Source organism: Amycolatopsis sp. EV170708-02-1 (assembly GCF_022479115.1).
Lineage (GTDB): Bacteria > Actinomycetota > Actinomycetes > Mycobacteriales > Pseudonocardiaceae > Amycolatopsis.
On the sequence record NZ_CP092497.1, the window covers coordinates 1,150,181 to 1,206,293 of the forward strand.

Below are 56,113 nucleotides of genomic sequence, written 5' to 3' on the forward strand. Positions count from 1 at the left end.
GGACCAGTGGGACGAGATCGGCAAGGTCCCGCGCGAGCGCATCCGCGAGCTGGACGGGCGGCTGAAGGCCGTGCAGGACGCGATCAAATCGGCCGAGGACAGCAAGTGGCGGCGCACCGACCCGGAGGCGCAGGCCAGGGCGGCCCAGTTCCGCGAGCGGGTCGAGCAGTTCGAGTCGCAGGCGGCCAAGGCCCGTGCGGCGGGCGACGAGCGGCGCGCGAAGAAGGCGGACGAGCAGGCCGCGCAGTGGCGTGAGTGGCTCGAGGCGGCGGAGGCGGCCATCGCGGACCGCTGATCCGGGTCCGTCCGTGAAGGCCTCCTTTCCTACCCTGAACGTAGTGAAGGAGGCCTTCACTACGTTCAGGCGCCGACCTCTCGGCTGAGCGCTTCCGCGCGTCTTGTGATGGTGCAAGTGGGACTCGCGGTAAGGCTCCGGCAAGATGAGGGGAACTCCGAGGGACTCTGGGTCCCTCAAGGAGTCCTTCACGGCCCACGGCCGGCCTTCGCGGGCCAGCAGGTCGCCTGTCACTCCACTGTGGAGGGATGGCTAGCACCTTCGTGCGTATTCGAGCGCTCTCCGCGCTCAACCGTGGTCGACTTCGATCATGAACCAGACACTGATTCCCCCAGTACGCCGGGCGTTCGCCGCCCTGGCGATCAGTTGTGCTCTGGTGGCCGGGCTCGCCCCGGCCGCGTCGGCGACGGCTGCCCCGGCACCTGCCCCGGTCTCCGCCGAAGCGGGCAAGAAGAAGGTCAAACTCGACGCCTCCCTCAGCAAGAAACAGGTCAAGGTCAACGAAAAGGTCACCCTCAAGGGGACGCTGAAGGCCCTGGAAGGCGCAGACGGGACGGACAGCCTCGAAGCGATCATCGTGCAGCAGCTTCAGGGCAGCGTGTGGGTGAACATCGCCGACACCACCTGCCGGCCCAACTCGACGTTCTCGCTGAAGCTGAGCTTCTCCCTCAGCGCGGTGATCACGCTGCGGGCCTACCACCCCGAAACGACGCTCTACGCGAGCGCGTACACGTCCAGCAACCTCACCTTGCGCGTCGGCTAACTCCGCGAGAAGGCCGCACGCATCCAGTAGATGGCCAGCGCGACGGTGGCGATCCAGGCGACGAGCAGCCCGATGCCAGGACCGCCACCGGCCGCGCCGGTCGCGTTCGAGGACTGCTGGGACCAGATCGCGAGCATCCCGTCGACGGAGGCGAACCAGCCGCCCGCGGCGCAGACCCAGGCCAGCCACCAGCGGCGGGTCACCAGCGTGACGGCGCCGACGAACACCCCGATACCGGTGGAGGTCGCGGCGAACAGCTGCGGGATCCCGCCGCCCCGGCCGAGCAGCACCTCCCAGCCGGCGTGCTCGCCGACCCAGGGCAGCAGCTGGGCGATCAGCAGCACGAACACCAGCACGGCGATGGAGAACCCGCGCCTGCCCAGCTCGATCGTCTTGGCCGCGCGCTCACCGACTTCGTCGATCTCCGCGGCGAGTTCGTCGATCTTCGGTTCGGTCACAGCGCACACCCGCTCACCGGTTCCGGCGTGACGGCCGGGGCGCCGAAGCCCGGCAGGCCCAGCGTCACACCGTTGGTCTTCGGCCGGAGCCCGGCCTCGGAGTTGTCGCCCGCCTTGGTGCGGCGGTGCGACAGCAGATCACCGTCGGCGACGAGGTGGTGCGGGGCACCGTAGGTCACCACGGTCTCGACGACGTCGCCCGGGCGCACCAGGCGATCCACCTGCGGCCCCGTCGGCGTGAAGTGGACGAGCCTGCCGTCACGGGCGCGGCCGCTCATCCGCTGCGTCTCGGTGTCCTTGCGGCCCTCGCCGGAGGCGACCAGCAGCTCGACCCGCCGCCCGACGATCTTCTTGTTCTCGTCCCAGGAGATGTCGTTCTGCAGTTTCACGAGCCGTTCGTAGCGCTCCTGCACGACCTCCTTCGGCAGCTGCCCGTCCATCTCGGCGGCGGGCGTGCCCGGCCGGATCGAGTACTGGAAGGTGAACGCGCTGGAGAACCGCGCCTGCGCGACGACGTCGAGCGTCGCCTGGAAGTCTTCCTCGGTCTCGCCGGGGAAGCCGACGATGATGTCGGTGGTGATCGCGGCGTCGGGCATGGACTCGCGCACGCGGTCGAGGAGCTTGAGGTAGCGCGCCGAGCGGTAGGACCGCTTCATCTCGCGCAGCACCCGGTCCGAACCGGACTGCAGCGGCATGTGCAGCTGGTGGCATACGTTCGGCGTCTCGGCCATCGCGTCGATGACGTCCTCGGTGAACGCCGCCGGATGCGGCGAGGTGAAGCGGACGCGCTCCAGCCCGTCCACCGAACCGCAGGCGCGCAGCAGCTTCCCGAAGGCGAGCCGGTCGCCGAATTCGACGCCGTACGAGTTCACGTTCTGGCCGAGCAGGGTCACTTCCAGCACGCCTTCGGCGACGAGCGCCTCGACCTCGGCGAGGATCTCGCCGGGACGGCGGTCGCGTTCCTTGCCGCGCAGCGCCGGGACGATGCAGAAGGTGCAGGTGTTGTTGCAGCCGACCGAAATCGACACCCAGCCCGCGTACGCCGAGTCGCGTTTCGCCGGGAGCGTCGAAGGGAAGGTCTCGAGCGATTCGAGGATCTCGACCTCGGCCTCGGCGTTGTGCCGCGCGCGCTCCAGCAGCGTCGGCAGCGAACCGATGTTGTGCGTGCCGAAGACGACGTCGACCCAGGGCGCGCGCTTGACGATCTCGCCGCGGTCCTTCTGCGCGAGGCAGCCGCCGACGGCGATCTGCATGTCCGGCTTCGCGGTCTTCTGCGGGCGCAGATGGCCGAGGGTGCCGTACAGCTTGTTGTCCGCGTTCTCCCGCACCGCGCAGGTGTTGAACACGATCAGGTCGGGTGTGGCCTCGCCGTCACCCGGAACGTAGCCGGCGTCCTCGAGCTGCCCGGCAAGACGTTCGGAGTCATGCACGTTCATCTGGCAGCCGAAGGTGCGGATCTGGTAAGTGCGCGCGCTCATCTCGCCTTCGAGGGTACGCGGGCGGGGTTCCATGGCACGATCGACCCTCATGAGGAGACCAGGGGTGCTCGCGGTGGTGATCGCCGTGGTCTGTGCCCTGGTCACCGGGTGCGGCCCCGATCTGTCCGGGACGAAGGTGCGGATCGCGGCGGGGCTCAACGGCGGCGTCTACGACAAACTGGCCGAGGCGCTGGCCGACGCGTGGGCCGCGCAGCTCGACACCGAACGGCCCGTGATCCAGGAGACGCACGGCTCACCGGACAACGTCGACCGGGTGCGCGCGGGGAAGGCCGACGTCGCGTTCGTGGCCGCCGACGTCGCCGCCGCCGACAAGAACGCCGGGCTGGCCGCGCTGGCCCGCGTGCACGACGACTACCTGCACGTCATCGTGCGGGCCGACTCGTCGATCAAGTCGTTCGCGCAGTTGCGCGGGCACAAGGTCGCGATCGGCTCGCCGGACTCGGGGGTCGAGTTCCTGTCGAAGCAGCTGCTGAAGGCGTCCGGGCTGACCGGCGCGATCGACCGGCGCAACCTGGGCCTTCCCGAAGCGCTGCCCGCGCTGGAGAACCGGCAGATCGACGCCGTCATCTGGTCGGGTGGCCTGCCGACGCCCTCGATCACCGAGAAGGTGCACACGGTCGGGCTGCGGCTGCTCGACATCACCGACCTCGCGGACGCGCTGCGGGCCACCAGCCCGGTGTACCGGACGGCGACCATCCCGGTGACCGCCTACAACCTGCCGTCGCCGGTGACCACGCTCGTGCTGCCGAACTTCCTGGTGGTGCCCACGTCGATGCGCGACGACCTCGCCGAGGCGCTGGTGCGCGGGCTGTTCGACGCACGGGATCAGCTGGTCAAGGCGGCCGGGGCGGCGTTGTCGATCGACGTGCACCCCGCCATCGAGACCGCTCCCCTGCCGCTGCACCCGGGCGCGTTGCGCTACTTCCGGTCACTCAAGGACTAGCACTGTTCAAGGGCAGGGTCACCGTCACCTGGAGACCGCCACCTTCGGGTGAACCGAGCCGCAGCGAACCGTCCGATCGGGCCAGGATCTCGGTGACGATCGCCAGGCCGAGGCCGGAGCCGGGCACGTTCTGATGCGCCGTGCTGCGCCAGAACCGGTCCGCCGCGCGCTCCAGCTCGTCGTCGCGCAGGCCGGGGCCGTGGTCGCGGACGGCGATGTCCACCTTCCCGTCGGCGGTAGTGACGTCGACCCGCACCTCGGTCCCCGGTTCGGTGAATTTGAGCGCGTTGTCCAGCAGCGCGTCGAGGACCACTTCGAGGCCGCGCGCGGGCGTGAGCACCCTCAGCCCGCCGCCCAGCCCGGACGCGACCAGGGTGATGTCGCGTGCCGCGCCGACGACGGTCCAGTCGGCGACCCGGGCCCCCACCATCTCGTCGAGACCGACCGGCACCAGTTCGCCGCCCGAGGCTTCGGCCCGGGCCAGCGACAGGAGCTCGTCGAGGATCTGGTTGAGCCGTCGCGCGTCGACGAGGGCGGCTTCGAGGTCCGCCGCGGCCAGGTCGTCGTCGACGTGCCCGTCGAGGTTGCCGAGCCGGATCTTCAGCGCGGTCAACGGGTTCCGCAGCTGATGGGAGGCGTCGGCGACGAACGCGCGCTGCGCCGACAGCGCCTCGTCGACGCTGGCGGCCATCCGGTCGAAGGAGCGTTCGAGCTGCCGCAGTTCCGGCGGCCCGCCCGTCTCCCCGACCCGTTTGACCTCGCGGCCGCTGACCACCGAGGCGACCAGTTCGCCGGTGGCGTCGTCGAGCCGGCGGACCGGGCGCAGGATCCAGCGCACCACCGGCACCGCGATGAGCAGCGCGAGCCCGAACGCCAGCACCGCCCCGCCGCGATGAGCAGCCACCACCAGAGCAGTTCGGTGCGGGCCTTGCTCGTCGAAGAAACGGTGATCACCGCTCCCCGCACCTCGCCGTCGATCAGGATCGGCTCGGCCAGCACCAGCGGCTCGGTGGACCACGGCAGCAGCAGCGGTCCCGGTTCCGAACGGCGTCCCGCCAGCGCCTGCTGCAGATGCGACGCGATGGCGGGGTCCTTGAGGTCGATCCCGGGCGTATCCCCCGGCCCTCTGGCGACGGACTCGCCGTCCTGGTCGACGATCGCCACCGGCACCCCGTAGACCTCGGTGTAGCGGCGGAGTTCGTCCTCGATCAGGTCCGGCCGGTTCTCCACCAGCGGGCGCTGGGCCAGCGACGCGAACCGGGAGGTGTCGGTGAGCCGGTCGAGGAAGAGGTCGAGCTGCGCACTGGCCGCCACGCTGAGCGAGAGCGGGATGCCGAGGCCGAACACGAGCGCCGCGACCAGTGTCAGCACGATCGCCTGGAGCCGGACGCGCACCGGCTCAGCCCTCTTCGGCCGGGCCGTAGGCGCCGCCGAGGCGGTACCCGACGCCGCGGACGGTCTCGATCAGCGCGGGCCTGCCCAGTTTGGTCCGCAGGGTGGCGACGTGGACGTCGAGCGACCGGCTCTCCGCCGGGCCGCGGTGCCCCCAGACCTCGTTCAGCACATGGTCGCGGGCGCAGACCGCGCCACGGGCGGAGACCACCAGCGCGAGCACCTGGAATTCCTTGCGGGACAACGAAACCGGCTGCCCGTCGACCTGCACCTCGTGGCGCCCGATATCGACCGAGACATCACCCGCCTGGATGACGCCCGGCGGTTCGGGCGCGGCAGGCCGCTCGCCGCGGCGACGGCGCACGGCCTCGACGCGGGCGACCAGCTCGTCGACGTCGTAGGGCTTCACCAGATAGTCGTCGGCGCCGGACCGCAACCCCTGGATCCGGTCGTCGACCTCGCCCCGCGCCGAAACGACGATCACCGCGACGTCGCTGACCGCGCGGATCCGGCGGCACAGCACGATCCCGTCGATATCGGGGAGCCCCAGGTCGAGCAGCACGACGTCGACCTCGTGCACCAGATCGAGCACCCCGGCGCCGGAGGCCAGGCGTTTGATCGTCAGGCCGCGCCGGGTCAGCGCGGGCGTCAAGGCGCCCGCGACCCGGTCGTCGTCCTCCACCAGCAGTACCCGCACCCGTGTTTTCCCTTTCACGTCGTCCCCGCACCGCGACGACTTGAAGAACGACTCTATGGGGTGAGTCACCCCTCGCGCCGCCCGTCCCAGCCCGGTGAGGGACCCGTCGCACGCGGTAATGGTCACGATGCGTCACAGATCTGTTGTGACCCCGGTTACGGGATACCCCTGCCTTGTCTAGGCTGATCAGCGCCGGACGGCGGCGGATCGGGCCGTCCGGTGGCTTGAGAACGATACGGACTTGAAACCCTAAGTATTGGTCAAGCCGTCTTTACAAGCGGTCCGACGGGAGTAGGTTTCCGCCATCGCGTGGTGCCTGACCCCGCAGTCCCCTGCAAACGAACGCTCCTGGAGGCCAGATGACCGCGGAGGTGGCGGCGCCGATGATCAAGGCGGCCGCCGTGAACAAGTACTTCGGCGACCTGCACGTGCTCAAGGAGATCAACCTCGAGGTGCCGCGTGGGCAGGTCGTGGTCGTGCTCGGGCCGTCCGGGTCTGGCAAGTCGACGCTGTGCCGGGCGATCAACCGGCTGGAACCCATCAACTCCGGCGAGATCGCGGTGGACGGTGTTCCGCTGCCCGCCGAAGGAAAGGCGCTGGCCGCGCTGCGCGCCGACGTCGGCATGGTGTTCCAGTCGTTCAACCTGTTCGCGCACAAGACGATCGTCGAGAACGTCATGCTCGCGCCGATGAAGGTCCGCAAGGTCAACTCGGCCGAGGCCCGCAAGACCGCGATGGACCTGCTCGAACGAGTCGGCATCGCCAACCAGGCCGACAAGTACCCGGCGCAGCTTTCCGGCGGGCAGCAGCAGCGTGTGGCGATCGCCCGCGCGCTGGCCATGCGCCCCAAGGTGATGCTGTTCGACGAGCCGACCTCGGCGCTGGACCCGGAGATGGTCCAGGAGGTCCTCGACGTGATGACCACGCTCGCCAAGGACGGGATGACGATGCTCGTCGTCACCCACGAGATGGGCTTCGCGCGGCGCGCGGCGAACCGGGTGGTGTTCATGTCCGACGGCGAGATCGTCGAGGACTCCACCCCGGACGACTTCTTCACCAAGCCGAAGACGGATCGCGCCAAGGACTTCCTCGGCAAGATCCTGACCCACTGAGGTCTTCCCCGCCGGCCGGTATGGCTGGACAAGATTCGGAAGGAAACTGAGAACAATGCGGTTGAACCGAGTTCTGCGAATGAGCGCGGCCGTCGTGGCGGCCGGGCTCGCCCTCTCCGCCTGTGGCGGCGGCGGGTCGGACGCCGGCAGCGGCTCCAGCGGCGCCAAGAACGTCGTGGCGAAGGCCAAGAACGACAAGAAGCTCGTCATCGGCATCAAGTTCGACCAGCCCGGCCTCGGCCAGAAGCAGGCCGACGGCACCTACGCCGGCTTCGACGTCGACGTGGCGAAGTACATCGCCAAAGAGCTCGGCGTCGAAGAGTCGGGGATCACCTGGAAGGAAGCGCAGTCCGCGCAGCGCGAGGACCTGATCAAGAAGGGTGAGGTCGACTTCATCGTCGCCACCTACTCGATCACCGACAAGCGCAAGAACGAGGTCTCCTTCGCGGGCCCGTACTTCATCGCCCACCAGGACCTCCTGGTGCGCGCCGACTCCACCGACATCACCGGCCCGGAGTCGCTGACCGGCAACAAGAAGCTCTGCTCGGTCAAGGGCTCCACCCCGGCGCAGAACGTCAAGGAGAAGTACGCCAAGGAAGTCCAGCTCCAGGAAGTCGGCAAGTACACCGACTGCGTCACCGCGCTGCTCAACAAGACCGTCGACGCGATGACCACCGACGACGTCATCCTGGGCGGCTACGCCGCGCAGCAGCCCGGCAAGCTGAAGCTGGTCGGCAAGGGCTTCACCGACGAGAAGTACGGTGTCGGCCTGAAGAAGGACGACGCCGAGAGCATCACCGCGATCAACAACGCGATCAAGAAGATGCAGCAGGACGGCGCGTGGAAGGCCGCTCTGGAGAAGAACGTCGGCCCGTCGGGCTACAAGATCCCGGAGCCCCCGGCCATCTCCTGACCCCAGGCTCGCTGAGCCGCTGAACTGAAGGAATCGAACGGTGCGCCGTGTACCGCGGCGCACCGTTCCCATACCGAGGCTGGGTTGAGCACCTTGTTCGATTTCCTCGACAATCCCAATTACGACTTGCTCGGCGCCTTCTGGATGACGATCAAGCTGACCTTCTTCTCCGCGATCGGTTCCCTGATCTGGGGCACGATCCTGGTGGGGATGCGGGTGAGCCCGGTTCCGATCATGCGGGCGTTCGGCACCGCCTACGTCAACATCTTCCGGAACACCCCGCTGACGGTGATCATCGTCTTCACGTCGCTGGGATTGTCCTCCACCCTGGGGCTCAATCTGGCCTCGTCGGAATCGACGACGTCGTTGGAGGACAACTTCTTCCGGCTCGCGATCCTCGGTTTCGTCGCCTACACCGCGACATTCGTCTGTGAATCGTTGCGGTCGGGTATCAACACCGTGCCCGTCGGCCAGGCAGAGGCAGCACGCGCGCTGGGGCTCGGCTTCTTCCAGGTGCTGACGCTGATCGTGCTGCCGCAGGCGTTCCGGTCGGTGATCGCGCCGCTGACCAACGTCATGATCGCCCTCCTGAAGAACACCACCGTCGCCTCGATCATCGGTGTGGCCGAGGCATCACTGCTGATGTCGGAGATGGTGGAGAACGAGTCCGACTCGCTGCTCCTGGTCTTCCTGCTCTTCGCCGCCGGATTCGTCATCCTGGTCCTCCCCCTCGGCCTCCTGTTGGGCTGGGTCGCCAAGAAGGTCGAGGTCAAGCGATGAGCTCGCAGACCGTTCTCTACGACATCCCCGGCCCCAAGGCACGAGCGCGGAACTGGCTCTACAGTGTTCTGTTCGTCCTCGTCCTGGCGCTGGTCATCTACTACATCTATGTGGGCTTCGACGAGAAGGGGCAATGGGCGGGCGCGCTCTGGAAGCCTTTCGTCGACGGAACGACATGGACGCAGTTCCTGCTTCCCGGTCTGCTCAACACGCTGAAGGCAGCGGCGCTGTCGATCGTGATCGCGTTGCCGATCGGTGCGCTGCTGGGCATCGGCCGGTTGTCGGACCACAAGTGGATCCGAGTCCCGGTCGGCGCGGTCGTCGAGTTCTTCCGGGCGATCCCGGTGCTGCTGCTGATGGTCTTCGCCGCGGCGTTCTACGCGTTCTACACCGACATCGACGCCGAGATCCGCCCGCTGTTCGCGGCGGTGACCGGTCTTGTGCTGTACAACGGTTCGGTCATGGCGGAGGTGTTCCGCGCGGGCATCCTCTCCCTGCCCAAGGGCCAAGGTGAGGCCGCGTCCGCGCTGGGCATGCGCAAGACCCAGATCATGATGACGGTCCTGCTGCCGCAAGCGGTCACCCTGATGCTGCCCGCGCTGGTGAGCCAGCTGGTGGTCATCCTCAAGGACACCGCGCTGGCCGGTCAGCTGACCATCGGTTTCGACGAGCTGATCCGGGCTTCCGGTCCGCTCACCGGTCTCTACGGCAACACGATCCCGACGCTGATCGTCGTCGCGATCATCTTCATCGTGCTGAACCTGCTCCTGAGCTGGTTCGCGTCGTGGCTGGAGAACAAGCTGGCGCGGCGGAAGAAGGCTCCGAAGGGTGCCAAGCCGGTGCACTCCGCACCGTCGAGCGTGGTCATGCAGCGCGACGACGCGAGCGGTGGCGCACTGTAGCTCCGTAAGTACATGAAGGCCCCCTTCCTTGCGCCCAGGTGCAGGAAGGGGGCCTTCATGTACTTCGGGATAGGCCTCTTGGTCCTGTCGGGACTGTGACCTCGTCGGCTAACGTCGGCCGTATGGCGGACCAGGCCGCGACGCTGCTCGAAGCGCTGCCGGACCTGGCGAGCAGGTCGGTCCTGGTCGTCGGGTGCGGCGATGGCCGCTACCCGCGCCTGCTCCGGAAAGAGGGTGCGCGCCGCGTCGTCGGCGTCGACGCGGACCAGACGTTGATCGCGGTCGCGCAACGCGAGGAGGAACGCGACCCCGTCGGGATCTCCTACGAGGTCCACCAGCTCGCCCGGCTGCCGGTGATGGGGGCCTTCGACGTCGTCCTGGCCTTCCTGGACTCCCCCGCCCATCTCGGTCGCGTCGCCGCGAGCCTGGTGACGGGAGGGCTGCTGGTGGTCGTCGCCACGAACGGGCTCAACCTGGAAGAAGGTTTGCGGGACAACGGTTTCCAGGACCTCGTCCTGCGCCGCCACGAGAGCGGCGACGTGCACAGCGCCCGCAAGACGGACTGAGTCGCGCACCCTGGTGTCGAGCCAGGCTGGCCGGGGCTATGAATCCCGGCCGGTCGCCGGACCGTGCGCGTCTGGCGGTATGGGACACACGGACCCCACACCGCCGCACCGGTACGACGGAACAGGTTTCCCCGCCGTGCCGGGGCGTAGCGCGTGTGGGAGTCGAACCCACGTCACCGGGGTGAAAACCCGGTATCCCTTCCGCTGGACCAACGCGCCTTGGCCTGGAACACAGTCCGGCACGCGCCGCGCACCGGACTGCTTCGTTCCAGAAATCGGGGTCACCGAAAGAAAAAGCCGCCCGGTTCGGTTTCCCGAAGGGCGGCTCCGCGTATGCGACGTCCTGTTAGGACATCGGCCGGGAGCCGTGTTTTTCTTCCATACCAAGGGCCATGGCGTAACAACGTCGCGTCATGTGTCCTCCTCGGTCGGTGTGCGGGTAAGTGTGCGACAGGCATAGGGGCGGCGGCAACCGATTTAGCTCGTGAGTGGCAAGGACGGTTAGAACCGTCCTTGCCACTCACGAGGGGTGACTACTTGTCCCGCCGGAACAGTTTGTTCCCCAGCCAGACGATGGGGTCGTACTTCCGGTCGGCGACGCGTTCCTTCATCGGGATCAGCGCGTTGTCGGTGATGTGGATGCCCTCCGGGCACACGTCCGAGCAGCACTTGGTGATGTTGCAGTACCCGAGGCCGTGCTCCTCCTGCGCCTCGTCACGCCGGTCGGCGACGTCGAGGGGATGCATTTCGAGTTCGGCGATCCGCATCAGGTACCGGGGGCCGGCGAAGGCCTCCTTGTTCTCCTCGTGGTCACGCACCACGTGGCAGGTGTTCTGGCACAGGAAGCACTCGATGCACTTGCGGAACTCCTGCGAGCGCTCGACGTCCACCTGCTGCATCCGGTACTCCCCCGGCTTGAGCTCCGGGGGCGGCGTGAACGACGGGATCTCGCGGGCCTTGGTGTAGTTGAACGACACGTCGGTCACCAGGTCGCGGATCACCGGAAACGTCCGCATCGGCGTCACGGTGATGACCTCGTCCTCGGTGAAGGTCGACATCCGCGTCATGCACAGCAGCCGCGGTTTGCCGTTGATCTCCGCCGAGCACGAGCCGCATTTGCCCGCCTTGCAGTTCCACCGCACCGCCAGATCCGAGGCCTGGGTGGCCTGCAACCGGTGGATGATGTCGAGGACGACCTCGCCCTCGTTGACCTCGACGCTGTAGTCCTGCAGCTCACCCGAATCGGCGTCACCGCGCCAGACCCGGAAACTCGCCTTGTAGCTCATGCCGGACTCCCGGGGTGCGAAGCCAGTTCTTCGTCGGTGTAGTACTTCCCCAGCTCGGACAGTTCGAACAGCTCCAGCAGATCCTGCCGCAACGGTGTCTGCGCCTTGACCTCGATACCGATCTCCGGGATCACCGGGTTGTCGCCCGGCGTGGCCGAGCAGACCAGGAGTTTGTTGCGCCACTGGGCGTCCATGCCCGGATGGTCGTCCCGCGTGTGCCCGCCCCGGCTCTCGGTCCGCATCAGCGCGGCCCGCGCCACGCATTCGCTGACCATCAGCATGTTCCGCAGGTCGACGGCGAGATGCCAGCCGGGGTTGAACTGCCGGTGCCCCTCGACGGTGACCCGCTTGATCCGCTCGCGCAGTTCGCCGAGCTTCTCCAGCGCCCGTTCGATCTCCTCCGCCTTGCGGATGATGCCGACCAGATCGTTCATCGACTGCTGCAGCTCGGTGTGCAGGCTGTACGGGTTCTCCTCGACACCGTCACCCGGCGGGTCGAACGGCGCGAGCGCCATCGCCGCGGCGGCGTCCACATCGGACTGACTGACCTTGGGGCGGTCCTTCAGTTCCGCGACGTAGGACGCGGCGCCGAGACCAGCGCGGCGCCCGAAGACGAGCAGATCCGAAAGGGAGTTGCCGCCGAGCCGGTTCGAGCCGTGCATCCCGCCCGAGCACTCGCCGGCGGCGAACAGCCCCGGCACGCTCGACGACGCGGTGTCCGGGTCGACCTCGATCCCGCCCATCACGTAATGACAGGTGGGGCCGACCTCCATCGGTTCCTTCGTGATGTCGACGTCGGCGAGTTCCTTGAACTGGTGGTACATCGACGGCAGCCGCTTGCGGATCTCCTCCGCGGGCAGCCTGCTGGCGATGTCGAGGAAGACCCCGCCGTGCGGCGATCCCCGGCCCGCCTTGACCTCGGAGTTGATCGCGCGCGCCACCTCGTCGCGCGGCAGCAGATCCGGCGTGCGGCGGTTCTTCTCCTGGTCGGTGTACCAGCGGTCGGCTTCCTCCTCGCTGTCCGCGTACTGCCCCTTGAACACGTCGGGGACGTACTCGAACATGAACCGCTTGTCCTCGGTGTTCTTGAGGACCCCGCCGTCACCTCGGACGCCTTCGGTGACCAGGATCCCCTTCACACTCGGCGGCCAGACCATGCCCGTCGGGTGGAACTGGACGAACTCCATGTTGATGAGCGTCGCCCCGGCCCGCAGCGCCAGCGCGTGCCCGTCACCGGTGTACTCCCACGAGTTCGAGGTGACCTTGAAGGATTTCCCGATGCCGCCGGTCGCCAGCACCACCGCCGGCGCCTCGAACAGGATGAACCGGCCGCTCTCGCGCCAATACCCGAACGCGCCGGAGATCCGGCCGTCCTCGGTCAGCAGCTCGGTGATCGTGCATTCGGCGAAGACCTTGATCCGTGCCTCGTAGTCGCCGGTCTCCTTGAAGTCCTCTTGTTGCAGCGAAACGATTTTCTGCTGCATCGTGCGGATCAGTTCGAGCCCGGTCCGGTCGCCGACGTGCGCCAGCCGCGGGTACGTGTGCCCGCCGAAGTTGCGCTGGCTGATCCGGCCGTCGGCGGTGCGGTCGAACAGCGCGCCGTAGGTCTCCAGTTCCCAGACCCGGTCCGGTGCCTCCCTGGCGTGGAGTTCGGCCATCCGCCAGTTGTTGAGGAACTTCCCGCCACGCATGGTGTCGCGGAAGTGCACCTGCCAGTTGTCGTTCGAGTTCGCGTTGCCCATCGACGCCGCGCAGCCGCCTTCGGCCATCACCGTATGCGCCTTGCCGAAGAGCGATTTGCACACCACCGCGACGCTGAAGCCGCGTTCGCGGGCTTCGATGACCGCGCGGAGGCCGGCACCGCCGGCACCGATCACCACCACGTCGTAGCTGAGCCGTTCGACCTCGGTCATGAAAAGAGCCACCTCAAAGCTTGTCGCCGGGGACGGGAGATTCCCGCACCGCTAGTTGATGAACCGCAGATCCGAAATCGCACCGCTCGCCACGAGCATCACGTAGAGGTCGGTCAGCACGAGCGTGCCGAGCGTCGTCCACGCCAGCGCCATGTGGCGGGTGTTGAGTTTCGTCACCTGGGTCCAGATCCAGTAGCGGACCGGATGTCTGGAGAAATGCTTGAGCCTGCCACCGGTCACGTGACGGCACGAGTGGCACGACAACGTGTACGCCCACAACAGGATCACGTTGCCGAGCAGCACGATGTTGCCGAGCCCGAAACCGAACCCGCCGGTCTTGCCGTGGAACGCGGTGATCGCGTCGTAGGTGTTGACCAGCGAGACGACCACGGCCACGTAGAAGAAGTAGCGGTGGGCGTTCTGGATGATCAGCGGCAGCCGGGTCTCCCCGGTGTACTTCGCGTGCGGTTCGGCGACCGCGCAGGCGGGCGGCGAGAACCAGACGGCCCGGTAGTAGGCCTTGCGGTAGTAGTAGCAGGTCAGCCGGAAGCCCAGCAGGAACGGCAGGACCAGGAAGCCGAGCGGGATGAAGCCCGGCAGTTCGCCGAACCAGGCCCCGAAATGCCGGGAGCCTTCGACGCAGGATTCCGAGACACAGGGCGAATAGAACGGCGTCAGGTAGTGGTACTCGGGCACCCAGTACGCGGTGCGCACGAAGGACCTGATCGTCGCGTAGATGATGAAGGCGGAGAGGCCGAGGACGGTCAGCAGCGGGGACAGCCACCATCGGTCGGTGCGCAGCGTTTTCTCGACGATGAGGGCCCGCGACGGTGCGCGGACCCCCGTTCCCCGTCCGGCCTCGTTGCCGGCGGGGGCGCTCACCGCTGGTCGCGCTTGTAGCCGCCGACGCCTTCGTCATCGGCGCCTTGCCAGAGCGCCGGGTCGTAGGGCGTATCGGGAACTTGGACCCGGTCGGCGGCCTTCGCCTGCGCGGGGACCGCGTTCGGGGTCGTGTCGAGGTCGGTCGCGTCGATGTCGAGCCGCTCGACGTCGTTCGCCAGGCGCCGTACCGCCGAGGCGTCGCCGTATCGGGAGCGCAGCGCGCCGACGCACTGCCTCAGCTGACCGATGGCTCGCCGAAGCTCGGCGATCTCTGTGGTGGACATCGGTACCTCCCGATGGTCGGTTCGGTTGGCCGCTTGAGCCTTCGAGGGCAAGCGATTCCTCGCCATCCCGACTCTGCCGCGCGTTGTGCAATGTGACAAGTAGCACAGTAGAACCTAGGGGCGTGACGGAGGTCACGCGAGTCGATCTTCTGTATCGATTTTGATTCGGGCTTTCCCCTGGGTTACTGTGGCCACTGTCACGACCCAGCGACGTCAGCGTTGCCGTCCCGCGGACCACCACGACCAGTGATCCGGAGCCGGACAATGAGCACCGCCCCGAACGTCCACCCCATCATCGCCGAAGTCACCGAACGCGTCGCCGCCCGCAGCGCCGAAACCCGCGCCGCGTACCTCGAGCGCGTCGCCGCCGCCCACGAAGAAGGGCCGGTGCGGCGCGGCCTCGACTGCAGCAACCTCGCCCACGGCTTCGCCGCGATGGAAGGTGTCGACAAGGCGGCACTGCGCGCCGCGCGGGCGCCGGGCGTCGCGATCGTCTCGTCCTACAACGACATGCTGTCGGCCCACCAGCCGATGCAGGAGTACCCCGCGATGCTGAAGGGCTCGGTCCGCCAGGCGGGCGGCGTCGCCCAGTTCGCCGGCGGTGTGCCCGCGATGTGCGACGGCGTCACCCAGGGCCGCCCGGGGATGGAGCTGTCGCTGTTCAGCCGCGAGGTGATCGCGATGTCGACCGCGATCGCGCTGTCCCACGACATGTTCGACGCGGCGCTGCTGCTCGGCGTCTGCGACAAGATCGTGCCCGGTCTGCTGATCGGGGCGCTGTCCTTCGGGCATCTACCGGCGATCCTGGTGCCCGCCGGGCCGATGAACTCGGGCCTGCCGAACAAGGAGAAGGCGCGCGTGCGCCAGCTCTACGCCGAGGGCAAGGCGACCCGCGAAGACCTGCTGGACGCCGAAGCGGCTTCGTACCACTCGGCGGGCACGTGCACCTTCTACGGCACCGCCAACTCCAACCAGATGGTCGTCGAGGTGATGGGCCTGCACCTGCCGGGCGCCAGCTTCGTGCAGCCGAATTCGCCGCTGCGGCGGGTGCTCACCGAGGAGGCCGGACGCCGCGTCGTGAAGCTCTCGCGCGGCGAGGAGTACACGCCGGTTTCGCGCGTGATCGACGAGAAGGCCGTCGTCAACGGTGTCATCGCGCTGCTCGCCACGGGCGGTTCGACCAACCACACGATGCACCTCGTCGCGATCGCCGCCGCCGCGGGCATCCAGCTGACCTGGGACGACTTCTCCGATCTGTCGTCGGTGATCCCCCTGCTGGCCCGCGTGTACCCGAACGGCAGCGCCGACATCAACCACTTCCACGCCGCCGGGGGCATCCAGTTCCTGGTCGGCACGCTCCTCGACGCGGGCCTGCTGCACGAGGACGTCCAGACCGTCGCCGGCCCGGGCCTGCACCGCTACCGGCAGGAGCCGATCCTTTCCGAGGGCGAACTGGTCTGGCGCGACGTCCCGACGCGCAGCCTCGACGAGGACGTCCTGCGCCCCGCGTGGCGGCCGTTCGCCGCCGACGGCGGGCTGCGGATGGTCGCGGGCAACCTCGGCCGCGCGGTGATCAAGGTGTCGGCGGTGGCGCCCGAACACCGGATCGTGCAGGCCCCGGCGCGGGTGTTCACCGACCAGAAGTCCTTCAAGGACGCTTTCGAGGCCGGCGAGCTGGACCGCGACGTCGTCGTGGTCATCCGGCAGCAGGGTCCCCAGGCCAACGGGATGCCGGAGCTGCACGGGCTCACCCCCTCGCTCGGGGTGCTGATGGACCGCGGGCATCAGGTGGCGTTGCTCACCGACGGCCGCATGTCGGGCGCGTCCGGCAAGATCCCGGCGGCGATCCAGGTGACCCCGGAAGCCGCTGCGGGAGGCCCGATCGCGCGGATCGCCGACGGCGACGTCGTCCGTCTCGACGCCAAGGCCGGGACGCTCGACGTCCTCGTGGGTGACGAAGAACTCGCCCGCCGTGAACTGGTGGACTCCCCGCCTTCGGAGGCATCCTGGACCGGCACCGGCCGGGAGCTGTTCGCGGCGCTGCGCCGCGCGGTCGGCCCCGCCGATCAGGGCGCGAGCGTGTTCGGACCGCTCACGCCGGAACACTTCGGCGCTCCGGCGCACACGTTGACCCCTGTGGAGGTAACCCAGTGACCACCGGCGCCGACCTGCTCGGCCTGTCCCCCGTGATGCCCGTCGTCGTGCTCGACGACGCCGCCGACGCCGTGCCCACCGCGCGGGCCCTGCTCGCGGGCGGGATCGGCGTGATCGAGCTGACCCTGCGCACCCCGGCGGCACTCGCCTCCATCGAGCGGATCGCCGCGGAAGTGCCGGAGATCGTCATCGGCGCCGGCACCGTCACCGCGCCCGAACACGCCAAGCAGGCGGCCGACGCCGGCGCGAAGTTCCTGGTGACCCCGGGCTGCACGGACGCCGTGCTGGACGCCGCGTTCGATACCGGCCTGCCGTTCCTGCCGGGCGCGAGCACGGTTTCGGAGGCGATGCGGCTGGCCGAACGCGGGCTGACCGCGCTGAAGTTCTTCCCCGCCGAGGCCAGTGGCGGCGTCGCGTACCTGAAGTCGATCGGCGGGCCGCTGCCCGGGCTGAAGTTCTGCCCGACCGGCGGGATCACCGTGAAGACCGCACCGGACTATCTCGCACTGTCCAATGTGGGCTGCATCGGCGGTTCGTGGCTGACCCCGAAGGATGCCTTGGCCGCCAAGGACTTCGGGAAGATCGAGGCGTTCGCGGCGGAGGCTTCGAAGCTCTGATCTCGGTGAGGGCCACTGGCGTGCCGAGTGGCCCTCACTGCTTTCACAGTGGCAACTGGTACTGGATGAAGCCCCGGTTGACCGCGACCCGGTCGTACAGACGGCGCGCGGTCGCGTTGGATTCCTTGGTGTGCCAGTAGACCCTGCCGCAGTCGCGGGTGCGGGCCCAGTCCGCGACGGCCTCGATCAGTGCCCGCGCGACCCCTTTGCCGCAGGCTTCCGGCGCGGTGAACAGATCTTGCAGATAACAGACGTCGGTGAGCGCGGAGGTACTGGGATGCACCAGGAAATGCGTGATCCCGACGAGTTCACCGCCCACGTGGGCACCGAGCGCATGCATCCGCTCCCCCGTCCGGAACTCACGCCAGGCGCGGTCGTAGACCTCTTGGGGCGCAACACGTTCGTAGAAGTCGATGTACGCGCGGAACAGGTGTTCCCAGGCTTCGCGGTCTTCGGGCTTCAAGGGCTCGATGGTGATCATGGTCGTCCTCCCGGTGATCACCCGAGCCTAGGGTTTCCCCGCCGTCCCGCGTGTGGCCACTCACGCGGTAAAGCGGGCTGCCACTCCGGTCAGCTGACGGCTTGCTTGACCAAGGCGGCGACACGCTTCTTCACCGCCGGGGTGGCCCCGGTCAGCGCGAAGGCCGTCGCCCACATCGCACCGTCGTCCAGCTGTGCGGCCTCGTTGAAGCCGAGCGTCGCGTACCGCGTCTTGAATTTGGCCGCCGCCTGGAAGAAGCAGACGATCTTGCCGTCCAGCGCGTAAGCGGGCTGGCCGTACCAGAGCTTCGGCGCAAGCATCGGCGCGTTCGCCTTCACGACGTCGTGGACCAGCTCGGCCAGCGCCCGATCCTCATCGGACATCTCGGCGATCTTCGCGACCACGTCCTGCTCGGCCGCCGCCGCCTTGTCGGCGGCCGAGCCGCGGCGCGCGGCCTTCTTCATGTCCTGGGCGTGTTCCTTCATCGCGGCCTTCTCTTCGGCCGTGAAACCTTCGTACGTGGTGCTCATCGTGTTTTCTCCAAGGTAGGCGGCGAGCGGGGGCATCCGGAAGTGGCACATCAGGACTGGGCGGCGAGCGCCGAGGTCTCCCAGGCGAACCCGTCCGGATCGGTGAACGGGGCGGCCCCGCAGATCGCGATGCGGTGCGAACCGGTGCCCTCGGGGGACACACCGGCGTCCTTGGCCAGGGCCTTGCGCTTGTACAGCGCCAGCTTCACGGGGCCGGAGCCGGCTTCGAACTCGACGTACACGCGGCCGAAGCTCTTGCCGACGGCGAGGCCGTGCTCGACGTAGAACTTCTTGCTCGCGGCCACGTCGGCGACGCCCAGCAGCAGCACGATGTCGTCGAACTCGCGGGTGGCCGGCGCGGTGTTCTTCTTCGCCGAGGTGGCGATCTTCCAGATCGCGCCGTCCGGGGCCTGGACGGTTCCGCCGTAGCCCCACATCGACTTCGCGGCGGGCTTGATCACGGTCGCCCCGGCGGCGACCGCGGCCTCGATGAGCGCGTCCGCGTTGGCGGGCTGGGAAACCGTGAGGGAAAGGGTGTAACCGCGGAAGCCGGTGGACGGCTCCTGCGAGGCCCGCAGGCGAAGCTCGGGGCCGAGCCCGAAGGCGGTGGAGTAGAAGCGTTCGGCGGCCTCGGTGTCGGCCACTTCGAGGGTGATGGCGTCGATGAAGTTCATGCCGGTAACGCTATTTCGCGGCGGGCTTCCGGCGCTTCTCGATTCCTGATCGGTCGCGTTTGCGCTGTTCAGCAGCTTGCCGGAGGCGACCTGGACTGTGCGGGGGTTGCCAATGTCGCATTTGAGACACTCAGTGTCCCTGATGCGGCATTGGGGACACTCGGCCCAGGGCTGCCGTGGTGGCAGGGGCTGCCCGTAGTCACCGGGGTCGTGAGCCCAGGCGGCACTTTCGCGTGACCGAGCGGACGGCGCGTGTGATCAGGGGGCCGACACACGTGACTGGTCGGACGACACGCGCGTAGCCGGAATCCGCCCCTGAGCCGTCCACCTGGACACACGTGTCGTCCGTCTGCGCACGTGTGTCGTCCCTCTGGTCACGCGAAACCCCCGAACCGCAGGTTCCTAAGACCGGGTTGGCGCCAACCCGAAACGCCACTCACGGCCACCGCCCGGGAACGCAAAACACCGGCCGGCGGGAAGGTGCCCGCACAGCCGGTGAATGGCTTGGTGAGGAAGCTCAGTCGAGGGTGGCGTCGTCCAGCAGTGCCGACTCGGCGCCGAACTCGCGGAGTTCGTCGCGGATCACGGTGTAGGCCAGCCCTTGGGGATAGCCCTTGCGGGCGAGGAAGCCCAGCAGGCGGCGGATCGCCGTCTGCTCGTCGACGTTGCCCAAGGAGCGCATGCGCTTCCGTACCAGCTCTCGGGCGCGCTGCTCCTCTGCCTCTCGGTCCACCTCGTCGGCGGCCTGGACGGCGATATCCCCATCGATTCCTTTGCGTTTGAGTTCGGCTACGAGGGCGTTCCGTGCCAGGCCCATGTTGGCATGACGGGAACGCACCCACATCTCGGCGAACTCGGCGTCGTTGATGAGCCCTGCCTTGTCCAGCTTACCGAGCAGGGTCTCCGTCGTCTCCTCGTCGAAGCCCTTGCGCTTGAGGGCCTGACGCAGTTCCTCCGTGGAACGCGGGCGCGCGGCCAGGAGATCGAAGCAGATCTCCTTGGCCTTCTTCCTCCGCTCGTCCGGCGGCAGCTCCGCCGGATCCACTTTGGGCGCACGCATTCAGCTCTCACTCCAGTCGAAACGATCGATCGGTGACTTCACCCCTGGCGGGGCCGAAGGAACTCAGAAGTCGACCGGCGCGGGGGCGGCTTCGGCGTCGACGGCGGCACCGATGCCGAGCTTCTCCTTGATGCGCTTCTCGATCTCGTTGGCGATGTCCGGGTTGTCCAGCAGGAACTTGCGGGCGTTCTCCTTGCCCTGGCCCAGCTGGTCGCCCTCGTAGGTGTACCAGGCGCCGGACTTGCGCAGGATGCCCTGGTCGACACCCATGTCGATCAACGAACCCTCGCGGGAGACACCCTTGCCGTAGAGGATGTCGAACTCGGCCTGCTTGAAGGGCGGCGCGACCTTGTTCTTCACGACCTTGACGCGGGTGCGGTTGCCGACGGGCTCGCCGCCGTCCTTCAGCGTCTCGATCCGGCGGACGTCCAGGCGGACCGACGCGTAGAACTTCAGCGCCTTACCACCGGTCGTGGTCTCCGGGGAGCCGAACATGACGCCGATCTTCTCGCGCAGCTGGTTGATGAAGATCGCGGTGGTGCCGGAGTTGTTCATCGCACCGGTCATCTTCCGCAGCGCCTGGCTCATCAGCCGGGCCTGCAGGCCGACGTGGTTGTCACCCATCTCGCCCTCGATCTCGGCGCGCGGCACGAGCGCGGCGACCGAGTCGATGACCAGGATGTCGAGCGCGCCGGAACGGATCAGCATGTCCGCGATCTCGAGCGCCTGCTCACCGGTGTCCGGCTGGGAGACCAGGAGCGCGTCGGTGTCGACGCCGAGCTTCTTGGCGTACTCCGGGTCCAGCGCGTGCTCCGCGTCGATGAACGCGGCGATGCCGCCGTTCTTCTGCGCGTTGGCGACCGCGTGCAGGGCGACGGTGGTCTTACCGGAGGACTCCGGACCGTAGATCTCGATGACCCGGCCGCGGGGAAGGCCGCCGATCCCGAGCGCGACGTCGAGTGCGATGGCGCCGGTGGGGATGACCTCGATCGGCGCGCGGCCCTCTTCGCCGAGGCGCATGACCGAGCCCTTGCCGTACTGCTTGTCGATCTGGGCGAGGGCCAGTTCGAGCGCCTTGTCCTTGTCGGGTGCTGCTGGTGCCATGGAGTCCACCTCGTTGGTTGAGCCGGTAGGGCTTGATTCAGTTCTGAGCTGTCGGGTCCGACGCTACGGGCGACCACCGACAATTCCAGGCCTCGCGCCCAAGCTGTGGATCGCTGACCCCGTTGTGGACAACACCATAGACGAACGTGTGTTCGAGGCCGTCGCCGACACGCCGTTGCGCTAGAGTTCTTGCCCGTTCTTCGAGGTCAACGCCGCTCTGGTGGGATATCGAAGGCTTCGCAGACCGCCCGCCAGATGTCCTTGGCCGAGGTTCCCGCGTCGAGGGCCTGTTCGACGGTCCGGCCCCCGAGTTCGCCGAAGACGTGATCCCTGGAGAGGGTTTCCGCACGTCCGGGACCGAATTCGTCGGCCATCAGCCGCCGGAAGACCGTGATACGCATCGAGCGGAGTCTAGCCCGGGACCGGTCGCGGGAGGCCGGTGGTCCGTGAAGGCCTCCTTGAGGGACTCTGGGTCCCTCAAGGAGGCCTTCACGGACTTGAGGATCGGGAAAAGGCGGCTACTCGCCCGGCTGGACGCTCTTCTCGAAGTAGTCGGCCAGCTCACCCGGCGTCGGGGCCTGCCCTTCGGCCGGCACCTGGTAGATGAAGCCGACCAGCGGCCGGTCGGTCACGGTGAACACCAGCACGGCGGCGTTCCGCCCGGCGGCCGAGGAGTACTGGCCTTCCAGCGCGTTGCCGACCCATTTGGCCTCGGTGCGGTCCCCGCCGGCCGCTTTGAGCAGTCCGTCGGTGTAGGCCTTGATCTTCTCCGCCGAGTCGCTCTGCAGATAGGTCACCTGGGTCCCGGCGCGGCCCGGCGCGGAGCAGGTCGACGTCACGCCGAGGTCTTCCGCCGGTTTCGCCGGCCCGTTGCCCATCCCGGGTTTGCAGTCCCCGGTGTCGGCGATCTTCCCGGCGAGCTGGCGCAGGCAGCCGGTGAGGCCCTTGTCGTCGGCCGCGCCGGGCACCTTGCACTCGTCGGCCGTGTAGGTCGTCGCAGAAGAGGATGTCAGGAAGAACGTGAGCCCGGCGGCCAGCAGCACGACGACGGCCACGATGGCGCCGATGACGAGCGGCTTCTTCTTGCTCGCGGGCGCCTTTTCGGCGGTGGCCTGCCCGGCGAGCGAGTACGTCGGGAAATTCGTCGGCGCGGGCTGCTGCGCCTGCTGCGGGCCGCTGTTCGGATAACCCGACTGGGGGAAGCCGCCGGACTGGCCGGGGCCCCCGCCCGAGTAGCCGGGGATCGACGCGACCTGCTGCGGCGGCGGGTACGGGCCCGACGCGCCGGGGCCGACCTGATGCGCCCCGGTTCCCGCCGCGACCTGCCCTTCGACGCCCTGTGTACGCGAGCTGATGCCGTCGGAAGCGACGTGCTGGGCGCCGAGCGCCACCGCGGTCTCGGGCTGGTCGAGGCTGCCGGGGACGACGCCGAGCTTCTCCGCGATCAGGCTGCCGACCAGCGGGAGACGGCTCGAACCGCCGACGAGGTAGATACCGGCGAGCCGGTCCGGGGTCATCCCGGCCGAGCGGACCACCCGCGACATCAGCTCGACACTGCGCAGCATCGACGGCCGCACCAGCGCTTCGAGTTCGCCTCGCGTGACGAGGACGTCCTCGAACGGCTCCGGCATCGGGACCTCGGTTTGCGGGTGCCGGGAGAGGGCTTCCTTCGCCGCCTTCACGTCCTCCTGCAGCGCGCGCCGCGTACGACGATCCGGAGTGGACTCGGGCCGCAGGACCCGCTGCCAGCGCTGGGGGTCCCTGTGCGAGACCTCGCGGCCGACGTGCACCAGCAGCGCCTGGTCGACGTCGAGACCGCCGAGGTCGGGAAGGCCGTCTTCGGCGACGACGGTGAAGCCGCCGTTCTGGGTCGCGCCGACGATCGCGACGTCGAAGGTGCCGGCACCGAGGTCGTACACGGCGAGCGCCTGGCCCGGCGCGAGCGTCTTGCCGGGGAACGACGCGAAATGCGCGGCCGCGGCGACCGGCTCGGGGACGAGCACGAGGTTGCCGCCCATCCCGGCGAGCCGGGCGGCGGACAACAGCACGTTGCGGCGGGTTTGCCCCCACTGCGCGGGGTGGGTGAGCCGGACCTCGTCGGGCAGTTCGCCGCCGAGCTGGCGGGTGGTCTCGTCGAGGACGCGGCGCAGGATCGCGGCCAGCACCTCGGTGACCGGGATGACGTCCGTGCCCAGCAGGAGCGTCTGCTCGTCGATGCGGCGTTTGGGGTTGGGCTCGAAGCGGGTCGGGTCGAGCCGGGCACGGCGTTCGGCGTCGCGGCCGACCATGATCGTGCCGTCTTCGGTGGCGAACACCGCGGACGGCATGTTGGCCGAACCGTCGACCTCGACCACCCGCGGCGGCCTCCCGTGCGCCGATAGGACGGCCACGGTGTTGGACGTCCCGAGGTCCACCGACAGGATCCGCACAGCTCATACCCCTTCAACAGACGAACGGCGACCGCCCCAGCACTGATCCGGTCGCGCTGGCGGTGATGCTCCCATGAGCGAGGTCACCGCACGTGCGGAACCCGCCGATCTCGTCCCGACCGGGTGCCTCGTCACAGCCCTCGGAGCGAAACTGTCGGTGGTCCGGCGCAGTATGGAGGGCGTGGCAGACGTACTCGACCTCTTCTCCCCCGCGACCAGGGACTGGTTCACCGGGGCCTTCGCCGCGCCCACCCGCGCGCAGGAAGGGGCGTGGCGTGCCGCGCACGCCGGGGAACACGCGCTGGTCGTGGCCCCGACGGGGTCGGGCAAGACGTTGTCGGCCTTCCTCTGGGCGCTGGACAGGCTGTCGGTCGAGCCGCCGCCGTCCGAGCCGCGGAAACGCTGCCGTGTCCTCTACGTCTCGCCGCTGAAGGCGCTGGCGGTCGACGTCCAGCGCAACCTGCGGGCGCCGCTGGCGGGCATCTCGCAGGCGTCGCGGCGGCTGGGGCTGCCGGTGCCGGACATCGGCGTCGGCATGCGCACGGGCGACACCACCGCCGCCGAGCGGCGCTCGTTCGGCAAGACCCCGCCGGACGTGCTGGTCACCACGCCGGAGTCGCTGTTCCTGATCCTCACCTCCTCCGCCCGCGATTCGCTGCGCGGCGTGGAGACGGTGATCATCGACGAGGTGCACGCGGTCGCGGGCGGTAAACGCGGCGCGCATCTGGCCTTGTCCCTGGAGCGGCTCGACGCCCTTCTCGAAAAGCCCGCCCAGCGGATCGGGCTGTCGGCGACGGTCCGGCCGATCGACGAGGTCGCGTCGTTCCTGGCCGGTGGCAGGCCGGTCACCGTCGTCCAGCCGAAGCTCGCGAAGACGATCGAGGTCCGTGTCGAGGTCCCGGTCGAGGACATGGCCGATCTCGACGGTCCGCAGGGGCCGAAGCAGAACGAAGACCTCGACGCTGGTCTCGCGCGTTTGCCCGGCTCGCTGGAGGACATCGACGGCGCACCGCGGCGGCCGTCGATCTGGCCCGCCGTGGAGGAGCGGGTCCTCGAACTGATCCAGGCGCACCGGTCGACCATCGTGTTCGCCAACTCGCGGCGGCTCACCGAGCGGATGACGGCCCGGCTCAACGAACTCGTGGCGGAGCAGAGCGAGCTGGAGCCGGATCAGCGGTATCCCGCCGAGGCGATCGGCCAGTCCGGGCTCACCACCGGCGCGGCGCCGGTGATCGCGCGGGCGCACCACGGCTCGATGTCGCGTGAGCAGCGCACGCATGTGGAGGAGGAGCTCAAGTCCGGGCGGCTGGCGTGCGTCGTGGCGACGTCCTCGTTGGAGCTGGGCATCGACATGGGCGCGGTCGATCTCGTCGTGCAGATCGAGGCGCCGCCGACGGTCGCTTCGGGGCTGCAGCGGGTCGGCCGGGCGGGGCACCAGGTGGGCGCGGTGTCGAGCGGGGTGATGTTCCCGAAGTTCCGGGGCGACCTCGTCTCCTGCGCCGTGGTGGCGGAACGGATGGCGTCCGGGGCGATCGAAGCGGTGCGGTATCCGCGGAATCCGCTGGACGTGCTCGCGCAGCAGGTCGTGGCGATGGTGGCGCTCGAATCGTGGACGGTCGACGAGCTGGCCGCCCTCGCCCGCCGCGCGGCGCCGTTCGCGTCCCTGCCGGACGACGCGTTGCTCGCCGTGCTCGACATGCTCGCCGGCCGGTACCCCAGCGAGGAGTTCGGCGAGCTGCGCGCCCGGATCACCTGGGACAGGGTCAGCGGCGAGCTGCACGGCCGCCCGGGTTCGCAGCGGCTGGCCGTGACCTCGGGCGGCACGATCCCCGACCGCGGCCTGTTCACCGTGATGACGCCGGGCGGCGACGACAAACCCGGGTCGCGCGTGGGCGAGCTCGACGAGGAGATGGTCTACGAGTCCCGCGTCGGGGACACGATCCTGCTCGGCACCTCCTCCTGGCGGGTCACCGACATCACCCACGACCGGGTGATCGTGGTCCCCGCGCCGGGTGAGCCCGCCCGGATGCCGTTCTGGAAGGGCGACGCCCCCGGCCGCCCGCTGGAACTGGGGCGGGCGCTGGGCGCGTTCGTCCGCGAACTGTCCACTTCGGAGCCGTCCGCGGCCAGGGAACGCGCCGCCGTCGCCGGGCTGGACGAGTACGCCTGCGACAACCTGCTGGCGTACCTGGAGGAGCAGAAGTCGGCCACCCGTCATGTGCCGAACGACAAAACCGTGCTCCTGGAACGGTTTCGCGACGAGCTGGGCGATTGGCGCGTCATCCTGCACTCGCCGTTCGGCGCGCAGGTCAACGCGCCGTGGGCGCTCGCGATCGCGGCCCGGCTGCGGGAGAACCGCGGGGTCGACGCCCAGGTGGCCCATTCCGACGACGGCATCGTGCTGCGGCTGCCCGAAGCGCTGGACATGGACGGCGCCGAGGTCACCATCGGGGTCGAAGACGTGCTGCTCGATCCGGAAGAGGTCGAGCAGCTGATCGTCGCCGAGGTCGGCGGCTCCGCGCTGTTCGCCGCGCGGTTCCGGGAATGCGCGGCGCGGTCGCTGCTGCTCCCCCGCCGGGATCCGCGCCGCCGCACCCCGCTGTGGCAGCAACGGCAGCGGGCGTCCCAGCTGCTTTCGGTCGCGGCCAAGTACGAACGGTTCCCCGTGGTGCTCGAAGCGATGCGGGAAGTCCTGCAGGACGTGTACGACGTCGGCGGGCTGCGCGAGCTGATGACCGACGTCCGGTCCCGCAAGGTCAAGCTGGTCGAGGTCGAGACGCCGTCCGCGTCCCCGTTCGCGCGCAGCCTGCTCTTCGGCTACGTCGGGATGTTCCTGTACGAGACGGACGCCCCGCTCGCGGAACGGCGCGCCGCGGCGCTGGCACTGGATTCGACGCTGCTGGCCGAGCTGCTCGGCACCGAGGCGATCCGGGAACTGCTGGACGCCGAGGTCGTCGCCGAAGTCGAGCGTTCCCTGCAACGGCTCGACCCGGACAGGCATGCCCGCAACGCCGAGGACGCCGCGGATCTGTTGCGGTTCCTCGGCGATCTCTCGATCGAGGAGGCCGCCGCGCGCGGTATTCAGCGGGAATGGCTGGAGGAGCTGGAAGCCGCGCGACGGGTGATCCGGGTGCGCATCGGTGGCGGCGAGCGCTTCATCGCCATCGAGGACGCGGGCCGGGTGCGGGACGCGCTGGGCACCGCGCTGCCGGTCGGCGTGCCGGAGGCCTTCACCGAACCCGTCGAGGATCCGGTCGGAGACCTGCTTTCCCGCTATGCGCGAAGCCGTGGCCCGTTCAGCGCCCGCCAGGCCGCCGATCGGTTCGGGCTCGGGACGGCCGTGGTCACCGGCGTGCTGGACAGGCTGACCGCGCAGGGCAGGCTGGTCCGGGGTGAGCTGAGCCCGGTCGGGCATCCGGAGACCCACGGCGTCGGCATCGAGTTCTGCGACGCGTCGGTGCTGCGCAGGCTCCGGCGGGCGTCGCTGGCCCGGCTGCGGGCCGAGGTCGAGCCGGTCGAACCGGCGGCACTGGGCCGGTTCCTGCCGTCGTGGCACGGGATCGGGGCGCGAGTGCGGTCGGCGCCGACGGCGGACGACGTGCTGTCCGTGGTCGAGCAGCTGGCCGGTGCCCCGCTGCCGGCGAGCGCGGTCGAGTCCCTGATCCTGCCGAGCAGGCTGCCCGGCTACACCCCGTCGCTGCTGGACGAGCTCACCACGGCGGGCGAGGTGACCTGGTGCGGCTGCGGTTCCCTGTCCGGCGGAGACGGCTGGCTGGCGCTCGCACCCACGGACGTCGCCGATCTGCTCCTGCCGGATCTCGACGACGACCTGCCGTCCGGTCCGCTCCATGAAGCCATTCTGTCCACTTTGGACGGTGGAGCGCAGTTCTTCCGCCAGCTCGTGGACCGGGCGTCGCCGTTGGTCGAAACCCCGCCCAACGACGGCGAAGTCGTGGCGGCACTGTGGGATCTCGTGTGGGCCGGGCTGGTCACCGGGGACACGCTGGGCCCGCTGCGGGCACAGGTCTCCGGCTCCGGCGCGGCGCACAAGCCACGGCGGCAAGCTCCTCGCGGCCGGTACGCGAGGCTTCGGGCCGGGCGTCCGGCGATGCCTTCGCGCACCGGGCCGCCGACGGTGGCGGGACGCTGGGCCCTGACCCCCGATCGCGAGCCGGATCCGACCAGGCGCGCGCACGCGCGGACCGAGGCCTTCCTGGAACGGCACGGCGTCCTCACTCGCGGCGCCCTCGACACCGAGCGCGTGACGGGCGGTTTTTCCGGGATCTACAAGGTTTTGCGCGGGATGGAGGATTCGGGCCAGGTCGTCCGGGGCTATGTGGTCGAAGGGCTCGGCGCGGCGCAGTTCGCGGCGAAGGGTGCCGTCGACAGGCTGCGCGCGCAATCCGGGAATCAGCGCACGACCACCGAAGGCGCCGTCGTCCTCGCCGCCGCCGACCCGGCCCAGCCCTACGGTGCCGCGTTGCCGTGGCCCGCCGCGACGGGCGACACGAAGCACCGTCCGGCAAGGAAAGCGGGGGCGCTGGCGGTCCTCGTCGACGGTGTCCCGGCGATGTACGTCGAACGAGGCGGCCGGTCGCTGCTGAGCTTCACCGAAGATCAGGACACGTTGCGGTCGGCCGCGCGGGCGCTGTCCACGGCGGTACGGGAGGGCTGGCTCGGGCAGCTCGCGGTGCAGAAGGCCGACGGCGAGGTGGCGCTCACCTCGGAGCTTTCGGCCGTCCTCCAGGAGGCGGGTTTCCGGGCGACTCCCAAGGGGCTGCGCCTGCGGGCCTAGAATCACCGCTCAGACCCGCGGAGAAGGACGTTCGAACATGGTGATGCGCGACCTGCGCTATTTCGGGGATCCCGTGCTCAAGACCGTATGCGACCCGGTCACGACATTCGACAAGAAGATCGAGTCGCTGGTGACCGATCTGATGGACGGGGTGAAACCGGCCGGGCGCGCGGGGCTCGCGGCGCCGCAGATCGGGGTCGGGCTGCGGGTGTTCAGCTACGACGTCGGCGGGCTGAGCGGATACGTGATCAACCCCGAGATCGTCGAACTCTCCGAAGAGACGCACGAGATCGGCGAGGGCTGTCTGTCCGTGCCGGAGCTGTGGTTCCCGGTGGTGCGCGCGAAGCACGCCGTGGTGCGCGGCGTCGACCTGCGCAACGAGCCTGTCGAGGTCGAAGGCGTCGACGTGCTAGCCCAGTGCCTGCAGCACGAGACCGATCACCTCGACGGCAAGCTGTACCTGGAGCGGCTCACTCCCGAGCGCAAGAAGCGCGCGCTGGGCGAGGCCCGCTGCAAAGACTGGTTCTGGAACCGCTGACGCCCTCCCGCGTTTCGTCCTCCGAACGCGGTGGTCGGTAACGCGAACTACCGCGTCCAGAGGACTAAACGCGGGGGTCGGGGAGCGTGAAGCGCAGGGTGCCGGAGTCGTCGGCGACGCGTTCGGGGCGGAGCCCCACGCGGACGGCGGTGCGGTACAGGGAGTCGTCGCCGGGCAGGCAGACGGCGGTGAGTTCGCGCTCCCCCTTGGCCAGGGCGAGCGTGGCGAGCCGGGCCAGCAAAGCCGAGCCTATGCCTTGGCGCTGCCAGGAATCCTCGACCAGGAGCGAGACTTCGGCCGCGCCGCCGTCGGACGGCGGGATCAGCTGCCCGAGGCCGATCACGTCGCGGCCGCAGACCGCGAGCAGGCTGATCCCGCGCGGCGGCATCAGGAGCCGGTGCAGCCAGCGGCGCGGTACGGCACGCATCCCGGTGTGATAGCGGTGGAAGAGCGTCGTCATCGAGCATCTCTGATGCAGCGCGGACACCGCTTCCGCGTCACCGGGGACGCCCTTGCGCAGGACGATCGCGGCGCCGTCGGCACGGTCGAGCACGATCGGGCCGGTCACGTTGTCACGGACGGCGGCGACCAGGCCGGTCAGCGCGACGGCGCGGCTGAGTTCCAGTTCGACGAACGGCGACCACCGGCGGCGGGCGACAAACGCCGCGCCGTCCCCCGCGGGGAACACCGCCCGGTGCCCTCCTTCCGTGCGGGCCGGGTTCGACTCGATCGACGGGACCTTCGTGACGACGTCGGCCGCCAAGACGCCGCGGAGCACCTCCGCGAGGCCACCGGGTTCCTCGACGGCTCGTTTGGCCGCGGTGAGCGTCGCGGTGGCGGGATCGACCAGCTCCGCCAGGTCCGCGTCGACGACGGCTGAGCATTCGCATCCTTCGTCGCGGATCGCGTCGATGAGCAGCTGCCGCGGCAGGCCGGTGGCCGGCCTCAGGACGATCTCGTCGAGCACGCCGCCGGGCACCGGGAGCACCGACAGCCCGAGGATGTTGCACTCGAGGTCGGCCAGCCGGATCGCGATCCTGGCCAGGGTGCCGGGCCGGTCGTCCACGCGGATCCGGACGCGCCAGGCCGAAGCGGCCGTCGTCTCTTCGCCGGGATGGACCAGGGTGGGCCGGGCTCGATAGGTCTCCATGAGCTCAACGGTCCCGGCCGGTTGTTGCCTGCCCACGGCGCCGGTGTTTCGCTCAGGTCAGCGTTCGACGACGCCGCGCAACCCTGGCGAAACACTCAGCGGGGCGTGAGCACGCTGAACTCGTTACCCTCCGGATCCACCATGGCGTCGCCGTTCCGCCCGGTGGCGCCCAGCTCCCGCAGGCGCCGGACCTCGGCCGCCCGGCTCCCGCCTCGCCGTGGCGCGATCTCGAACCGCAGCCGGTTCCGGTGCCGTTTCTCCTCTTTCGTGAGGAGGAACTCCACCCACGGGCCGCGACCGTCCGGTGGCCGCAGGCCGACGATCGCCTCTTCCCGGACGCCGGCCTCCCAGCCCAGCGCGGCCGCCCAGAACCGCGCGAGCCGCTCCGGGTCGAGGGCTTCGGTGACGACCGACGCGATCGCGCCCGTGCCCTCGTACTGCTCGCGAGGCTCGAGGACGCAGAACTCGTTGCCCTCGGGGTCCGCGAGCACCACCCACGGCACCCGTTTCTCCTCCGGCGGCCCCTGGCCGATGTCGATATGCCGTGCGCCGAGGGACAGCGCACGGTCCACCAGCTCGGCCTGGTGCTCGGGCGAACGGCTCGCCAGATCCAGGTGCAGCCGGTTCTTGCCCCGTTTCGGGCCCGGTTCGGACCGGAACGCCGGCTCGAACGGGGCGTCCCAGCTGAACAGCCCTTCCCAGAAACCCGCCAGATTCCTGGGAAGGGCCGAGTCGAAGACCAGGTTCACCAGGCGCGTTGTCACCCTGATGAACCTAGACGGCACCACCGACAGTTTCAGTGCTGTGAGCGAACTCGGACATCTTCGGCTTCGCCGACCGCTCCTGACCGGTTTGGCTTCCCCACCGACCGGTCATCGGGTCGCGAGCCGCAGAAGGGCCCAGAGTTGTCCCGCCATGTCCTGGTCTCCGCTGACCGTCACCGCCGTCGGACCCGCCCGGCCCCAGAGCCAGCGGTAGATCTTGTCCGGTTTCCCGGTGACCAGATCGTCCGCGCGCCGGGCTTCCTCGGCCGAGCATCGCCAGGCGACCGTCTCCGTGGGCCCGGCCCTGGCGATCCAGGTGTGGCCCGCGGTGCGCACGCCGACCGATCCGGTCTTGGTGCCGGACAGCCCCAGCAACGGCAGCCGCTGGCCGAACCAGAGCACCAGTGCCTCGTCGATCCCGTCGACCGCCACGTCCTCGGGATCTCCGACACCTCCCGGCCGGCCGCGCTCTCGGCGTCGATCCGGTGGATCGTCGTCTCGTGCGCCATCCGGCGCCGCCAGAACCCGTAACTGCGGTCCGCCGGCCACCAGGTCGGCGCCAGTTCGTCCGGATCGTGCGCGGACAGCTCGGCGACGAGCTCGTCCCGGCCCTCGCGGAAGTACTCCTCCAGGGTCTGCCCCGGCCCCGGTTTGCGCTGCCAGTGCTCGGGACGCCGCCCGTCGGTGATCCAGCGGCGGGTGACCCGGTACACACTGCCCACGTGCCGGAGGACCTCGCCGAGCGTCCAGCCGGGGCAGGTCGGGACCGGCGCGTCGGCGGACGCGGTATGCGCCACCTGAGCCATCAGCTCGGTTTCGGCGCCGATCACCTCCAGGAACCTGCCCTGGTCGATCATGGCCTGCCCGGCCATCGGGCACCCCCTCTCCGTGGTGCGCTAAGCCACATGCGCCGAGTCACCCATCGGCAGCCCGTGCACCACCCGTCGCACCAGTTCCAGGAACACCGTGGCGGCCCGCGTCAGCTCGTCCGCCAGCTCGACGGTGACCTTGCCGGTGATACCCGCCTGCGCGGCGGCTCGCGTCGCCGAGTTGGCCGCGAAGAACGCCGCCCATTCCTTCAGCTCGGGCGCGACGGAATCGAGCAGAACCCAGCCGCTCGCCGGCCTGGCGCGGCCCCGGTGCGGACGGCCGCGGGCCTCCAGCACCGCCGCCGCGCCCCGCAGCGCGGCGAGGTAGGCGCCGATGAACCGCTCCGCGGGATCGTCTTCCCGCTCTGCCTCGGCGAGCCCCCGCCTCGCCTGCGCGTACAAGGAGACCGCCGCGGGTGGTGCCGGCGGGCGCAACGACATCGGCAGGGCGGGCTGCGCGGCGCCCCCCGGCCTCTCGGCTTCGTCAGGGGACACGACCGAAACGGACATGACGACCCTCCTCCTGTACGTGAGCGCCGGCCGGTGCCCGGAGCCGAGGCGCTTCCCCCGCCCCGCGCCGGGCACCTACCGGTGCGCGCTCACCGAATGTCGAACGTCTGTTCGAACAAGTCCAATGTAACCCTGAAGTGCCCATTCCTTCAACCCCGTAGCGAGGTGATCGCCGCATGTGGTGCGGGACACGGCATCGGCCACGTGATCTCATAGGCGTATGAGCACCATCGACCATCCCTCGGTGGCCAAGGTCGCGGCCGCGCTCGCCGAGGCGGGCCAGCAGGCCGCCGCGGACGGGATCCGGATCCTCCCCGCCGAAGTCCGCACGGCCGCCCAGGCCGCCGAAGCGCTCGGCGTCGAGGTCGGCGCGATCGCGAACAGCCTCGTCTTCCGCGGCCGCACCGGCGACACGGAAACGGCCCTGCTCGCCCTGACCTCCGGCGCGCACCGCGCCGACACCGGCCTCCTCGCATCGCTGACCGAAGCCGACGAGATCGGCAAGGCGGACGCGGATTTCGTCCGCACGCACACCGGGCAGCCGATCGGCGGCGTCGCCCCGGTCGGTCACCCGAAGGCGTTGACCACGCTCGTCGACATCGCGTTACGCGCTCACGAAGTCGTCTGGGCGGCCGCCGGGCATCCGAAGTCGGTGTACCCCACGACGTTCGACGATCTCGTCGCACTGACCGGGGGTACTCCCGCGGACGTCGCGGGCGACGGGCAGGATGGGCGCCCGTGACCGCGATGTCCTCGGAATGCACCCGTTACGTCCAGCTGTCCGCGGACGAGTTCCGCGCCCGGCTCCCCGAGGCGCTGACCATCTACGTCAACGCCATGCGCTACCCCGAAGGCACGGCCGAGCAACGCGCGCCGATGTGGCTCACGCACGCGCTGCGCGAAGGCTGGCGCTGCATGGCCGCGCTCGACGCGGACGGCGTGCTGCTCGGGCTCGCCTACGGCTACAAGGGCCGCGGCGGCCAGTGGTGGCACGAACAGGTGCGCCACGGCCTGACCCGCCGCGAGGGCCAGGCCGCCGCCGAGCACTGGATGTCCGACTACTTCGAGCTCACCGAGATCCACGTCAGCCCCGAAAGCCAGGGGAAGCGGATCGGCGAGGACCTCCTGCGACGGCTGCTCGACGGCGTACCCAACGCCCACGTCCTCCTGTCCACGCCGGAAGGCACCAGCCGGGCCTGGAACCTGTACCGGCGCGTCGGATTCGTCGATGTGCTGCGGGATTACCACTTCGCCGGGGATCCGCGGCCCTTCGCGATCCTCGGCCGGACGCTGCCGCTCTAAGGCTTCGTGTAGGCGATGGCGAGCGCGGCGATGAGCACCACCGCGCCGCACCAGCCCACGGCGCCGAGCCGTTCGCCGAGCACGGCCATGGACAGCAGCGCGGCGGTCAGCGGTTCGAGCAGGGCGGACAGCGCGGCCAGTACGGGATGTGCGCTCTCGAGGCCGCGGAAGTACGCGGCGTACGCCAGCGCCGTGGGCACGACACCGAAGTAGACGACGAGCGCGAGCACGTCGGCCTGGAGCGGCACGGCCATCCCGAACCACAAGGCGGCGGGAGAGAGCGCGGCGCCGCCGATCAAGCAGCCGAAAGCCGTGGTGGGCAAGGGATCCAGCCCCTCGACGCGGGTCGCGGTCACGAGCGTCAGCGCGGCGAACCCGGCCGCCGCGAGCAGGGCGAACAGCACTCCGGCGACGTTGACTTCCTGCCCTGGCGTCCATTGCAGCAGCGCGAGCCCGGCGAGCGACCCGGCCAGCGACACCGCCGTCCACGCTCCGGGCAGGCGGCGGGTTTTGACCACCGTCGCGACGGCGAGCAGGACGGGTGCGCTGCCGATGGTGGTCATCGTCGCGACGCTCACGGAACTCAGCGAGACCGAGGCGAAGTAGCTGGTCTGGAAGAGGGCGAACAACCCGCCGACCGCCAGGAGGCGACGACGGGCCTGTGACGTGCGGGGAAGGCCGCGAAGGCCTCCGGTGAGCCAGAGGTAGCCGGTGGCGATCACGCCGCCGATGAGCAGCCGGTACGCGGCGACGCTCAGCGGATGGAGGCCCGCACGGGAGGCGAGCAGGGATCCGGCGAGGCCGCCGGTCCCCCAGAGGACCCCGGCGAGGACGAGCGCGGCCGACGATCGGGCGCGCGTGGGTACGGCAACGGACATGGGGAAACGCTCCTGCGTCTGTGTCTGTCGGAAGGGACGTCGACGACGCGGGGTGCTTCAGTGCAGCACGGATCGGCCGGGCGGCGGGAACGCCGCGCGGCCGGAGACACCCCGCTCAGGAGGCGGGGGTGGGGTGACGAGAAAGATCCGGTGCACGGGAGGAACGTATCAAGGCGGGCAAGTGAATAGAGCTGAAGGACGCTTTCCCCGCGTGTGATGCGGGGAAAGCGCCCTTCGCCTCGTCTTATGCGGGGAAAGCGTCCTTCGGCTCAGTCGAGCGCGGCCAGCATCTCCCGCAGCGTGTCCAGCCCCATCCCGCCCAGCGCCAGCGCCCGCGTGTGGAACTGCTTGATGTCGAACGCGTCGCCCTGCCGCGCGCGGGCCTCCTCGCGGGCGGTGAGCCAGAGCCGTTCGCCGAGCTTGTACGACGGCGCCTGTCCCGGCCAGCCCAGGTAGCGGTCGATCTCGTCGTGCACGTGGGCCGGGTCGGTGACGGTCCGGGTGAGCATGAACTCCAGGCCCAGCTCGGGCGTCCACCGCTCGCCCTCGTGGAAACCGGTGCCCGCCGGGATCTCCAGTTCCAGGTGCATGCCGATGTCGACGATCACGCGCGCGGCGCGGAACAGCTGCTCGGACAGCATGCCGAACAGTTCGCCGTCGTCGGCGAGGAAGCCGAGGTCCTCCATGAGCCGCTCGGAGTACAGCGCCCAGCCCTCCGCGTGCCCGGAGGTGAACGCGAGCAGCCGCTGGTACTTGTTGAGCGATTCCGACTGGTCCACCGCGGTCGCGATCTGCAGGTGGTGACCCGGCGCGCCCTCGTGGTAGACCGTGCTGACCTCGCGCCAGGTGGTGAACTCGTCCCGGCCCTGCGGCAGCGACCACCACATGCGGCCGGGGCGGGAGAAGTCCTCGCTCGGGCCGGTGTAGTACGCGCCGACGGTGCCCCCGGGCGGGGCGATCTTGCACTCCAGCGCCATCACCCGGTCGGAGATGTCGAAGTGCTTGCCGCGCAACGACTTCAGTGCGTTGTCGGACAGGTTCTGCATCCAGGCCTGGAATTCCGCGCGACCGCGGACGACGTACTTGGGGTCGGCGTCGAGGGCGGCGGCCGCCTCGGCGAGGGTGGCGCCGGGCTTGATCCGGCCGGCGACCTCGCGCATCTCGGTCTCGATACGGGTGAATTCGGCCCAGCCCCAGGCGTAGGCCTCGTCCAGGTCGAGGGTGGCGCCGGTGAACACCCGGGACCACAGCTTGTACACCTCGGCGCCGACGGCGTCCTTGACCGGCGCCAGCGGGGCGAGCTCGGCGCGGAGGAACCCGGCGAACTCCGCGTACGCCTCCTGAGCGGCGTGCGCGGCCTGGCCGAGTTCGGCGCGGAGCTTGTCGTCGATGTCCTTCGCGCCCGAGGCGAGGGTCTCGAAGAAACCGGTCTCGTCCTTCAGGCCGGCCCAGGTCTCGGCCTGTTCGGCGACCTTGCCGACCTGCCGCAGCGCCGCCACCCGGCCCGCGGCCGCGGCGGCGAGCAGCGAGGCGCGGAGACCGTCGAGCGATTCGGGCACCCGCGCCATGCGGGCGGCGATCGTCGCCCAGTCCTCCGCGGTGTCGGTGGGCATGTAGTCGAAGACCATGCGCAGTTCCTGCACGGGGCTTTCGATCACGTTCAGCACCGCGAGGTCGAGACCGGCTTCGTGGATCTCGAGGTTCAGCGCGATCCGCTCGCTGAACACCGCCTTGGCCGCGCGTTCGCCGTCGTCGACCGGCTCCGCCTCGGCGATCTCGGCCAGCGCGCGCCGGGCGATCGCGGCCCTGGCCGCGTGCCCGGCGGGCGAGTAGTCGGTCAGCTGGTCGTCGTATCCGGAGATACCGAACGTCGTCGCGGCGACCGGGTCGGCCGCGGCGTACTCGTCGACGTACCGGTCACAGATCTGGTGCACACTTTGCGCGGTCGAAGCCATGCCCGGCACGCTACCGGGACCGGGGGCGACTTCGGTACGGAGTTACGCGCGGGCCGGGACCAGCCCGAGCCGGTTGACCACCTCACGCGTGGCCTTGGACCGGTTGAACGTGTAAAAGTGCAGGTCCGGCACGCCTTCGGCGATGAGCCGCTCGCACAGCTCGGTCACCGCGTCGATACCTTCGGCTCGGAAGGCCTTCGGGTCGCCCGCCAGCGGCTCGAGCCGGTCCAGCAGCCGCCGCGGCGCGGGCGCGCCGGACAGCTTGATGGACGTGTGCAGCGTCCGCGGCGTGGTCAGCGGCATGATGCCGGGGATGACCAGTGCCTCACAGCCGGTGGCCGCCACCCGGTCACGCAGGCGCAGGAAGTCCTCCGGCTCGAAGAACAGCTGCGCGATCGCGAAATCCGCGCCCGCGCGCAGCTTGCGCACGAGGTACTCGGTGTCGGCTTCGAGGTTCGCCGAGCGCGGGTGGCCGTACGGGAAGGCCGAGACGCCGACGCAGAAGTCGCCGAGCGAACGCACCAGTTCGACGAGTTCCTCGGCGTAGTTCAGCCCGTCCGGATGCGGGACCCAGTCGCCGTAGACGTCGCCCGGCGGGTCCCCCGCAGCGCGAGGATGTTCCGCACGCCGACGGCGGCGTACCAGCCGATGACGTTGCGCAGTTCCGCGACCGAGTGGTTCACGGCGGTGAGGTGCGCCATCGGCACCAGCGTGGTTTCGGTCGCGACGCGGGCGATGCTGCGGATCGTGCCGTCCCGGCTGGAGCCGCCAGCGCCGTAGGTGATCGACATGTACGCCGGGTCCAGCGGCTCGAGTTCCCGGATCGACTTCCACAGCACGGCCTCGTCGGCCGCGTCCCGGGGCGGGAAGAACTCGATGGAGAACACGGGTCCATCACCCTGCAACCGCTCGACCACCGACGTCATACGGTCATGTTAGGGGGGAATGTCCGCTGGCTGGGAGCCCCCTCTCAGGCTATGGGCGTGCGATTTGAACCACGTACGAGCGGTTGCCGAGCGGAGCCCGCCTGGGGAGACTCGGTGGTGAGCACAGGGAGCCGCCATGAGCGCCGAGACCGACACCAGCTGGGATGAGGACGTCCGCGTCGCGGTCTACCGCGCGTTCGCCGAGCACGGGAGGCCGCCGACGGCGCCCGAACTGGCCGACGCCGCCCACGGATCACTCGCGGTGGCGAAACAGGCACTGCACCGGCTCGCGGAGCGGCGGCATCTCGTGCTCGACGAATGCGAGCACGTCGTGCTGGCGCATCCGTTCGCGGCGATCCCGCTCGGCTTCTCCGTGATGGGCGAGCGCACGTTGTGGTGGGGCGGCTGCGCGTGGGATGCGTTCGCGATCCCGCATCTGGTGAAGGCCGAGCCCGAGGTGCTGGTGTCCACCCGCTGCCGCTGCTGCGGCGAACCACAGGCGCTGATGGTGAACGACCGGACACCGCCGAAGGGCGGGCTGGTCGCGCATTTCCTCGTCCCGGTGGCGCGGATGTGGGACGACGTCGTGCACACCTGCGCCAACCAGCGGCTGTTCTGCGATGAGTCCTGTGTGGACGAATGGCTGGCGGAAACGGGGCAGGACAAGGGTTACGTCATGGATCTGGCGACACTGTGGCGGCTCGCGGCCGGCTGGTACGACGGCAGGCTCGACCACGGCTACACCCGCCGGGACCCGGCCGCCGCGGCCGCGTACTTCGCCCAAGCCGGGCTGAGCGGACCGTTCTGGAGCTAGAGGAGGAACCGCAGCGCGGCCGTGACGACGACCCCGCAGAGGATCGCGGCGAGCACCGGCACGCGCAGCGCGTAGGTCACCGCGATCGCGGCCAGACCGGCGCAGAGCGTCCAGTCGAGCCCGGACCAGGCCGGACCGGTCACGTCCGTGAGCACGAGCCCGGCCAGCAGCGCGGGCGCGAGCAGCGCGATGACCCCCGCGAGCCGCGGCGGCAGCGTCCGGTCGCCGAGCAGGACCGGCCCCGCCGCCTTGAATCCGATGCTGACCAGCGCGACGGCGACGATCGCGAGCCAGAGCGTCATCGCCGCGCCCCCAGCCCGAGCAGCGCGGCGGCCGAAGCGCCGATCAGCGCGAGCCCGACGGGGACGAACAGCACCAGGATCCCGGCGAGGCAGGCGGCGAGGGCCGCGGTCAGCGCCGCCTGGCGCGAACGGCGCAGTTCGTCGATGAGCAGGACCAGGAAGAAGCCGGGGAACACGACGTCGAGCCCGAACCGGGAGACGACGTCCGGCGGCGGCGCGGCCAGGACCCCGAGCACCGTCCCCAGCACCCACGCGGGCAGCTGGACGAGCGTGCAGCCGATGAGTTTCTCGCGATCGAACCGCCCTTCGCCGAGGTGGGCGGCCACCCACGAACCGTCGACGACGGCCTGGCCCTCCCAGGCGCGGCGCAGGCGTCCGCCGCGCAGATCCGAGGCGACGGCGGCGCCCATCGGCAGGAACCGGGCGTTGATCAGGGCCGCCGCGCCGACCGCGACGGCGAGATTGCCGCCGCCCGCGAGCGCGGTGGCCATCGCGAACTGGGCGGAGCCGGAGAACACGACGAGCGAAGCGACGATCGGGGCGGCGATCCCCCAGCCGAGGGTCTGGCTGTACGCGCCGAAGGTGACGCCGAGGACGAAGGTCGCGACGCCCAGTCCGAGCCCGACACGGGCGCCGGCCAGGTAGCTGCGCCGGAGCGTTGTCATAGCCAGACCCTAACAAGCTAAACTGCTTTTGACCATTAGGAGGATTCGTGGACGGCCACTGGGACGGGTACGACAGCATCGGCGGGAGCGTGCCGTTGGACCTGGTCAACACCGTTTCCTGGCGGCGCGATCCGGCCCGGCGGGAAGACCGGCTTTCGGCTCCGGCACGGCTGTCCGAGTGGGTCGTCCTGGTCGGCGCGGGCACCGAACGGCTGGAGGTCTCCGAAGCCGTCCTGGAGGCGGTCAAGGACTTTCGCGAGACGCTGTATCGCGTGCTGGTGTCGGATCCGCCGGACGTCACGGCGTTGCGCAAGCCGCTGCTGGCGGCGTACCGGCACGCCGAACTCACGCCGTCCCTGCCGCTGCGGTGGCAGGTGCCGTTGGTGGACGACGCCGCGTTGCCGCACTTCCTCGCGCTGGCGGCCGAAGACCTGCTCCGGTCCGGCGAGCTGGAACGGATCCGGGAGTGCGAGGGACCGGGATGCGGCTGGGTCTTCACCGATCACACGCGCAACCGGTCGCGGCGCTGGTGCAGTTCGTCGGACTGCGGGAACCGGGCGCGGGCGAAGCGGCACTACGACAAGACCCGCGGCTGACGTCTCTTTCGCCACATTCGAAGGCACCCGACTGGGTCACGACGACGTCCTTCCCGGAGGATGTGCTCATGGACACGTCCGCCTACGACGCCGATCTGCCCGCCCACGTCGAGCGGGCGCTGGCCGGATTCCTCGAGCGCGCCGGTGCCGAAATCCGCCGCACCGAGCCGACGGTCGGGGCCGGGATCGACGCGCTGGCCGGATTCGTACTGGGCGGCGGCAAACGCCTGCGCCCGACGTTCGCCTGGTGGGGCTGGCGCGGCGCGGGCGGCGATCCGGCGGGGCCGGACGTCGAAGGCGTGCTGCAGGCAGTGGCGAGCCTGGAGTTGATCCAGGCGTGCGCGCTGATCCACGACGACCTCATCGACTCCTCCGATTCGCGCCGCGGTTCGCCGACGGTGCACATCGCGGGCGCGAAGCTGCACGCCGACAGCGGCTGGCTGGGTTCGCCGAGCACGTTCGGGCTCGCGACCGCCGTCCTGGTCGGCGACCTCGCGCTGGCCTGGGCCGACGACATGTTCGGCGAGGCCCCGCTCCCGCCCGCGGCCCTCGCGGCGGCGCGGCCGGCGTGGCGCGCGATGCGCACCGAGGTGCTCGCCGGCCAGTACCTCGACGTCCGCACCCAGGCCACCGGCGACGCCTCCCCCGAGGCGGCGCTGCACATCTGCAAGCTCAAGACGGCCGCGTACACCGTCCAGCGCCCGCTGCACCTCGGTGCCGCGCTCGGCGGTGCCGACGAGGCGCTGATCGCGACGCTGCGCGAGTTCGGCGACGAGGTCGGCGTGGCGTTCCAGCTGCGGGACGACCTGCTCGGCGTGTTCGGCGACCCGTCGGTCACCGGCAAACCCGCGGGCGACGACCTGCGTGAGGGCAAGCGGACGCTGCTGGTCGCGCTGGGTCTCCAGCGCGCGGCCGAACAGGGCAAGGACGCGGCGGCGAAGGTCATCTCCGACGCCATCGGCGACGCGCACCTGTCCGAAGACGCCGTCGAGACCGTGCGTGAGGCGCTGCAGGACGTGGGCGCCGTCGACGCGGTGGAACGCCGTATCGACGAGCTCACCGACTCCGCGATGGCCGCGCTGGACCGCGCCCACCTGGCCGAACCCGCCCCCGCCGCGCTGACCGGGCTGGTCGTCAAGGCGACCCAGCGGACGTACTGATGCGCACTGTCACCGGTCCGAGTGACCACGTGGTGGTGATCGGTGGCGGGCTCGCCGGGCTGTCGGCGACGCTGCACCTGCTCGGCGCCGGACGCCGGGTGACGCTGCTGGAGCAGGACAAGAGCCCCGGCGGGCGGGCCGGGCAGGCGGATTTCGGCGGCAACACCGTCGACACCGGCGCCAGCGTCCTGACCATGCCGGAGCTGCTCGACGAGGCCTTTTCCGCGGTCGGCGAATCGCTGGCGGACAACCTGACGCTGACGCGGCTCGACCCGGCCTACCGCGCGAGGTTCGCCGACGGGAGCACGATCGCCGTGCACACCGAGGCGGCGGCGATGGAGGCCGAGATCCGCGAAGCCGCCGGTCCGGCCGAGGCCGAGGGCTATCGGCGGCTGCGGCGCTGGCTGACCGAGCTGTACGCGGTGCAGAAGGACCATTTCATCGGCGCGAACTTCGACTCGCCGCTCGATCTCGTGCGCCCGGAACTGGCGAAATTGGCCGCACTGGGCGGTTTCGGACGGCTCGGCCCGAAGATCGGCGGGTTCCTGCGCGACGACCGGGTGCGTCGCCTGTTCTCCTTCCAGGCGCTCTACGCGGGACTCGACCCGGCGCGCGCGATCGGCGCGTACGGCGTCATCTCCTACATGGACACCGTCGGCGGGGTCTACTACCCGTCGGGCGGGATGGGCGCGATCGCGCGGGCGATGGCGAACGCGGCCGAACGCTCCGGCGCGGAGCTGCGCTTCGGCACCGAAGCAGCTTGGCTGGAAAGGGTTTCCTCGCGGGTGCGCGCGGTGCGGACCCGCACCGGTGAGCGGATCCCTTGCGACACGGTGGTTCTCGCGACCGAGCTCGGCACCGCGTACCGGCTGCTCGGCGCCCGTCCCCGGCGGCCGCTTCCGCTGCGGTACTCGCCGTCGGCCGTCGTGTTGCACGGGCACGCGCCGAAATCGTGGCCGGATCTGGGCCACCACACCATCTTCTTCGGCCACGCCTGGGAGAAGACGTTCTCGGAGATCATCCGCGAAGGCAAGCTGATGAGCGATCCGTCGCTGCTGGTGACCCGGCCGACGGCGACCGAGCCCGCCCTCGCCCCGGCGGCGACCAGGTGATCTCGGTACTGGCCCCGGCGCCGAACCTCGGCCGCGGCAAGATCGACTGGGACCGGGTCGGGCCCGCGTACCGCACGGAACTCCTGCGCACACTGGAAACCCGCGGCCTCACCGGCTTCGCGGACGATTTCTCCGTCGACGAGACGATCACCCCGGCGGGCTGGGCGGAACGCGGGCTCACCGCGGGCACCCCGTTCTCGCTCGCGCACACCTTCGCCCAGACCGGCCCGTTCCGGCCGGGGAACCTGATGCGGGCGGTGGACAACGTCGTACTGGCCGGCTGCGGGACGACGCCGGGCGTCGGTATCCCGCCGGTGGTGATCTCCGGCAGGCTCGCGGCGGGAAGGGTCACCGGCCGATGAGCGAACTCGACGCCGCGGGCATCACCGAACCGGCGTTGCGGGCCGCGTACACCGAATGCCGGCGCATCAACGCGCACTACGGCCGCACCTTCTTCCTCGCGACCCGGCTGCTGCCGCCGCGGACGAGGCCGTTCGCGCACGCGCTGTACGGCTTCGCGCGGATGGCGGACGAAGTGGTCGACAATCCCGCGCCCGGCACCGATCCGGCGGTCGCGCTCGACGAGGTCGCCGTCATGGTCGCGCGGGTCTTCGACGGCGGCACACCCGCCGATCCGGTACTGACAGCCCTCGCCGACACCGTGCGGCGCCACGATCTCGACCGCGACCTGTTCGACGCGTTCCTGCGGTCCATGGCGATGGACCTCAAGATCACCGAGTACGCGACCTACGCCGACCTCGGCGAGTACATCCACGGCTCGGCCGAGGTGATCGGCCTGCAGATGCTGCCCGTCTTCGGCACCGTCGTCCCGCTCGCGGAAGCCGTGCCCGGCGCCACCGCGCTGGGCGAGGCGTTCCAGCTGACCAACTTCCTGCGTGACGTCGGCGAGGATCTCGACCGGGGACGGCTGTACCTGCCGGCCGAGGAACTGGCCGCGTTCGGCGTCGACCGTGAGCTGCTCGAATTCTCCCGCGCCCGCGGCCTGCCCGACCGGCGGGTGCGGCGCGCGCTCGCCGTCGCGGTGGCGCGCAACCGGGCCGTCTACCGCCGCGCCGAAGCGGGAATCCCGTTGCTGCGCGCGGAATCCCGCGACTGCGTGCGGACCGCGCTCGCGCTCTACGAAGGCATCCTCGACGAGATCGAGGCCCTCGGATACGACGTGTTGAACACCCGCGCGGTCGTCCCCCGCCGTCGTCGGCTGGGTGTCGCTCTGCCGAGGCTGCTGGCGAGCACGTGGAGCAACTCCAGGCTTAGGGTGCGAACATGACCACTGCTGCGAACAGGAAGATCAGGATCGGCGTCCAGCTGCAGCCCCAGCACGCCGAATACAAGGCGATCCGCCGGGCGGCTTCGGAGGCCGAAGACCTCGGGGTGGACATCGTCTTCAACTGGGACCACTTCTACCCGCTCTACGGCGAGCCCGAGGGCCTGCACTACGAGTGCTGGACCATGCTGGGCGCCTGGGCGGAGTCGACGTCGCGGGTCGAGATCGGCGCGCTGGTGACGTGCAACAGCTACCGCAATCCCGAACTGCTGGCGGATATGGCCCGCACCGTCGACAACATCTCCGACGGACGGCTGATCCTCGGCATCGGCTCCGGCTGGTTCGAGAAGGACTACGACGAGTACGGCTACGAGTTCGGCACCGCGGGCGGACGGCTCGACAACCTCGCGGAGGCGCTCCCGCGGATCGAGAGCAGGCTCGGCAAGCTGAACCCGCAGCCGGTCCGGGACATCCCGGTGCTGATCGGCGGCGGCGGCGAGAAGAAGACCCTGCGCCTGGTGGCGAAGCACGCCGACATCTGGCACGGCTTCGGCGACCCGGAGGTCGTGGAGCGCAAGGTCAAGATCCTCGACCAGCACTGCGCCGACGTCGGGCGCGACCCGAAGGAGATCGAGCGTTCGGTCGCCGTCGAGGGCGAGCCCGAGGAGCTGGGCCCGAAGCTGCTGGAGCACGGTGTCTCGCTGTTCACCGTGGCGACCGGCGGGCCGGACTACAACCTGGACAAGCTGCGCTCCTGGATCGCTTGGCGGGACAAGCAGCAGTCCTGATCCGCTCGGGGCCTCGTGAGTGGTAAGGACGGTTCTAACCGTCCTTACCACTCACGAGCGTTACCGCTTACGAACGCTGCCGCCGGTGCGCCGCCACCCGCTCCCGAGTAGCGCACCGCGTCGAGCAGTACCGGCGAGGGCTTCCCCCGCCCAGGTGCGCGAACGGCTTCCCGCACCCCGACGCGGCACACAACCCGCCCGGCGGCGCCTGACGGTCCGCGAGCAGCACCGCCAGCGCCAGCGCGGACGACGTCACCAGCCACGCGCCCCACGGCCCGTCGTCGTCGGCGTCCACGTGCAGATGCCAGCCGAACCCGTCGGCGTGATCGGTCAGCCGCGGCGGATGCGCGTAGCGGGCCAGCAGCCGGTTGAGCACGCCGGCCGCTTCCGCGGCATCCCGCGCCGCGAACACCTCCCGCAGCTGGACGGCCGCCTCGCGCAGCGACGCCACGTCCGAAGGCGCCAGCTCGACCGAGGTTTCGCCGTGCGCTTCCAGCACCGCACGAACCGACGCGACCGAGGGTTCCGGCGCGAGCAGGACCTCCAGCAGATCGACCGCCCGCTGCGCCGCCGCCCGCGCCGACCGGCCGGGCAGGAAATCCCGCTGCGCTGAAGTCATATCCCACTGTAACGTCTCGCTCATGAGAAGCCGTTACAGGCTCGCCGCCTACCTGACCGGCGCGACGGTCGCCAGGACCGGCGACGAGCTGTCCGGACCGGCGTTGCTCCTGCTCAGTATGGGCGTCGACGGCTCGGCCGCCACCGGATCCGCGCTGCTCGCGGGCCTGACGATCTCCGCGGCGGCGGGCGGGCCGCTGCTCGGGGCCCTGCTCGACCGCAGTCCCCGGCCGGGACGGCTGCTGGCGTGGGCACTGCTCGCGTACGCGGGCGGGCTCGGCGCGGTACTCGCGCTGGTCGGACTCCCGGCGGCGATCGTGGTGGCCGTCGCGGCCGGGCTGCTCAACCCCGCGTTGGCCGGCGGGTGGACGGCGCAGCTGCCGCACGTCCGCGGCGCGATACCGCTGGAGCGGGCGAGCACGCTGGACGCGATGACATTCACCGCCGCGAGCCTCGCCGGGCCGGGACTCGCCGGGCTCGTGGCCGCGTACGCCGGCGCCCCGGCTGCCGTGGCGCTCGCGATCACGCTGGTCGCGGCGGCCTTCCCCGCCGCGTGGTCGCTACCCGCCACCGACGCGAAGCCGACGAGACCGATCCGCCGTCAGCTCGCCGACGGGTTCGCGGTCCTCTTCCGCAATCGCGCGCTGCTGCGGGCCACCGCGACGTCCACGGTGTCCTTCGTCGGCATCGGGATCGCCGTGGTCTGCTATCCGCTGCTCGGCGCCCAACGGCTGGGGAATCCGGGATTCGGCGCGCTCCTGCTCACCGTGCTGGCCGCCGCGTCACTGGTCGCGAACGCCGTGCTGGCCCGCAGGCCACCGCCGCCGGATCGCACCGTGCTCGCCAGTACGGTCCTGCTGGGCGCGAGCTTCCTGCTCGCGGCGGCAGGCCACGACGTGGTGCCCCTGCTGGCAGCCGCCGTGCTCGCCGGATTCGCCGAGGGGCCGCAGCTTTCGGCGCTGTTCGCCATCCGGCATCGGGAAGCGCCCACGGCGGTGCGGGCACAGGTTTTCACGACGGCGGCGAGCGTGAAAATCACCGGGCTCGCGGCCGGAGCCGCGGTCGCGGGACCGTTGAGCGCACTCTCCGTAACCGCCGCGCTGGGGGCGGCGGCGGGCTGCCAGCTCCTCGCGGCCGCGACGTATGTACTGGTCAGAACGCCCGGGCGGGCTAGAACGCCATCGCCTGCGCGCGCCGCTTGACCTCGGTGCCGTGGCTGGTGCGGAGCGCGTTGACCGGGGTGGTCCCGGGCAGGGTCTCGTCCTCGGCGAAGAGCCAGCGCAGCATCTCCGTCCGGCTGAACCCGGAATCCGCGAGCACGGTGATGGTGCCCGCCAGGCCCTTGACCACGCCGTCCTTCACGAGGAACGCGACAGGGACGTACAGCTCGCCCTTGCGCCGGACGGCGATCAGGTGGCCGTCGCGCAGCATCTGGCGGACCTTGTTGGCCGAAACGTTCAGCGCGGTCGCGACCTCCGGAAGCGGGAGAACGGCCACATCGGCATCGAGAACGTCGTCGGCGACGGGAATACCACTCACAGGTGACACTGTGCCACATTCCGTCTCCCGCTCCGTTAGTGCGCATGGGTGACGACTCGGGCGATGACGGAGCGTGCCGAACCGGTCACGGATACCGCCGATTCGACGAAATGGCGAGAATCGTGATCCCCGGCGACCCAGGTCCCGTACACCAGAACATGGGTACTTCCGTACGATCCATAGCCGTGACACGCACGGACCCCACGCTGGTGGGCACTCTGCTCGAGGGCCGCTACCGGGTGGACAAGCTGCTCGCACGCGGTGGGATGTCGTCGGTGTACCGCGGCGTCGACACCCGCCTGGACCGCCAGGTCGCCATCAAGATCATGGACCCGCGGTTCGCCGACGACAGGTCCTTCGTCGAACGCTTCGAACGGGAAGCCCGTTCGGCGGCCCGGCTGCACCACCCGCACGTGGTGGCGGTGCACGACCAGGGCTTCGACACCCCCGGCGGCGAGGAGTCCGGCCGCGCGTTCCTGGTGATGGAGCTCGTCGACGGCGGAACCCTGCGCGAACTGCTCGCCGAACGCGGTCCCCTGGACGTCGCGCTCGCGCTGAGCATCACCGAACCGGTCCTTTCGGCACTGGCCGCGGCGCACGCCGCCGGTCTGGTGCACCGCGACGTCAAACCGGAGAACGTCCTCATCGGCCGCGGCGGGACCGCGCTTTCGGGCGGCGTGGTCAAGGTCGGCGACTTCGGGCTGGTCCGCGCGGTCGCGAGTGCGGGCACCACGAGTTCGAGCGTCATCCTCGGCACCGTCGCCTACGTCTCGCCCGAGCAGGTCGCGACCGGCGCGACCACCTCGCGTGGCGACGTCTACTCGGCCGGGATCCTGCTGTACGAGATGCTCACCGGACGCCCGCCGTACACCGGCGACACCGCGCTCTCGGTGGCGTACCGGCACGTCAACGACGACGTCCCGCGCCCGAGCGAGCTGCGCCCGGGGATCCCGCCGCAGCTGGACGAGCTGATCCTGCGCGCCACGCGCCGCGACCCCGAGCAGCGCCCGGCCGACGCCGCGGCGTTCCTCGCCGAGCTGAACCACCTGCGCACCGTCCTCGGTGTCCCGGCGGTCCCGGTGCCCGTGCCGTTGCCCGCCGACGCCGACCGGGAGACCGACGCCGAGCGCACCACTCCCGGTATCCCCGCCGTTCCCGCGGTGGCCCCGGCCGCCGCCGCCACGACCGTGCTGCCCCCGGTCGCCGAGGCGACCCTGCCGGTCACCGGGCCGCGCGGAACGCAGGCGCTGCACCGCGAGCCGCAGATCCCCGCCGCGCAGCCGCCCCGCACGCCTCCCCCGCGGCCCAAACCGGCGGCGGACGACGAGCAGCCGGCGTCGCGCAAACGTCTCTACCTGATGATCGCGGCCGCTGTTCTGGTCCTCGGCGGGCTGATCGGCGCGTTCGCCTTCATCCTCAACGACTCCGGCCCGACGTCGTCGTCGGTGCCGAAGCTGGCCGGGATGAACCAGGCCGCCGCCGGCGACGCGCTCCGGTCGGCGAAGCTGACCCCGGCCTACACCGAGGAGTACAGCGACACCGCCGCCCAGCACACGGTGATCCGCTCCGACCCGGCGGAGGGCACGTCGCTCGCGCCGGGCGCCACGGTCAACGTCGTGCTGTCGAAGGGCCGTCCGATCGTGCCGGACATCCAGGCCGGGACGAGCCAGCAGGACGCGGAGACGGCGATCAAGGCAGCGCAGCTGACCCCGGTCCAGGGCGAGCAGGAGTACAGCGACGTCGCCAAGAACAAGGTGGTCCGCGTCGACCCGAGCCCCGGTTCGCAGCTGAACATCGGCGGGCAGGTCACGATCATCCTGTCGAAGGGCCCCGAGCCGCTGCCGCCGGTGCCGGACGTCACGGGCCAGAGCAAGGAGGCGGCGTTCCAGATCCTGCAGCAGGCCGGCTTCCAGCCGTTCCAGGCGGGCGAGGAGTTCTCCGACCAGTTCGCCGCCGGTCAGGTGATCCGCACCGACCCGAAGGGCGGCGGCAAGGCGAGCAACCGCCGGATCGGCGTGTTCGTTTCGAACGCCGTCGAAGTACCGAACGTGACCTTCAAACGGATGGAGGAGGCGATCCAGATCCTGAAACAGGCGGGTCTGGAGCCGGACCGTCAGGGTCGCGGAAACGGGAACGGTCACGGCGGCGGAAACGGTGGTTTCGACTTCGTCCTGGAGCAGGATCCGCAGCCGGGCACCAAGGTGCCGAAGGGCACGAAGGTGAAGATCAAGGGCTTCGGGTGACGCGAAAGGTGCGGTGAAACCGTTCAGTACCGGCGTGGTCATCGGCTACCGTGAGCGCATGGTGGTCGTCGACGGCGTGAACGGCAGGTCGGACAGCTTCACCCCGCGTCCCGCCACGCCGCGATGAGCTTCTTCACGGACGGTCCGCGCAGCCGGCCCCTGTTCCCGGTGCCGGAACAGGAGCTGTTCGGCTACAACGGCCGTCCCTGGGTGGAGACGCCGCACGAGTACATCGTCCCGGCGATCCTTCCCTGGTCGATGCCGCTGGGCCGGGCCGAACGGACCATCGTGGCGCTGCGTGGCATCGAGGTGTGGCCGGAGTCGGTGTCGTTCCAGCTGTCGGTGTACTCGCGGGATCTCCTGCTCGACGAACCCGGCGAAGGCCTGATCGATCACCGCCGCGTCCCGGACTACAACGCGCTGCTGGTCGGGGTGCTGTTCCCCGACGGCAGGCGGGCCAGTTCGGAGACCATCTCCGTGCCGTCGGCCACCAAACCGGATCAGCCGGTGCTGCGCGCGCAGGGTCTGGGCGGCTCGGCGTTCCACGTCGACCACGAGATCTTCCTGTGGCCGCTGCCGCCCGACGGGCCGCTGGAGTTCATCGTCCAGTGGCTCGATCGCGACATCGAGGAGTCGCGCACCTCGCTCGACGGCACCGCCATCCGCGACGCCGCCAAGGAGGCGGGCGAGATCTGGCCCGGCCTGCCCGCCCGGGAGTCGCACGGGCTGCCCGTCCGCCGGGTCGGGGCGCAGGCGATGATCACCCCGGCCTGGCCCGCTCAGGCCTCGCCACCCCTGCCCCAGCCGCAGCGATCGTCCCCGCCCGCCGAGGCCGCGGACCAGCCGCGAAAGGGCGCTCCGCTGCCGACCCGTCTCCCCCGCCGAGCCCGCTGAAACCCCTCGTGAGTGGTAAGGACGGTTAGAACCGTCCTTACCACTCACGAGGCGGTACCTGCGACCGAACCGGCGCTCCCCGTAGCCGACCGGCGGGGGGGCGAAGGCTCCTTTCGTCGCATCAGACTCGGTGAAGGGAGCCTTCAGCCCACACCACTCCGCTAGTCCCTCCTGACGCAGGTGGGATCAGCCTCAGCCACGCTCCGTGTAGGAACTTAAGACACCCTTGCCTCTAACCGTCCCTACCACTCACGAGGCCGAAAGATCAGCGGAACGCTTCGACGTTCGCCACCGCCCACTCCGCGTAGGTGACGCCCGGCCGTCCGGTGAGCTCCTGCACCACGCCGGTCGGCTTGTCGGGGTTCTCGGTGAAGTACGCGAAGCCGTCGAGGAGCCATTCGGCGATCTCCGCCGGGATGCCGGCAGCGGCCCACTGCTTGTTCGCCTCTTCCCTCGTGAGTTCCTGGAAGACCACCTCTTCGCCGAGCGCGGCCGAGATGGCGGCGACCTGTTCGCGCTGGCTGATCGCCGTCGGCCCGCTCAGCGTGTGCTTCTTGCCGACGTGTCCCTCGGTCAGGATGACGTGCGCCGCGACGGCGGCGATGTCCGCGAGGTCGATCGGCGTCATCCGGGATTCGGGGTAGGCCTCGCGGACCACCCGCTCGGCCTTGATCGTCTCGGCCCAGCCGAGGGTGTTGTTCATGAACGCGCCCGGCCGCAGGAACGTCCAGTCGAAACCCGCCGCCTGGACGGCCTTTTCGATGATCGCGTAGTCCACGCCGCTCGAGTTCTCCGCCGGGTCGTCGGCGTTGCTGCCCGACAGCGCCACCACGCGGCGCACTCCGGCCTCCTTCGCCAGCTTCACGAAGTCGTCCACCTTGGCCGCGAGCGGCGCCAGGTACACGGTCTCGATGCCTTCGAGGGCTTCCGGCAGCGTCTCCGGCTTGCCCAGGTAGCCCTTGGCGACCTCCACCTGCTCGGGCAGCGCCGCCTTCGCCGGGTTGACGGTCAGCGCCCGCACCGGCGCCCCGGCCTCCACCAGTTCGTCGACGAGCAGCCTGCCGACGCTTCCGGTCGCACCGGTCACCAGGATCGTCACGATTCCCCATTCCTTTTCGTACGCCCTACGGGATAAGATTAACCGTACCGCATACGAGAATGTAGAATCCAGCTTCACGGCCGAGTGGAGTGTGGATGGACTTCGAGCGCAGCCTCGATCTGTTGTGGCGTGACCGCGGCGAAGCCCGGCAGCCGACCAGGGGACGCAAGCCCAAACTGACCCTCGACCAGGTGATCGCCACCGCCGTCGCACTGGCCGACCGCGCGGGCGAGGCGACCGTGTCGATGAGCCAGATCGCCAAGGAACTCGGCGCCGGCACGATGACGCTCTACACCTACGTCCCCGGCAAGACGGAACTGCTCGATCTCATGGTCGACTCCGTGCTCGCCGAACGAAACCTCCCCGGCCCCGGCGATCCGCGTCCGGACGGCTGGCGCGAGCAGGTGTGGCTCTACGCCGAGCGCACCCTGGCCGTGTTCCGGGCGCATCCGTGGCTGCGGTCGACGTCGATGGTGCGGCCGGTGCTCGGGCCCGGGCTGATGGCGGGCCAGGAGTACGTGATCGCGGCGGTGTCGGACATCGGGCTGGAGCCGCGCAAGGCGGCCGCGGCCGCGAACAGCATCGAGATCTACGTGCAGGCCAACGCGACGCTCTTCGCCGAAACGGCGCAGGTCGAGCAGGAGACCGGGGAGTCGACGGACGCGTGGTGGGGGCAGCGCTCGGTGTTCTGGGAGAAGTACTTCGACGTGTCGCGGCATCCGGCGATGACGCGGATCTGGGAGAGCGGCGGCTACGACGCGGACACCTGCGAAGCCGCCGACGAGACCTTCGCGTTCGGGCTGGAACGCATGCTGGACGGTATCGAAGCCCTCGTCACCCGCTGAACCCCGCGTTTCGTCCTCTGAATGCGGTAGTTGGCGTCGCGAACTACCGCATTCAGAGGACGAAACGCGTCAGGAGACGGTGGGCAGGTCGGGGCCGAGACGTCGAAGACCTTGCCCTCACGGGTTAGCAGCGCGGCCAGGACCTTCGCCTTGCGTTCGGTGTCGGCCGAGGTCCCCCACCGCACGGTCTTCCCGTCGGCCAGCGCGAACTCGACGCTGCCGGGGGTCTTCGCCGTCGCGGTGGTGACCTGCTTGAGCAACTGCTGCGGGATCACCCCGAGGACGCCGGTCACCGCGCGGGTCACCGGGTCGTCGGCCGAGACCAAGGGAAGCTTGAGCTCGGGCAGCCCGGCGGGCCGTTCCTTGACGGTTTTGAACACCACTCCCCCGCCGTCGACGAGGTGCACGCCGTCGCCGCCGGGTCCGCTGTCGAAGAACGCGATGGCGGTCCGTTCGGTCACGGTGATCTCGAGGGTGCTCGGCCACGACCGGGAGACGTCGACGGTGGCGATGCCGGGCATCTGCGCCACCTTGTCCCGGATCTCGTCGGTGTCCAGGCGCAGCATCGGCTTCTGGTCCGGCACCGCCGCCGCGGCGCGGATCTGGTCCGCGGGCACGGAGCCCGCCCCGACGACCTCGACCTGCTGCACCCCCAGCATCGAGCTGAACCACAACAGGTAGACCAGCGCGACGGCGGTCAGCACCGAAAGCAGCGCGACCCAGCGCCGCCGCAGCTCCTTGTGCCGGTTCGGCCGGGCGGAACGGCGGCGGTCGTCGACCGACCGCCTGCCGCGCCGTTCCTTCAGCCGTCGAGTCCGTTCGGCCCGTGGGGTCCGCTTGACCCGTTCGGAGCGCGGACGCCGACCGGGTTCGGCCGGGCGGCGGCGTTCCCCGGTCTGTGGCATGACTTATCCCGCCCGCCGGTCCAGTTCGGCCAGGATCTCCGGGCCGAGCTGCGTGACGTCGCCGGCGCCCATGGTCACCAGCAGGTCGCCGGGTTTGACCAGGTCCGCCGCGAGCTTCGCCGCGACGTCGAACGCGGGCTGGTAGTGCACGGGGACACCGGAGATCCCCTCGGCGATGAGCGCGCCGCTCACGCCGGGCTCCGGCTTCTCGCGCGCCCCGAAGACGTCCAGCACGACGACCTCGTCGGCCAGCGACAGCGCGGCCGCGAACTCCTTCGAGAACGTCTTCGTGCGCGAGTACAGATGCGGCTGGAAGACCACGATGACCCGGCCCGAGCCGGCGGCGGTCCGCACCGCGCGCAGCTGGGCGTCGACCTCGGTGGGGTGGTGCGCGTAGTCGTCGTACACCCGGACGTCGCCCGCGCGGCCCTTGAACTCGAACCGCCGCCGGACACCGCCGAACGCGGCGAGACCTTCGGCCAGTCCTTCGACCGGCGCGCCGAGCTCGATCCCGGCCAGCAGCGCGGCGATCGCGTTCAGCGCCATGTGTTCGCCCGGCACCGCGACCCGGAGGACGATCTCCTCGCCCTGCAACGAGATCCGGACGACGCCGCCGTCCGGGGCGGGCGCGAAGTCCAGGATCCTGGCGTCGTCGGGGCCGGTGACCGAACGCCCGTAGCGGCGGACACGGATGCCCTGCTCGGACGCCCGTGCGCCCAGCTCCGAGGCGCCCTCGTCGTCACCGCAGACGACGAGCAGCCCGCCCGGCACGATCCGGCCGAGGAAGTCGCTGAACACCGACACGTAGGCCTCGGCCGTGCCGTGGTGGTCCAGGTGATCCGGTTCGACGTTGGTCACCACGGCGACCGACGGCGAGTAGGCCAGGAACGACCCGTCGCTCTCGTCGGCCTCGGCGACGAAGATCCCGCCCTCGCCGTGGTGCGCGTTGGCGCCCGACTCGTTGAGGTCGCCGCCGATGGCGAACGACGGGTCGAGACGGCACTGCTGCAGCGCGACGGTCAGCATCGACGTCGTCGACGTCTTGCCGTGCGTCCCGGCGATGCAGGCGACGCGGTGCCCCTCCATCAGCCCGGCCAGCGCCTCGGCGCGGTGCAGCACGGTGATCCCGCGTTCCCGCGCGGCCATCAGTTCCGGGTTGTCGTCCTTGATCGCGGTCGACACGATCACCGAGGACGGGCCTTCGGGGAACGCGTCGAGGTTTTCGGCGCGCTGGCCGACGGCGATCTCGGCGCCCTGGGCACGCAACGAAAGGAACGCGCGCGACTCCTTGGCGTCGGAGCCGGACACCTGGGCGCCGCGGGCCAGCAGGATCCGGGCGATACCGCTCATCCCGGCGCCGCCGATCCCGATCAGGTGGGCACGCGTCAGCGTGTCGGGGAGTTGGTCAGGCACCTGCGGCCTCCAGCACGATCTTGGCAAGGGTCTCGTCGGCCTCGCGGTGACCGAGGCCGACCGCGGCCGCGCTCATCTTCGCGACCCGGTCGGCGTCGGACACCAGCGGGATCACCAGCTCCGCGACCTTGGCGGGGGTGAGGTCGGCGTCGTCGACCATCAGCCCGGCACCGGCGTCGACCGCGGGCCGGGCGTTGACCGCCTGCTCGCCGTTGCCGTAGGGCAGCGGGACGAACACCGCGGGCAGGCCGACCGCGGACACCTCGGCGACGGTCATCGCGCCGGAGCGGCACAGCACCGCGTCGGCGGCGGCGTACGCGAGGTCCATGCGCTCCAGGTACGGCACCGGGACGTACGCGGGCCGTCCGGGGAACTCCTGGACGACCAGCGTGTTCTTCGGTCCGTGGGCGTGCAGGACGCCGACGCCGGCGTCCGCGAACTCCTTGGCCGCGCCGGAGACTGCGCCGTTGATCGACACCGCGCCCTGCGAGCCGCCGAAGACCAGCAGGGTCGGGGCGTCGGGGTCGAGCCCGAAGTGCTCGCGGGCTTCGGCGCGCAGCGCGGCCCTGTCGAGTGAGGTGATGGAGCGGCGCAGCGGGATGCCGATGACCTCGGCCTTCGCCAGTGGCGTCCCCGGGACCGCGACGGCGACGCGGACGGCGAACCGCGCGCCGACCTTGTTCGCCAGGCCCGGCTTCTCGTTGGCCTCGTGCACCACGATCGGCGTGCGGCCGCGCGCGGCGAGATACGCCGGAAGCGCGACGTAGCCGCCGAAGCCGACGACGACGTCCGCGCCGACCCGGTCCAGGACCTCACGGGTGCGCTTGACCGCGTCGCGGACCTTCAGCGGCATCTTCAGCAGCTCGGGGGTCGGCTTGCGCGGCATCGGCACCGGCGGGATCAGCTCCAGCGGGTAGCCCCGCGCCGGGACGAGCTTGTTCTCCAGCCCGCGCTCGGTCCCGAGCGCGATCACCTTCGCGTCGGGACGCAGGCGCATCACCGCGTCGGCGAGGGCGAGTGCCGGTTCGATATGCCCGGCGGTCCCACCGCCGGCGACCACGACCACCGGCGCTTTGCCGGCGACCTCGCCTGAAGCGCCACCTCTGACGGGGTTGTTCACCTATGACCTCTCCGGTTTGCGGTACCTCGTTTCGCGGTACCGCGGTTCGCCGCCGTTCGCGCGGCCGTCCTCCTGCCGGGCTCCCGTACCGAACGGCGCCGCTCCTGTGCGGGCGAAGGCCTCGCCGTCCTCGGCGCGGGCCTCGCCGCCTTGGCGGCGCCTCCCCTGGCCGCGCCGCCCTTGCGTTTGGCCGGCGGGCGGTACGGCTCGGGCGCGGGAAGCCTCAGCAGGCGTCCGAATTTACCTGGCCCCTGCGAGCGCAGTGCGGCCACCGCCTCCGGTTCGTGCCGGGCGGCGTTGGCCAGGATCCCCATGATGAGCATGGTGATCACCAGCGACGTCCCGCCGTAGGAGATCAACGGCAGCGTGACCCCGGTGACCGGCAGCAGGCCGACGACGTAGCCGATGTTGATGCCGGCCTGCGCGACCAGGAACACGGTCAGCGTGCCCGCCACGATACGGATCCACGGGTCGAGGTTGCGGGTGGCGATCCGCAGGCCGACGACGGCGACCCCGGCGAACAGCCCGAGGACCACCGCGCAGCCGATGAAGCCGAGTTCCTCGCCGATCAGGGCGAAGATGAAGTCGTTCTGCACGTTGGGCAGGTAGCCCCAGTTGGACTGGCCCTGGCCGAGGCCCTTGCCGAGGAATCCGCCGTCGGCGAGCGCGAGTTTCGCCTGGTTGGCCTGGAAGCCGTCGGCGCTGGTGTCCGGGTCGCCGGAGACGAACGACATGACCCGCGCCAGCCGGTACGGGGCGATGATCGCCAGCACCAGGATCCCGGCGAGGCCACCCGCGAGGATGACGCCGAACAGGCGTTTCGGCGCGCCCGCGAACCACAGCAGGGCCATCAGCACGACCGCGAGGGTGATCGTGCCGCCGAGGTCGGGCTGCATCATGACCAGCGCGAACATCAGCAGCGCGATCGGCACCACCGGCACGAGCAGATGGCGCCACTGGTTGATGATGTTGTACTTGATCACCAGGATGTGCGCGCCCCAGAAGGCCAGCGCGACCTTCGCCGCCTCGACCGGCTGGAAGGCGAACCCGCCGAGCCGGAACCAGCCCTGCGAGCCGTTGACCTCCGAGCCGAGCGGGGTCAGCACCAGCACGAGCAGCCCGAGACAGACCACCGTCGCCGTCGCCGACAGCCGCCGGACGCGTTCCAGCGGCACCCGAAGCCCGATCCAGAACACCACGGCGCCGATCGCGACGAACATGAGGTGCTTGCTGAACTGGGCGTACACGCCGGTGCCGGTCTTGGGGTTGTACGAGGCGACCGAAGACGCGGACA

51 protein-coding genes, 1 tRNA gene and 4 pseudogenes (2 of these 56 cut by a window edge) are annotated in these 56,113 nt (G+C 70.2%); 24 read left to right on the top strand and 32 right to left on the bottom strand.

The features are described 5' to 3' along the window. Together MJQ72_RS05130 and MJQ72_RS05135 are read left to right on the top strand one after the other, a co-directional pair. Positions 1-295, top strand: partial view of a DUF349 domain-containing protein gene (locus tag MJQ72_RS05130; RefSeq protein ID WP_240597990.1) — the end only. Its footprint begins 1,019 nt before the window's first position; 295 of the gene's 1,314 nt are visible here — the last part of the coding sequence; the start codon falls outside the window, past its left edge; its stop codon occupies positions 293-295. A gap of 310 nt (positions 296-605) precedes the next feature. Then, positions 606-1,058: a hypothetical protein gene (locus tag MJQ72_RS05135; protein ID WP_240597991.1), complete on the top strand. Its 453-nt coding sequence runs from the start codon at positions 606-608 to the stop codon at positions 1,056-1,058. Here the strand turns inward: MJQ72_RS05135 and MJQ72_RS05140 are convergent. Both MJQ72_RS05140 and miaB read right to left on the bottom strand, forming a co-directional pair. Continuing rightward, on the bottom strand, positions 1,055-1,516 hold the full coding sequence (locus MJQ72_RS05140; RefSeq protein WP_240597992.1) for a hypothetical protein: 462 nt from the start codon (positions 1,514-1,516) through the stop codon (positions 1,055-1,057). The genes MJQ72_RS05135 and MJQ72_RS05140 overlap by 4 nt on opposite strands. Beyond that, positions 1,513-3,027, bottom strand: coding sequence for a tRNA (N6-isopentenyl adenosine(37)-C2)-methylthiotransferase MiaB (gene miaB, locus MJQ72_RS05145; protein WP_240601256.1), 1,515 nt, complete (start codon positions 3,025-3,027; stop codon positions 1,513-1,515). The genes MJQ72_RS05140 and miaB overlap by 4 nt, the downstream gene beginning before the upstream one ends. A 16-nt stretch (positions 3,028-3,043) precedes the next feature. Between miaB and MJQ72_RS05150 the strand changes: the two genes are divergently transcribed. Next, positions 3,044-3,958 (top strand): TAXI family TRAP transporter solute-binding subunit, encoded by a 915-nt coding sequence (locus MJQ72_RS05150; protein WP_240597993.1) that lies wholly within the window; start codon positions 3,044-3,046, stop codon positions 3,956-3,958. On the opposite strand, the pseudogene MJQ72_RS05155 reads toward MJQ72_RS05150, so the two are convergent. Next, positions 3,948-5,353, bottom strand: a pseudogene (locus MJQ72_RS05155) (sensor histidine kinase). The gene MJQ72_RS05150 and the pseudogene MJQ72_RS05155 overlap by 11 nt on opposite strands. 4 nt (positions 5,354-5,357) lie before the next feature. Continuing rightward, positions 5,358-6,047: a response regulator transcription factor gene (locus MJQ72_RS05160; protein ID WP_240597994.1), complete on the bottom strand. Its 690-nt coding sequence runs from the start codon at positions 6,045-6,047 to the stop codon at positions 5,358-5,360. Between the two features lie 383 nt (positions 6,048-6,430). Between MJQ72_RS05160 and MJQ72_RS05165 the strand changes: the two genes are divergently transcribed. The 5 genes from MJQ72_RS05165 to MJQ72_RS05185 all read left to right on the top strand — a co-directional run bounded on the left by MJQ72_RS05165 (position 6,431) and on the right by MJQ72_RS05185 (position 10,320). Continuing rightward, entirely contained in the window at positions 6,431-7,159 is a 729-nt protein-coding gene (locus MJQ72_RS05165) for an amino acid ABC transporter ATP-binding protein (RefSeq protein ID WP_007029281.1), read from the top strand. A gap of 79 nt (positions 7,160-7,238) precedes the next feature. Next, complete coding sequence (locus tag MJQ72_RS05170; protein ID WP_240597995.1) at positions 7,239-8,072, top strand: glutamate ABC transporter substrate-binding protein; 834 nt, start codon at positions 7,239-7,241, stop codon at positions 8,070-8,072. An 84-nt stretch (positions 8,073-8,156) separates the two neighbouring features. Then, positions 8,157-8,852, top strand: a complete 696-nt coding sequence (locus MJQ72_RS05175) for an amino acid ABC transporter permease (RefSeq protein ID WP_240597996.1) — start codon at positions 8,157-8,159, stop codon at positions 8,850-8,852. Then, positions 8,849-9,754 carry an amino acid ABC transporter permease gene (locus MJQ72_RS05180; RefSeq protein ID WP_240597997.1) on the top strand — a complete coding sequence of 302 codons (906 nt, stop codon included), beginning with the start codon at positions 8,849-8,851 and terminating at the stop codon, positions 9,752-9,754. The genes MJQ72_RS05175 and MJQ72_RS05180 overlap by 4 nt, the downstream gene beginning before the upstream one ends. Positions 9,755-9,876: 122 nt before the next feature. After that, the gene (locus MJQ72_RS05185) at positions 9,877-10,320 is read left to right on the top strand and encodes a class I SAM-dependent methyltransferase (protein ID WP_240597998.1); all 444 of its coding nucleotides are present in this window, start codon (positions 9,877-9,879) and stop codon (positions 10,318-10,320) included. Positions 10,321-10,467: 147 nt separating this feature from the next. On the opposite strand, the gene MJQ72_RS05190 is transcribed toward MJQ72_RS05185, so the two are convergent. The 5 genes from MJQ72_RS05190 to MJQ72_RS05210 all read right to left on the bottom strand — a co-directional run bounded on the left by MJQ72_RS05190 (position 10,468) and on the right by MJQ72_RS05210 (position 14,685). Next, positions 10,468-10,539 (bottom strand) — tRNA-Glu (locus MJQ72_RS05190). 314 nt (positions 10,540-10,853) lie between these two features. Next, complete coding sequence (locus MJQ72_RS05195) at positions 10,854-11,606, bottom strand: succinate dehydrogenase/fumarate reductase iron-sulfur subunit (protein WP_005164720.1); 753 nt, start codon at positions 11,604-11,606, stop codon at positions 10,854-10,856. Then, entirely contained in the window at positions 11,603-13,519 is a 1,917-nt protein-coding gene (locus MJQ72_RS05200) for a fumarate reductase/succinate dehydrogenase flavoprotein subunit (protein WP_240597999.1), read from the bottom strand. Before MJQ72_RS05200 ends, MJQ72_RS05195 begins: the two co-directional genes overlap by 4 nt. A gap of 51 nt (positions 13,520-13,570) precedes the next feature. Next, positions 13,571-14,401 carry a hypothetical protein gene (locus MJQ72_RS05205; protein WP_240598000.1) on the bottom strand — a complete coding sequence of 277 codons (831 nt, stop codon included), beginning with the start codon at positions 14,399-14,401 and terminating at the stop codon, positions 13,571-13,573. Further along, entirely contained in the window at positions 14,398-14,685 is a 288-nt protein-coding gene (locus tag MJQ72_RS05210; protein ID WP_016332714.1) for a hypothetical protein, read from the bottom strand. Before MJQ72_RS05210 ends, MJQ72_RS05205 begins: the two co-directional genes overlap by 4 nt. Before the next feature lie 264 nt (positions 14,686-14,949). On the opposite strand from MJQ72_RS05210, the gene edd reads away from it, so the two are divergent. Beyond that, positions 14,950-16,839, top strand: a complete 1,890-nt coding sequence (gene edd, locus MJQ72_RS05215) for a phosphogluconate dehydratase (RefSeq protein ID WP_240598001.1) — start codon at positions 14,950-14,952, stop codon at positions 16,837-16,839. Further along, on the top strand, positions 16,836-17,456 hold the full coding sequence (gene eda, locus MJQ72_RS05220; RefSeq protein ID WP_016332712.1) for a bifunctional 4-hydroxy-2-oxoglutarate aldolase/2-dehydro-3-deoxy-phosphogluconate aldolase: 621 nt from the start codon (positions 16,836-16,838) through the stop codon (positions 17,454-17,456). The genes edd and eda overlap by 4 nt, the downstream gene beginning before the upstream one ends. Positions 17,457-17,499: 43 nt before the next feature. Here the strand turns inward: eda and MJQ72_RS05225 are convergent, their stop codons facing one another. The 7 genes from MJQ72_RS05225 to MJQ72_RS05255 all read right to left on the bottom strand — a co-directional run bounded on the left by MJQ72_RS05225 (position 17,500) and on the right by MJQ72_RS05255 (position 23,734). Further along, positions 17,500-17,937 (bottom strand): GNAT family N-acetyltransferase, encoded by a 438-nt coding sequence (locus tag MJQ72_RS05225; protein WP_240598002.1) that lies wholly within the window; start codon positions 17,935-17,937, stop codon positions 17,500-17,502. Between the two features lie 89 nt (positions 17,938-18,026). Then, entirely contained in the window at positions 18,027-18,467 is a 441-nt protein-coding gene (locus MJQ72_RS05230) for an iron chaperone (RefSeq protein ID WP_240598003.1), read from the bottom strand. 50 nt (positions 18,468-18,517) lie between these two features. Then, positions 18,518-19,141 (bottom strand): glyoxalase, encoded by a 624-nt coding sequence (locus tag MJQ72_RS05235; protein ID WP_240598004.1) that lies wholly within the window; start codon positions 19,139-19,141, stop codon positions 18,518-18,520. 517 nt (positions 19,142-19,658) lie between these two features. Further along, complete coding sequence (locus MJQ72_RS05240) at positions 19,659-20,186, bottom strand: regulatory protein RecX (RefSeq protein WP_085940894.1); 528 nt, start codon at positions 20,184-20,186, stop codon at positions 19,659-19,661. 78 nt (positions 20,187-20,264) lie between these two features. After that, a complete protein-coding gene (gene recA, locus MJQ72_RS05245) occupies positions 20,265-21,305 on the bottom strand; it encodes a recombinase RecA (RefSeq protein ID WP_005164741.1) in 1,041 nt (346 codons plus the stop codon). Positions 21,306-21,511: 206 nt separating this feature from the next. Continuing rightward, complete coding sequence (locus tag MJQ72_RS05250) at positions 21,512-21,706, bottom strand: DUF3046 domain-containing protein (protein ID WP_240598005.1); 195 nt, start codon at positions 21,704-21,706, stop codon at positions 21,512-21,514. Positions 21,707-21,823: 117 nt separating this feature from the next. Then, complete coding sequence (locus MJQ72_RS05255; RefSeq protein ID WP_240598006.1) at positions 21,824-23,734, bottom strand: Hsp70 family protein; 1,911 nt, start codon at positions 23,732-23,734, stop codon at positions 21,824-21,826. 172 nt (positions 23,735-23,906) lie between these two features. Between MJQ72_RS05255 and MJQ72_RS05260 the strand changes: the two genes are divergently transcribed. Beyond that, positions 23,907-28,529, top strand: coding sequence for an ATP-dependent helicase (locus MJQ72_RS05260; RefSeq protein WP_240601257.1), 4,623 nt, complete (start codon positions 23,907-23,909; stop codon positions 28,527-28,529). A gap of 37 nt (positions 28,530-28,566) precedes the next feature. Beyond that, a complete protein-coding gene (gene def / locus MJQ72_RS05265; RefSeq protein WP_240598007.1) occupies positions 28,567-29,067 on the top strand; it encodes a peptide deformylase in 501 nt (166 codons plus the stop codon). 64 nt (positions 29,068-29,131) lie between these two features. On the opposite strand, the gene MJQ72_RS05270 is transcribed toward def, so the two are convergent. The 4 genes and pseudogenes from MJQ72_RS05270 to MJQ72_RS05285 all read right to left on the bottom strand — a co-directional run bounded on the left by MJQ72_RS05270 (position 29,132) and on the right by MJQ72_RS05285 (position 32,360). Further along, positions 29,132-30,217: a GNAT family N-acetyltransferase gene (locus tag MJQ72_RS05270; RefSeq protein WP_240598008.1), complete on the bottom strand. Its 1,086-nt coding sequence runs from the start codon at positions 30,215-30,217 to the stop codon at positions 29,132-29,134. A gap of 95 nt (positions 30,218-30,312) precedes the next feature. Further along, positions 30,313-30,981, bottom strand: coding sequence for a VOC family protein (locus MJQ72_RS05275; RefSeq protein ID WP_240598009.1), 669 nt, complete (start codon positions 30,979-30,981; stop codon positions 30,313-30,315). Positions 30,982-31,089: 108 nt separating this feature from the next. Next, a pseudogene (locus tag MJQ72_RS05280) lies at positions 31,090-31,853 on the bottom strand (maleylpyruvate isomerase family mycothiol-dependent enzyme). Between the two features lie 24 nt (positions 31,854-31,877). Continuing rightward, complete coding sequence (locus tag MJQ72_RS05285) at positions 31,878-32,360, bottom strand: SAV_6107 family HEPN domain-containing protein (protein WP_240598010.1); 483 nt, start codon at positions 32,358-32,360, stop codon at positions 31,878-31,880. A gap of 220 nt (positions 32,361-32,580) precedes the next feature. On the opposite strand from MJQ72_RS05285, the gene MJQ72_RS05290 reads away from it, so the two are divergent. Together MJQ72_RS05290 and MJQ72_RS05295 are read left to right on the top strand one after the other, a co-directional pair. Then, positions 32,581-33,102 (top strand): YbaK/EbsC family protein, encoded by a 522-nt coding sequence (locus MJQ72_RS05290; protein ID WP_240598011.1) that lies wholly within the window; start codon positions 32,581-32,583, stop codon positions 33,100-33,102. Continuing rightward, the gene (locus MJQ72_RS05295) at positions 33,099-33,662 is read left to right on the top strand and encodes an N-acetyltransferase (protein ID WP_240598012.1); all 564 of its coding nucleotides are present in this window, start codon (positions 33,099-33,101) and stop codon (positions 33,660-33,662) included. The genes MJQ72_RS05290 and MJQ72_RS05295 overlap by 4 nt, the downstream gene beginning before the upstream one ends. On the opposite strand, the gene MJQ72_RS05300 is transcribed toward MJQ72_RS05295, so the two are convergent. From MJQ72_RS05300 to MJQ72_RS05310, 3 genes and pseudogenes are all read right to left on the bottom strand, one after another. Beyond that, positions 33,659-34,540: a DMT family transporter gene (locus MJQ72_RS05300; RefSeq protein ID WP_240598013.1), complete on the bottom strand. Its 882-nt coding sequence runs from the start codon at positions 34,538-34,540 to the stop codon at positions 33,659-33,661. The two genes, MJQ72_RS05295 and MJQ72_RS05300, sit on opposite strands and share 4 nt — an antisense overlap. Positions 34,541-34,809: 269 nt before the next feature. Then, positions 34,810-36,495 (bottom strand): DUF885 domain-containing protein, encoded by a 1,686-nt coding sequence (locus MJQ72_RS05305; RefSeq protein ID WP_240598014.1) that lies wholly within the window; start codon positions 36,493-36,495, stop codon positions 34,810-34,812. Between the two features lie 42 nt (positions 36,496-36,537). Next, positions 36,538-37,421: pseudogene (locus MJQ72_RS05310) on the bottom strand (methylenetetrahydrofolate reductase). A 136-nt stretch (positions 37,422-37,557) separates the two neighbouring features. Here MJQ72_RS05310 and merB point away from each other — a divergent pair. After that, entirely contained in the window at positions 37,558-38,235 is a 678-nt protein-coding gene (gene merB, locus MJQ72_RS05315) for an organomercurial lyase (protein ID WP_240598015.1), read from the top strand. Here merB and MJQ72_RS05320 read toward each other — a convergent pair. Further along, positions 38,232-38,537: an AzlD domain-containing protein gene (locus tag MJQ72_RS05320; protein ID WP_240598016.1), complete on the bottom strand. Its 306-nt coding sequence runs from the start codon at positions 38,535-38,537 to the stop codon at positions 38,232-38,234. The genes merB and MJQ72_RS05320 overlap by 4 nt on opposite strands. Further along, entirely contained in the window at positions 38,534-39,202 is a 669-nt protein-coding gene (locus MJQ72_RS05325; RefSeq protein WP_240598017.1) for an AzlC family ABC transporter permease, read from the bottom strand. The genes MJQ72_RS05320 and MJQ72_RS05325 overlap by 4 nt, the downstream gene beginning before the upstream one ends. A 47-nt stretch (positions 39,203-39,249) precedes the next feature. Between MJQ72_RS05325 and MJQ72_RS05330 the strand changes: the two genes are divergently transcribed. From MJQ72_RS05330 to MJQ72_RS05350, 5 genes and pseudogenes are all read left to right on the top strand, one after another. Next, on the top strand, positions 39,250-39,798 hold the full coding sequence (locus tag MJQ72_RS05330) for a CGNR zinc finger domain-containing protein (protein ID WP_240598018.1): 549 nt from the start codon (positions 39,250-39,252) through the stop codon (positions 39,796-39,798). 68 nt (positions 39,799-39,866) lie between these two features. Next, entirely contained in the window at positions 39,867-40,958 is a 1,092-nt protein-coding gene (locus MJQ72_RS05335; RefSeq protein WP_240598019.1) for a polyprenyl synthetase family protein, read from the top strand. Next, positions 40,958-42,432, top strand: a pseudogene (gene crtI / locus MJQ72_RS05340) (phytoene desaturase family protein). The gene MJQ72_RS05335 and the pseudogene crtI overlap by 1 nt, the downstream one beginning before the upstream one ends. After that, positions 42,429-43,358 (top strand): phytoene/squalene synthase family protein, encoded by a 930-nt coding sequence (locus MJQ72_RS05345; protein WP_240598020.1) that lies wholly within the window; start codon positions 42,429-42,431, stop codon positions 43,356-43,358. Before crtI ends, MJQ72_RS05345 begins: the two are co-directional and overlap by 4 nt. Continuing rightward, on the top strand, positions 43,355-44,143 hold the full coding sequence (locus MJQ72_RS05350) for an LLM class F420-dependent oxidoreductase (protein WP_240598021.1): 789 nt from the start codon (positions 43,355-43,357) through the stop codon (positions 44,141-44,143). The genes MJQ72_RS05345 and MJQ72_RS05350 overlap by 4 nt, the downstream gene beginning before the upstream one ends. A 67-nt stretch (positions 44,144-44,210) precedes the next feature. Here the strand turns inward: MJQ72_RS05350 and MJQ72_RS05355 are convergent, their stop codons facing one another. Beyond that, the gene (locus MJQ72_RS05355; RefSeq protein WP_240598022.1) at positions 44,211-44,762 is read right to left on the bottom strand and encodes a CGNR zinc finger domain-containing protein; all 552 of its coding nucleotides are present in this window, start codon (positions 44,760-44,762) and stop codon (positions 44,211-44,213) included. Positions 44,763-44,784: 22 nt separating this feature from the next. Between MJQ72_RS05355 and MJQ72_RS05360 the strand changes: the two genes are divergently transcribed. After that, complete coding sequence (locus tag MJQ72_RS05360; protein WP_240598023.1) at positions 44,785-45,963, top strand: MFS transporter; 1,179 nt, start codon at positions 44,785-44,787, stop codon at positions 45,961-45,963. Here the strand turns inward: MJQ72_RS05360 and MJQ72_RS05365 are convergent. After that, complete coding sequence (locus MJQ72_RS05365; RefSeq protein WP_240598024.1) at positions 45,932-46,300, bottom strand: Rv2175c family DNA-binding protein; 369 nt, start codon at positions 46,298-46,300, stop codon at positions 45,932-45,934. The genes MJQ72_RS05360 and MJQ72_RS05365 overlap by 32 nt on opposite strands. A gap of 185 nt (positions 46,301-46,485) precedes the next feature. Between MJQ72_RS05365 and MJQ72_RS05370 the strand changes: the two genes are divergently transcribed. Both MJQ72_RS05370 and MJQ72_RS05375 read left to right on the top strand, forming a co-directional pair. Then, positions 46,486-48,543 carry a PASTA domain-containing protein gene (locus MJQ72_RS05370; protein ID WP_240598025.1) on the top strand — a complete coding sequence of 686 codons (2,058 nt, stop codon included), beginning with the start codon at positions 46,486-46,488 and terminating at the stop codon, positions 48,541-48,543. 123 nt (positions 48,544-48,666) lie between these two features. Continuing rightward, positions 48,667-49,437 carry a hypothetical protein gene (locus MJQ72_RS05375; protein ID WP_240598026.1) on the top strand — a complete coding sequence of 257 codons (771 nt, stop codon included), beginning with the start codon at positions 48,667-48,669 and terminating at the stop codon, positions 49,435-49,437. A gap of 265 nt (positions 49,438-49,702) precedes the next feature. Here the strand turns inward: MJQ72_RS05375 and MJQ72_RS05380 are convergent, their stop codons facing one another. After that, positions 49,703-50,536 carry an NAD(P)H-binding protein gene (locus MJQ72_RS05380; protein WP_240598027.1) on the bottom strand — a complete coding sequence of 278 codons (834 nt, stop codon included), beginning with the start codon at positions 50,534-50,536 and terminating at the stop codon, positions 49,703-49,705. Between the two features lie 95 nt (positions 50,537-50,631). Here MJQ72_RS05380 and MJQ72_RS05385 point away from each other — a divergent pair, with 95 nt between their 5' ends. Further along, positions 50,632-51,381, top strand: a complete 750-nt coding sequence (locus MJQ72_RS05385; protein WP_240598028.1) for a TetR/AcrR family transcriptional regulator — start codon at positions 50,632-50,634, stop codon at positions 51,379-51,381. Here MJQ72_RS05385 and MJQ72_RS05390 read toward each other — a convergent pair. The 4 genes in view from MJQ72_RS05390 to ftsW are tightly spaced (at most 3 nt apart) and all read right to left on the bottom strand, a layout consistent with a single transcriptional unit that may run on beyond the window. Then, a complete protein-coding gene (locus MJQ72_RS05390; RefSeq protein WP_396426931.1) occupies positions 51,288-52,286 on the bottom strand; it encodes a cell division protein FtsQ/DivIB in 999 nt (332 codons plus the stop codon). The genes MJQ72_RS05385 and MJQ72_RS05390 overlap by 94 nt on opposite strands. A gap of 3 nt (positions 52,287-52,289) precedes the next feature. Further along, entirely contained in the window at positions 52,290-53,699 is a 1,410-nt protein-coding gene (gene murC / locus MJQ72_RS05395) for a UDP-N-acetylmuramate--L-alanine ligase (RefSeq protein ID WP_240598029.1), read from the bottom strand. Next, positions 53,692-54,819 carry an undecaprenyldiphospho-muramoylpentapeptide beta-N-acetylglucosaminyltransferase gene (gene murG / locus MJQ72_RS05400; protein ID WP_240598030.1) on the bottom strand — a complete coding sequence of 376 codons (1,128 nt, stop codon included), beginning with the start codon at positions 54,817-54,819 and terminating at the stop codon, positions 53,692-53,694. The genes murC and murG overlap by 8 nt, the downstream gene beginning before the upstream one ends. Further along, on the bottom strand, positions 54,816-56,113 hold the 3' portion of the coding sequence (gene ftsW / locus MJQ72_RS05405; protein WP_240598031.1) for a putative lipid II flippase FtsW. Its footprint extends 181 nt past the window's final position; 1,298 of the gene's 1,479 nt are visible here — the last part of the coding sequence; the start codon falls outside the window, past its right edge — the gene reads right to left on this strand; it ends in the stop codon at positions 54,816-54,818. Before ftsW ends, murG begins: the two co-directional genes overlap by 4 nt.

Coding starts and splice junctions, on each gene's coding strand:
- MJQ72_RS05135 (WP_240597991.1), top strand. CDS start 606: ATGAACCAGACACTGATTCCCCCAGTACGCCGGGCGTTCGCCGCCCTG.
- miaB (WP_240601256.1), bottom strand. CDS start 3,027: ATGGAACCCCGCCCGCGTACCCTCGAAGGCGAGATGAGCGCGCGCACT.
- MJQ72_RS05150 (WP_240597993.1), top strand. CDS start 3,044: ATGAGGAGACCAGGGGTGCTCGCGGTGGTGATCGCCGTGGTCTGTGCC.
- MJQ72_RS05165 (WP_007029281.1), top strand. CDS start 6,431: ATGATCAAGGCGGCCGCCGTGAACAAGTACTTCGGCGACCTGCACGTG.
- MJQ72_RS05170 (WP_240597995.1), top strand. CDS start 7,239: ATGAGCGCGGCCGTCGTGGCGGCCGGGCTCGCCCTCTCCGCCTGTGGC.
- MJQ72_RS05180 (WP_240597997.1), top strand. CDS start 8,849: ATGAGCTCGCAGACCGTTCTCTACGACATCCCCGGCCCCAAGGCACGA.
- MJQ72_RS05185 (WP_240597998.1), top strand. CDS start 9,877: ATGGCGGACCAGGCCGCGACGCTGCTCGAAGCGCTGCCGGACCTGGCG.
- MJQ72_RS05195 (WP_005164720.1), bottom strand. CDS start 11,606: ATGAGCTACAAGGCGAGTTTCCGGGTCTGGCGCGGTGACGCCGATTCG.
- MJQ72_RS05200 (WP_240597999.1), bottom strand. CDS start 13,519: ATGACCGAGGTCGAACGGCTCAGCTACGACGTGGTGGTGATCGGTGCC.
- MJQ72_RS05210 (WP_016332714.1), bottom strand. CDS start 14,685: ATGTCCACCACAGAGATCGCCGAGCTTCGGCGAGCCATCGGTCAGCTG.
- edd (WP_240598001.1), top strand. CDS start 14,950: ATGAGCACCGCCCCGAACGTCCACCCCATCATCGCCGAAGTCACCGAA.
- MJQ72_RS05225 (WP_240598002.1), bottom strand. CDS start 17,937: ATGATCACCATCGAGCCCTTGAAGCCCGAAGACCGCGAAGCCTGGGAA.
- MJQ72_RS05230 (WP_240598003.1), bottom strand. CDS start 18,467: ATGAGCACCACGTACGAAGGTTTCACGGCCGAAGAGAAGGCCGCGATG.
- MJQ72_RS05235 (WP_240598004.1), bottom strand. CDS start 19,141: ATGAACTTCATCGACGCCATCACCCTCGAAGTGGCCGACACCGAGGCC.
- recA (WP_005164741.1), bottom strand. CDS start 21,305: ATGGCACCAGCAGCACCCGACAAGGACAAGGCGCTCGAACTGGCCCTC.
- MJQ72_RS05250 (WP_240598005.1), bottom strand. CDS start 21,706: ATGCGTATCACGGTCTTCCGGCGGCTGATGGCCGACGAATTCGGTCCC.
- MJQ72_RS05260 (WP_240601257.1), top strand. CDS start 23,907: ATGGAGGGCGTGGCAGACGTACTCGACCTCTTCTCCCCCGCGACCAGG.
- def (WP_240598007.1), top strand. CDS start 28,567: ATGGTGATGCGCGACCTGCGCTATTTCGGGGATCCCGTGCTCAAGACC.
- MJQ72_RS05270 (WP_240598008.1), bottom strand. CDS start 30,217: ATGGAGACCTATCGAGCCCGGCCCACCCTGGTCCATCCCGGCGAAGAG.
- MJQ72_RS05285 (WP_240598010.1), bottom strand. CDS start 32,360: ATGTCCGTTTCGGTCGTGTCCCCTGACGAAGCCGAGAGGCCGGGGGGC.
- MJQ72_RS05290 (WP_240598011.1), top strand. CDS start 32,581: ATGAGCACCATCGACCATCCCTCGGTGGCCAAGGTCGCGGCCGCGCTC.
- MJQ72_RS05300 (WP_240598013.1), bottom strand. CDS start 34,540: ATGTCCGTTGCCGTACCCACGCGCGCCCGATCGTCGGCCGCGCTCGTC.
- MJQ72_RS05305 (WP_240598014.1), bottom strand. CDS start 36,495: ATGGCTTCGACCGCGCAAAGTGTGCACCAGATCTGTGACCGGTACGTC.
- merB (WP_240598015.1), top strand. CDS start 37,558: ATGAGCGCCGAGACCGACACCAGCTGGGATGAGGACGTCCGCGTCGCG.
- MJQ72_RS05320 (WP_240598016.1), bottom strand. CDS start 38,537: ATGACGCTCTGGCTCGCGATCGTCGCCGTCGCGCTGGTCAGCATCGGA.
- MJQ72_RS05325 (WP_240598017.1), bottom strand. CDS start 39,202: ATGACAACGCTCCGGCGCAGCTACCTGGCCGGCGCCCGTGTCGGGCTC.
- MJQ72_RS05335 (WP_240598019.1), top strand. CDS start 39,867: ATGGACACGTCCGCCTACGACGCCGATCTGCCCGCCCACGTCGAGCGG.
- MJQ72_RS05345 (WP_240598020.1), top strand. CDS start 42,429: ATGAGCGAACTCGACGCCGCGGGCATCACCGAACCGGCGTTGCGGGCC.
- MJQ72_RS05350 (WP_240598021.1), top strand. CDS start 43,355: ATGACCACTGCTGCGAACAGGAAGATCAGGATCGGCGTCCAGCTGCAG.
- MJQ72_RS05355 (WP_240598022.1), bottom strand. CDS start 44,762: ATGACTTCAGCGCAGCGGGATTTCCTGCCCGGCCGGTCGGCGCGGGCG.
- MJQ72_RS05360 (WP_240598023.1), top strand. CDS start 44,785: ATGAGAAGCCGTTACAGGCTCGCCGCCTACCTGACCGGCGCGACGGTC.
- MJQ72_RS05375 (WP_240598026.1), top strand. CDS start 48,667: ATGAGCTTCTTCACGGACGGTCCGCGCAGCCGGCCCCTGTTCCCGGTG.
- MJQ72_RS05385 (WP_240598028.1), top strand. CDS start 50,632: ATGGACTTCGAGCGCAGCCTCGATCTGTTGTGGCGTGACCGCGGCGAA.
- MJQ72_RS05390 (WP_396426931.1), bottom strand. CDS start 52,286: ATGCCACAGACCGGGGAACGCCGCCGCCCGGCCGAACCCGGTCGGCGT.